The sequence below is a fragment of the Mycobacterium sp. 1274761.0 genome (genome assembly GCF_001668615.1).
In the GTDB taxonomy this organism is placed as follows: domain Bacteria; phylum Actinomycetota; class Actinomycetes; order Mycobacteriales; family Mycobacteriaceae; genus Mycobacterium.
The window spans coordinates 1-41,334 of sequence record NZ_LZMC01000001.1 but is presented as its reverse complement, the minus strand read 5'-3'; the positions used below and the strand labels follow the sequence as shown (position 1 = coordinate 41,334).

Here is a 41,334-nt window from a genome sequence, read left to right as displayed (position 1 = left end):
GCACGTCATCTTCTGCACGGTGGTGCTGGGCATCGGCAAGATCAGGGCGGCCGCGGTCGGCAAGGTCGGCGGCCTTGCGTTGGGCTACTTCCTGGTGATGTCGACGGTCGCGCTGGGCATAGGGCTGCTGGTCGGCAACATCATCGCGCCGGGAACCGGCCTCGACATCCCGTCCGATCCATCCAAGGCCGCCGACCTTGCCGACCGCGGCCGCCCTGATCTTGCCGATGCCCAGCACCACCGTGCAGAAGATGACGGGGATGATCATCATCTTGATGAGCTTGACGAATAGCTCGCCCAGCACGCCGAGCGATTTACCGACCTCAGGTGCCAGCAGACCGACGCCGATGCCGGCGATCACCCCGACGATCACCATGATGTAGAGCCAGTGGGTCCGGTCGCGCTTCTGCTCGGTCATGTCGGCCCCTTCGTTCTGCCTGATGGGGATAGCCACAACCGGCCGCTCTCACACGCTTTGGTGGCCGACTAGGTCGATCTTGTCGATCGGGTTGGACCGTTCGAGCATGCCGTAGGCCACCTCGCCGTGCCACCGGCCATGTCAGTTCACCGCGGTGGCCTCGGCCAACGCTTCTGAGAACTGCGCCAGGTCATCGGCGGTGGTGTCGACGTGCGGGGACACCCTCAGCACCGGCGCGGCCAATTCGAATGGCGCGCGCCGGATTTCGGCATAGGTGCTGACGATGCTGCGCTCGGCGATCAGCCAGGAGCGCACCCGCTGGGGATCGGCACCGCCGGTGGCGGCCAGCGTCGTGATCGCGGTGGGCTCGTCGACGGGCTCGACGACCCGCCATCCCGTGACGTCGGCCAGTGCGGTGCGCGTCTGCCTGCCCACATCGGCGAGCCCTGCCCGGACGGTTTCGGCGCCGACAGCCAGATATTCGCCGAGGGCAACCGAAAGCCCTACGCGCGCACCAATATTGGCTTCACCGTGCTCCAACCGCTGCAGCACTGGGATGGGCAGCCCCCACTCCGGCGGCGGCAGCCGTGGCTGCAGTTTCTCCGCCAGCGAGGGCCGCACCGCCAGCACGCCGACACCGCGCGGACCGGCGATCCATTTTCGTGAGGCCGAATAGACCGCGTCGGCTCCGACGACGCAGTCCAGGTGTCCCAGGGCCTGCGCGGCGTCGATGACCAGCGGCGCGCCTATGCCGCGACACACCTCGGCGAGTTCACGGGCCGGCTGGACGATGCCGCGGTGACTGGCCAGCGGGGTGAGGTGCACCAGGGCCGGTGGGTCGGCGGCCAGCGTCTCGGCAGCCTCATCGATGACCAGCCTGCCGTGGCCGTCGACCGGCAGGGTCCGCACCTCGAAACCGTTGGCCGCCATCACCGCGAGGTTCGGGCCATACTCGCCCGGCAGGCAGGCGACGGTGCGGGCTCCGCTCCAGCTGCTCAACAGCAGATCCAGTGCATGGTTGGCGCCGGTGGTGTAGACGACATCGTCGGCCGAGAACCCCGTAAGTGCCGCTACCGCCGCCCGGCCCGCATCCAGGGCGGGTGCGGCAGCCTCCCCCGCGACGTAGCCACCGACCTCGGCCTCGTGGCGGGCGTGCTGGGTGGCGGCGTCGATGGTCGCGAAGCTCTGTCGCGAGCATGCGCCGCTGTCGAGGTGCAGGCCGGCGACCTTCGGCCGGGCCGCCCGCCACCGCTGCGCGAGTTCGGTCATTTTATCGCCAGCGAGAGGCCGAAGTCGCCCGCGCGGTCGGTCCACCAATGCGTGCGCCGCAGCCCCGCGGCGGCAAGTTCCTGCGCGACGCCGTCGGGCCGGAATTTGCAGGACACCTCGGTCAGCATCTCCTCGCCCGCCACAAAATTCACGGTCAGATCGAGCGCCGCGATACGCACCCGCTGCGCCGAGCGCGCCCGCAGCCACATCTCGATGCGCTCCTCATCGGCGTTCCACCGGGCCACATGTGCGAACGCGTCCAGGTCGAAGTCGGCGTCGAGTTCACGGTTGACCACCGCCAGCACGTTGCGGTTGAAGCGGGCCGTCACGCCTGCGCTGTCGTCGTACGCACGCACCAAACGTCCGGTGTCCTTGACCAGATCCGTACCCAACAGCAGAGCGTCACCCGGCTGCAAAGTCTGCGAAAGCGTCGCGAGAAACTCCGCGCGCGGTCCTGGCGTCAGGTTGCCGATCGTCGAACCGAGGAACACCACCAGCCGCCGACCGACGCGCGGGATCGTGCCGAGGTGTTCTTCGAAATCGCCGCAGACCGCATCGATCTCGATCCCCGGATACTCGTTCAGGATCCCCGAGCTGGCTGCCCGCAACACCCCCGCGTCCACATCGAACGGAATGAATCGACGCAGCGATCCCGCGGCGCGCAATGCGTCGAGCAGCAACCTGGTCTTCTCCGACGTGCCGCTGCCGAGCTCCACCAGAGTGTCGGCTTGCGATGCTGCGGCGATCTCGGCCGAGCGCTCGCGCAAAATCTCGGCCTCGGCCCTGGTCGGGTAGTACTCCGGCAGGCGGGTGATCTGGTCGAACAGATCGCTGCCGACCGCATCGTAGAACCACTTGGGCGGCAACGTTTTCGGGCTTTGGGAGAGGCCGTCACGGACATCGCGGCGCAACGCCCGGACAGCCGAGTCGGCCGCGAGATGGTTCGACAGCGACAGGGTCATGCGGGTCCTTTCAGGGCAGTCAGCTCGACACGGCCGTCGGCGACGGTGACCAGGTGCCGGTCGGGAATCTCCTGCCACGCTTCGGTGTCGTCGAAGGGTTCGCTCGCCAGCACTACACCCTCGTCGCAGTGGAGCGCGAACAGCGTATCGCCCCAGGTGGTTGCGCGTAGCTCAGAACCGTTGGCAGCTAATATGTTCAGCCGTGCATTTGGGTCGCCGGCGGCGATCTCCGCGATGGTGTCGCCAAGCGCGTCGAGGCCGCGCTGAAAGATCAACGCCGCCAGCAGGGCGCTGTCATTGGTCGATTCGGCCGTGGCTGAAGCGGGCAGCACACCGCGGTCCACGAGCCCGTTGTGCGACAGCAGCCACCGGCCGTCGGTGAACGGTGCCGACGCCGACGCCTCGATCGGCATGCCGACGGTGGCCGACCGCACCGCGGCCACCACGCACCTGCTGCGCAACACCTGCGCAACGGACGCGAACGACGCGTCACCCCACAACGGTGCGGCGCTGCGCCAGCGGCGCACCACCGAGTCGTCGTCGAAGAATCCGACGCCCCACCCGTCGGCATTCATCAGGCCGTGCTTCTGTCGCCGCGGCGAATACGATTGCACGACAAGGCTGTACGGCGGGTCGAGCACCAGCGAGGCGACTGAACGCGGTTCACCGAGCCAGCCCAGATGACGACACATCAGACGTCCCAGGCCAATCGCAGCCCACTGAAAATCTGTCTGCGGATCGGGTGGTCCCAGTTGCGGAAGCTCGGCCGCAGAATGTCTGCCGCAACCGCCCATGAGCCGCCGCGCAGCACCTTGTAATCGCCAGCCCCAGACCCTTCGAAGAAGGGTTGGCTGTACTGCTCGTAGAGCATGGGTTTGAAGCCAGGCCACGGCTTCAACGGCGAGGACGTCCACTCCCACACGTCGCCGAGCATCTGTTCGGCACCGTATGCCGAGGCGCCGGCCGGATACGCGCCCACGGGTGCGGGCCGCAATGCGTCACCGCCGAGGTTGGCCAGCGCCGGCGTGGGTTCGGTTGCGCCCCAGGGGAACCGGCGACGGGCACCGGCTTGCGGGTCCCAGGCGCAGGCCTTCTCCCACTCGATCTCGGTGGGTAACCGCGCGCCTGCCCACGCGGCATACGCCTCGGCTTCGAAATACGTGATGTGCTGCACGGGTTCGTCGGAGGGAATCTCCTCGACGTGGCCGAATCGGGTTCGGGTGCCGTCTGTATTCCAGAACTGCGGTGCGCTCAAATCCGCCTCTTGGCGGTGCGACCAGCCGCGCGGCGACCACCACCGCGGCTCCTGATATCCGCCGTCGTCGACGAACTGGCGCCATTCACCGTTGGTGACGGGCACGCGGCCGATGCGGAAGTCGGCCACCTCGACCACGTGTGCGTCGCGCTCGTTGTCCAGCGAGTGCGGCTCGGTCACCGCGTCGACTCCGAGCACGAACGGTCCGCCGGGCACCAGCACCGACGTGCCGACGACTTCGGATCTGCCTGGCGGAAGCGGGGTTCCACGATCCAGCACCGGCGGCCCGGTGCGAAGGTTCAATGCCTGCAGCATCGTTTCGTCGTGCTGGTTCTCGTGGCTGATCGCCAGGCCGAAGGTAAAAGCACCCGCGGCGTCGCCGTCGGACAGCGCGTCGAGGGCATCGAGCGCCTTGCCGCGGACGGTGGCACAGTACGTCCTGGCGTCCGTCGGCGGCAGCAGCGGCAGGTTGACCCGGGTAGCGCGGGGGTTCTGGAAGGCGTCGTAGAGACGCTCGACGTCCGGGTCGAGCATGCCGGGACGGCGCGGGTCGTTACGACGCAGCAGCCAGAGTTCCTCTTGCCACCCGATGTGGGCGAGGTCCCAGGCCAATGGGCTCATCAGCGGGTCGTACTGCTGCAGCAGCTCGGCGTCGTCGAGTTCGACCAGCCGCAGCGTGCGGTCGCGCGCCTTCGTCAGCCCGTGCGCGAGCGTTTCGCGTGAGCTCACATCTCCCCTTGCGCCTGTTCGGTGACGGCGGTCGCGATGCCGCTTCTGACCACCCGGTCGGAGAAGTCGTCGGCCGGACAACGTCCCGCTTCGACCGAACGCAGCAGCCGGCCCATCGATTCCTCGAGTTCGACCGGCACGCGGTCGGCGGCCGCCTGCACGCAGCGGACCGCCGCGTCGTGCAGCCGGCGGTCGCCGAGGCCGATCTGAGCGGCGCGATCCCACGCCGTCGCGACGGGTTCGGTGGCCTCGGCGGCGATGTCGGCCGCGCCGGGGTCGTCCAGAAGCGTGGCGAGGGTGAAGACCAGCGCGGGCCAATCGGCGTCGGGCACGCTGTCGAGGTAGCGGATCTCGAGGAATCGGCGCGGCCGCACCGGCGGAAACAGCGTCGTCAGGTGGTAGTCCAGGTCGGCCACGGTGGGACGGCGGCCGCCGAGCAGCACCAGCCCGTCGGCCCAGTCGGCGAACGGTACCCAGTCGGTCACCGCGACCGCGTCCGCCTGCGGCGTGGGGTGGGTGAGCATCACCGGCGCCTTCATCGCATAACGCGCCCAATCGCTGGCAGGGTCGTCGCCGTTGACTCCGAGGGCTGGGCCGCACCGCGCCGAGTCCAGCTGGCTCCACACCCACTGCCGCGAACTGTGCCACCCGGTGAACCGTCCACCGAGCAGCGGGGAGTTGGCCGCGACGGCAACCATCGTGGGGCCCAACGCATGTGCGAGCCGAACCCGTGCCGCCCACCCAGCGGCAGGCCCGGCTTCCAGGTTGACCTGTACCGACGCCGTCGACGTCATCATCGCCGCGCCGGCCGCGCCGGTCTGGCTGGCCTGGAAGAACTGCTCCATGGCGCGGTAGCGCTCGCCGGGGTGGACTCGCTTGGTGGGACGCAGCGGATCGGCGCCGAGCAGGACCAGGCCCAAGCCGGCGTCGGCGAAGGCAGACCGCAACACCGCGCGGTCGGCGGCCATCGCGACGATCGCGGCAAGTACACCGTCGGCCGGAGGCCCGGACAATTCCACCGCCCCGCCCGGTTCGGCGGTGATCACGCCGCCGCCGGGCAGCGGGCCGACGTCGGCGATCACCGCGCTCAGCTCACCCCAGTCCGGCCTGCGGCCAGGATCAGACAGGTCGAAACAGTGCGCCTCGATCTCCAGCCCCACGCGGCCGACCGGGCCGTCGGCAAGACACGTCGCACCGATGTGCTGCGCTGCGCTGTTGGCGCTGGTCAACGGTGCCGCGGCGGCGATGGGATGCCCTTCGCCCAGCGCGGTCGTGATGGTGTCGGTCATGCCAGCCGTCCCTTCCGGCCCGGAGCGCGAACGCCGTGCCACTCCATCTTCGGGGAGGGCACCGACAAAGTCCTCTGATTTCTCACAGACAGGCGGGAGACGACCGACGGCGTGATCACTGCCCCAGGGTGTTCTGCATCGCGCCTGCCAGCACGTTCACCGCCGGGCCGCCATTGCCCGCCTGACACACTTTCGCCTGCAGCAGAACGTTCTCCCGCAGCCTCGTGGTGTTGAAGCACCGCCTGTCGGTGTCCGCTTCCTGCTTGACCCAGTCGGCGTCCGTGGCCGTCACCGGTCCGCCGGTGAACGTCCACACCTCGGTGGCCATGTTGTCCAGGTGCATGGCGGTGGTCTGGCCCGAGCATCCGACCGTGCGGTCGACCACGCGGTGAAACGCCCGGCCGGCGGCGTCGTTGGTGGCGAAGACGCCGACGGCCTGCTTGACAAAATGCGTCATGTCGGTCGCCGACTCCTGCGTCGTCGCACCGTTGAACGACGCCAGGTCGGGGTCGAGGAAGACCTCAGGCAGACCGATGTCGGCCCAGTTGTTGCACGCCGGATTGTCCACCCAGTACGACTGGAACGGATCGGTGAAGGTCGACTCGAACCGCAGCGTGGCGCCGACGATGTTGCCGACCGATCCCTTCCCGAGCACGGCGTAATTCACCACCCCGGGATCGGACGGGCGGGCGGCCGCGGGGGCGGCGACCGCGGTGCCGACGGCCAGGGTTACGGCGCAGGCGATGGCGGCCCTGCGCACGCCTAGACCTTCGCCGACAGCTTGACGTCGATGTTGCCCCGGGTGGCCTTTGAATACGGGCACACCTGATGCGCCTTCTCCATCAGTTCCTCAGCGGCGTTCTGCTCGAGCCCGGGCAGGTAGCCGATGAGATGCGCGTTGATGGCGAAACCGCCCTCGGGGTCCTTGCCGAAGCCGACCTGGGCGGTGATGCCGGTCGCGTCGTCGAGGTCGACCTTCTCGTTGCGGGCGACGAGCCGCAGCGCGCCGAGGAAGCATGCGGAGTAGCCGGCGGAGAACAACTCCTCGGGATTGGTGCCCTCGCCGCTGCCGCCCAGCTCCTTCGGCGGGCGGGTGTCCAGGTCGATCCGATTGGTCGAGGACTTCACGTGGCCGTCGCGGCCACCTCCCGTTGCGGTTGACTCTGCGGTGTAGACGACGTCGATGCCCATGGGCATGATCATGCCAGCCCGCTAGGCCCGAGGGTGAGCGCACAGCCTAGTACGCCATTGAGGGGCTTTGGCGTACCGAGGCTGCACGCTGGGCGATGACTAGGGGCGGGCGGGCGCCGTCGTCGGCGCAGAAGACGGGCTCGGCGGCTGGCCGCCGGGGCCACCCGGTCCTTCAGGGCCGAAGCCGGGGCCGCCCGGCCCGAAACCGCCGTGTGGGCCTCCCATCGGCGGTCCGCCGCGATGGAAGACCGCGACCTGGCCGTCTCCTCCTCGGTGGTGGCCACCGTGGTGGCCGCCGGCATGTGCGCCGAGGATGAAGCCGCTGAAAAAGATAACCGCGACGACGAAGACGGTGCCGGCGACGATGCCGACCCACGCGGCGACCGCGGTGAGTCGCCGACCGTGTTCGACCACGGTCGTCCGTTCCGGCTCTGGTGTAGAGGTTGTTTCGCTCATGTCTTCGAGGATGCAAGCGCCGGCCATGCGGCTGACTTGTTTTCCATATGAATTAGCTGTGAACAGAAACGGCCTAGTAATGATTCATCCAGACAGGTCAGCAGTAATCCGTTTCCGCGAATCAGGTCCGCACGGCATGGCCGCCGCGTGTGGCGCGGAAAGTCAGGCGAGTGGAAGCGTCTGCCCGGGCTTGAGCGGGTTGACCGCGAACTGAATCACGCGGTACGGCGCCTGAGCGCGCGGCAGGGTGTTCCACTGGCTGATGAACACCCGCAGCTCGTCGAGCGTCGACCCCGGCGAGATGAAACCGCCGTAGGGCTGCGCCAGCCGGTTCACCTCCGGTGGGGGCAGATCCTCAGCGGGACTGGGCCATTCGTCGGCAAAGACCACCGTCGTCACGGGCGCGGCGCCGAGCGCAGTCGGACTGTCGGCGACGCGCACCTCCATGTTGCCGGTGCTGGCGTTGAAATAGGACAGCACGGTCTTACCGTCGATCTGGCGCACGCTCATCTCACCGACCCGGTCGGGCCACAACGGCGTCGGCGGCTTACCCCAGCCCGCCGGCGACCAGCCCTGCCAGCTGCCGCGGTCGGTGAAGCTTCCGCGTTTGGCGCGGTAGAGCACCGCGGGGCCGCTGCGGTCAAAGTTGTTGGCCACGATGTACACCCAGCCAGTGGGTGAGTCGGCCGTCGGGATCGGGTCGTAGTAGCCGGTGATCTGACTCTGCCTGCCGCCCTCGTAGGCCGCGTCGCGCTGTGAGCCGGGCACCGTCGGCCAATTGCCCCGCGCCGGGTCAGCTTTCACCAGTCGCGACGTCTGCGGCCGCAGGTCCCTGGCGGTGGTAACCATCAAGTAGTTGTCGCGGTTGATCTGCACGACGCCGGCGGGCAGCTGCGACTCCCCCGGCTTCGTCGTGTCGGCAAGCAGCGGCTTGTCGGTGCCGGTGACGCCGTCATAGCGCACGCCTGCCGGGTCATCAATCGAATCGGTTTCCACGTGCAATGCGATCGGCGAGAACCAGCCGCCGAATCCCACGCCTTGGCCGGCGAAACTGTCGCCGCAGACCTGCAGGATGCCGCTGGGAAACTCCATGAACTCGCACAGGTCGGTGGCGCCGATGCCGTAATCCCTTGTCGGAGTGCCGGTTCCCGCTGTCGGACCGATGCGCATCACCTGACCTGGTGCCAGCGGCGGCAGGATGGGATCGGGTATCGGTGACGGCGGATCGGCGTGGGCGACGGGTGCCGTCGTGACCCACAAGCACGCCACCACCAACGCCGAAACGATATTCCAGCACCCAAAGTTCGAGTAACCCGGTGCTGGAATATCGTTTCGCGGCAAGGCAGCGGGGTTAGAGCTCGGCGGCCAGCAGCTCGGCGATCTGGATAGTGTTCAGCGCAGCGCCCTTTCGCAGGTTGTCGCCGGACACGAAGAGGGCGAGACCGCGGCCGTCCGGCACTCCGGGGTCCCTGCGGATCCGGCCGACCAACGACTCGTCGACCCCGGCGGCGGCCAACGGCGTCGGTACGTCGACGACCTTGACCCCCGCGGCGCCCTCCAGCAACTCACGGGCGCGTCCGGGTGAAAGTGGTTGGGAGAACTCGGCATTGATTGACAGCGAGTGTCCGGTGTACACCGGCACCCGCACACAGGTCCCACTGACCGCGAGGTCAGGGATGCCGAGGATCTTGCGACTCTCGTTGCGCAACTTCTGGTCCTCGTCAGTCTCGCCGGAGTCATCGTCGACCAGCGACCCCGCCAGGGGCACGACGTTGAACGCTATCGGCGCGACGTATTTGACCGGCGGCGGGAAATTCACCGCATTGCCGTCGGCCACCAACTCCTTGCTGGTGCCCACCACGGCGGTGGCCTGCGCGAAAAGCTCTTCAACACCGGCGATTCCGCTGCCGGAGACGGCCTGGTAGGTCGAGGCGATGATCCGCACCAGCCCGGCCTCGTCGTGCAGCGGCTTCAGCACGGGCATCGCGGCCATCGTGGTGCAGTTCGGGTTGGCGATGATGCCCTTGGGCCGGTTACGCGCGTCCCTTTCGTAGTTGACCTCGCTGACCACCAGCGGCACGTCGGGGTCTTTGCGCCACGCCGACGAGTTGTCGATCACGACGGCGCCGGCTTCGGCGAACCGCGGCGCCTGCACGCGCGACATCGAGGCGCCCGCGGAGAACAGCGCGATGTCCAGGCCGGCCGGGTCGGCGGTCGCGGCGTCCTCGACCTCGATCTGCTGTCCGCGGAATTCCAGCTTCTTGCCCTGGGAGCGGGCAGAGGCGAAGAACCGCACCGAGCTGGCCGGAAAATCCCGTTGCTCCAACAGCGTTCGCATGACCTGGCCGACCTGTCCGGTCGCCCCGACGACACCGATGTTGACCATTACTGTCCCGCTCCTCGCGTGCGCATGATTACCGCCCCGTCCCCGCGTACACCACGGCCCGTTCTTCGCCGCCGAGTCCGAACGCCTCATGCAGGGCCGCGACGGCCTTGTCCAGTTCGGTGTCCTTCACCAGTACTGAGATCCTGATCTCGGAGGTGGAGATGAGATCGATGTTCACCCCGACCTCGGCGAGAGTTTCACAGAATGTCGCCGTCACACCCGGATGGCTCCGCATGCCCGCGCCGACCAGCGACACCTTGCCGATGTGATCGTCGTACAGCACCTTGGTAAAGCCGATTTCGTTCTGCAGACTCGTCAGCTTCTCCACCGCACCGGGACCGCTGTCGCGCGAGCAGGTGAACGTGATGTCGGTCTTACCGTCCTCGACCTTGGAGATGTTCTGCAGCACCATGTCGATGTTCACGTCGGCGTCGGCGACGGCGCGGAACACCTTGGCGGCATAGCCGGGCACGTCGGGCACGCCGACGACGGTGACCTTGGCCTCGCTACGGTCGTGCGCGACTCCGGTCAGAATGGCGTCTTCCATGGGGATGTCCTCGATCGATCCTTTGACGATGGTTCCTGGCTTGTCGGTGTACGACGAGCGGACGTGAATCGGCACGTCATAGCGGCGGGCGTATTCGACGCAGCGCAACATCAATACCTTGGCCCCGCAGGCCGCCATCTCGAGCATCTCCTCGAACGAGACGGTCTCGAGGTGCCGCGCGTTGGGCACGATCCGCGGGTCGGCGCTGAAGATGCCATCCACGTCGGTGTAGATCTCACAGACGTCGGCCTTAAGCGCCGCGGCCAGCGCCACGGCCGTGGTGTCGGAGCCGCCGCGGCCGAGCGTGGTCACGTCCTTGCTGTCCTGGCTGACGCCCTGGAAGCCCGCGACGAGCACGATCAGCCCCTCGTCGAGCGCCGACCGCAGCCGGCCGGGTGTGACGTCGATGATCTTGGCGTTGCCATGGGTGCCGGTGGTGATGACCCCGGCTTGCGACCCGGTGAACGAGCGGGCCTGCGCGCCCAGCGAGTCGATGGCCATCGCCACTAGGGCGTTCGAGATTCGCTCGCCGGCGGTGAGCAGCATGTCCATCTCACGCGGGGGCGGCGCCGGACACACCTGTTTAGCCAGGTCAAGCAGGTCGTCGGTGGTGTCGCCCATAGCAGAGACCACCACGACGACATCGTTGCCCTGCTTCTTGGTTTCGACGATGCGCTCAGCGACGCGGCGGATCCGTTCGGCGTCGGAAACCGATGATCCGCCGTACTTTTGCACGACGAGCGCCACTGTCGAACCTTTCAGGTGTCCTGCGAGAATCCCACCAAGGATAAAGGCATCGCGCACTTCATTTACTCCGCCGGTAGCGCGAGGCCGTGACGCCGGTCGCGTCAGCCGCAGGCGTCGGAGAGCTTCTTCAACGTTTCGGTGATCTGGTTGTTCAACAGGTCCATCTGGAAGACCGCGGGGGGTGGCGGCGCCCCCGGCGCCCGACCCTGCGCCTCGCTTCGGACCTCGGAGATCTTGCCGACGAACTCGTTGGCAAGGGCGGCGAGCTGGGTAGCGTCGCGCGCCAACTCGGGGTCGTGCACGTTCTGCGTGCGCTCGGCCAGGCCGTCGGCCCACGCCTGGTAGGCACCTTCCTCGGCGATGTTCGGAATGCCTTCGGCGTCACGGGTCTTAGCCGCGATCTGCTCGGCTTGCGCCCGGTTGAAGTCGAGGATGTCGTTGACGGGCCGGCATTCTTCGGCCGACGGGCCGAAGAGCCCCGACCGCGACAGCGCCAGCGCGCTCAGCGCGACCACCGCGACGCCTATCGCAACCCACCACCGCCGATCGAGCCGCCTCATCGCCAGCAACTGTAGCCGGGCGCCGAGTATTAACACCCGCGCAACAAGCAAAACGAGTCCACGTAACAGAAACATCGGTTACTGCCAGTGATCGGGCGGCAAGGGGCCGCGATGACTCAGGAGAGATTTATGGACGTGAATACAGGAACCACGGCGTTCATGCTGTGTTGCATCATCGGCCTGACGTTGATGATTCCGGGGCTCGCGCTGTTTTACGGCGGCATGGTGTCGGTCAAGAGCTCCACCAACATGATGATGATGACCTTCGGCGCGTGCGCCCTGGTCGGCGTGCTGTGGGTGTTGTTCGGCTTCTCGATGACTTTCGGTACGTCCTACGGCGGATTCCTCGGCAACATCACCGAGTTCGCGGGCATGAAGGACCTACTCGAGCCGAATACGACGATCAGCGGTTTACCGGTGACCTTGTTCGCGTTGTTCCAGGCGCTATTCGCGGCCATCACCGTCGCCCTGATTTCCGGTGCCGTCGCCGATCGCATGAAGTTCAGCGCCTGGATGGTGTTCGCCGGCCTGTGGGCGATCCTGGTGTACTTCCCGGTCGCGCACTGGGTTTTCGCGTTCGACGGGGTGGTGACCGAGAACGCCGTCGGCGGTTGGATCGCCAACAAGCTGCATGCCATTGACTTCGCCGGTGGCACCGCGGTGCACATTAACGCCGGCGCGGCGGCGCTGGCCGTGGCGATCGTGCTCGGCAAGTCCGCCGGTTGGGGCACGCTCCGCAAACCGCACAATGTGCCGTTGACCCTGCTCGGCGGCGGCCTGCTCTGGGCGGGCTGGTACGCCTTCAACGGCGGTTCGGCTCTGGCCGCGGGCAACTCCGCCGCCATCGTCATGGTGACGACGTTCGTCGCCACGTGTGCCGCCACGCTGGCCTGGATCGCCGTCGAGAAGATCAAAGACGGCCACGTCACCGGCGTCGGCGCGGCGTCCGGCGCGATCACCGGGCTGGTCGCGATCACACCGGCGTGCGGTTCGGTCACGCCCGTCGGCGCGATCATTCTCGGCGCGATCGCGGGCGTCGTCTGCGTCTACGCGGTCGGGCTCAAGTCGCGGTTCGGCTACGACGACTCGCTCGACGTGGTCGGCGTGCACCTGGTCGGCGGCGTGGTCGGCACCCTGTTGATCGGCTTCCTCGCCAGCGAGAGCATGCCCAACGCCGTCAACGGCCTCTTCTACGGCGGCGGCTTCGACCAGCTGTGGCGCCAAGCCGTCGCGGCGGGCGCGGTGATGCTCTACTCGTTCGTCGTCGCGGCCATCATCGCCATCGCGATCAAGAAGACGATGGGCATCCGCATCTCGCCCGACGATGAAGAGGCGGGCATCGATGCGCTCTACCACCGCGAAGCGTCGTACGAGCTGCAAACCGCCTGACGAACAGCTCCGGCCGGCGCGGAGCCACTCGCCCGCGTCGGCCGGCTGGGTCAGTACTCGTAACGAGAGACAAGAAGGTTGCACACGATGACCCTCGACCTCGCCGCACTGGCCCAGAAGTCGGCCACCAAGTTCATCCTGGCGCTGTTCGTCGACCTGCGCGGCAAGCCGTGCGCCAAACTCGTCCCGGTCGAGGCCGTCGACCTGCTCGCCACCGAAGGCGTCGGCTTCGCCGGCTACGCCGTCGGCGCCATGGGTCAGGAGCCCAAAGACCCTGACCTGATGGCGATTCCGGATCCGGCGTCGTTCACGTCGATCCCCTTCATCAAGGACGGGCTGGCCATCGTGCACTGCGATCCGCACGTCAACGGCGAACCGTGGCCCTATGCACCACGGGTCATTCTGAAGGCACTCACCCAGCGCGCAGCCGACGCCGGCTTCGAGCCGTGGGTCGGCGCCGAAGTGGAGTACTTCCTGTTGAAGCGCAATGGCGACGGCGCGCTCTGCGTCGCCGATGCCGCCGACACCGCCGACCAGCCCTGCTATGACGCGCGCGGCGTCACCCGGATGTACGACCACCTCACGTCGATCTCCTCGGCGATGAACCAGCTCGGCTGGTCCAATTACGCCAACGACCACGAGGACGGCAACGGGCAGTTCGAGCAGAATTTCGAATTCTCCGACGCGCTGACCACCGCCGATCGGGTCGTCACATTGCGCTATCTGCTGTCGGTGATTGCCGCCGACCGCGGCATGGTGGCGACGTTCATGCCCAAGCCGTTTGCCGACAAGACCGGCAGCGGACTGCATCTACACCTGTCACTCACCAGCGGTGGAACTCCGGTCTTTCCCGCTGACGACGACCAGCGCGGCCTCGGCCTGTCGGAGACTGCCTACGGATTCATCGGCGGCATCCTCGAACACGCCTGTGCCTTGCAAGCGGTGGTGGCCCCAACAGTCAACTCCTACAAGCGAACCGGCGCGCTGTCGACGGCGTCGGGCGCCTCCTGGGCGCCGAGGACCCCCACGTACGGGGGCAACGACCGCACCCACTACATCCGTGTGCCCGACTCGGCACGAATCGAATTGCGCGGCGGTGACGGATCGGCCAACCCGTACCTGGCGATCGCGGCGGCACTGGGCGCAGGCATCGACGGGATCAAGCGCAGCGCTGACCCCGGTGCGGTCGGTGGCGGCTCCACGGGAAAACCGCTGCCGCCCACGTTGTTGCACGCGGTCGACGAACTCGAGGCCGACCCGGTCATCAGCGGGGTGCTCGACGCCGCGGGTGATGGCGTCGCCGCCTACTTCGCCGGCATCAAGCGCGACGAGTTCTTCGCCTACCACGGCTCGGTTTCGCCGTGGGAGATCGACCATTACCTGACTGCCTTCTAGACGAAGCCGAAAGACAGAGGAGTTAAGGCATGTGCGGGATCGTCGGGTTGCATCTGCGCGCCCGCGAGTTGTACCCCAGGCTGGGGCAGCTGCTCACTGGGATGCTGTGCGAGATGGGCAACCGCGGCAGCGACTCGGCCGGAGTCGCGATCTACGGTGACCCGGTCTGGTCACCCCCGGGACGGGGCGTCGTCTCTATGGTCGACGCCTCCGCTGATGCGGACGCCGTCGCCGCAACCATCGGCGAAGTCCTCGGCGACCCCCCAGACGTGCTGGCCGTCGGCACCACGCTCCTGGTGTCGGCTGACGTCGGCTCGTCGGTTCTCCTCGACGCGGTCAAGTCGACTTACCCGCGCGCGCTGGTCGCCGGGTTCGGCGCGGACATGGCCGTGCTCAAAGGTGTCGGACACCCGAAAGCGTTGACCGGCAGGTGGGACCTGACCAAGGCGCAGGGATGGCAGGGCGTCGGGCACACCCGGATGGCGACCGAATCTGCGGTGACACCCGCCGGTTGCCACCCCTATACCGTCGGACCCGAACAATGCATGGTCCACAACGGTTCGTTCGCAAACCATGCCACGATCAGGCGCCGACTACGGTCCGCTGGAATCGAATTCGACAGCAACAACGACACCGAAGTGGGAGCGCGGTTCATCGCCAAGCAATTGGCCGACGGCCGCACCGTCGAATCCGCGCTGAAGGAACTGTGCGCAACCTTCGACGGGTTCTACACGCTGCTCGTGTCCGACCGCGACTCGTTCGCGGTAGTTCGCGACGCGATCGCTTGCAAGCCAGCAGTGATCGCCGAGACCGACGGCTGGGTTGCAGTCAGCAGCGAATACCGCGCGCTCGCAGGCCTTCCCGGCGTCGAACACGCCACCATCTGGGAACCCGAGCCTGAGGCGGTCTACGCATGGACACGGTAGTCGCGTTCGACCTGCGAAACACACCGCTGCGGGACGTCAACGCAGCCCTGCACGCTCCCGACCTGTCCGGTGAGTTCGTCATCACCCACCCCGACGGGGCGCATAGTGTCGCAGTCGGAGTGAATGCACCGGTGAAGATCACCGTCGAAGGTCATGTCGGCTACTACGCGGCGGGGATGAACCAGCAAGCCGAAATCGTGATCAACGGCAACGCCGGCACCGGTGTCGCCGAGAACATGATGAGCGGTTCGGTGTGGGTGCAGGGCGACACTTCCCAGTCTGCGGGCGCGAGCGCCCACGGTGGACTGCTGGTTGTCGAGGGCAATGCCGCTGCGCGGTGCGGTATCTCGATGAAGGGAATCGACATCGTCATCGGTGGCAGCGTCGGCCACATGAGCGCGTTCATGGCTCAGGCGGGCCGCCTGGTGATCCGCGGCGATGCCGGCGAGGCGCTGGGCGACTCGATCTACGAAGCACGCATCTACATCCGCGGCGAAGTGGCATCCCTTGGCGCCGATTGCGTCGCCAAGAAAATGCGCGACGAGCACCATCAGGAGCTCGAACACCTCTTGAAAGCGGCCGGTTTCCCCGACGACGACACCGGCTCGTACACGCGGTACGGATCTGCACGCACCCTTTACCACTTCCATGTCGACAATTCCACGAGTTACTGATGACCAACTGGGCACTGCGCGAATCCGCGACCTTCGACCGCCACACGATCGCGGCCATCCAGCGCGCAAGCGAGACGGGTGTCTACGACATCCGCGGGTGGGGCGCCAAGCGGCGCCTGCCGCATTTCGACGACCTGCTGTTCCTCGGCGCGTCGATGTCGCGCTATCCGTTGGAGGGTTACCGCGAACGCTGCGGCACCGACGTCGTTCTCGGCGCCAGGCACGCCAAACATCCTCTGCACCTGGACATCCCGGTCACGATCGCCGGCATGTCCTTCGGCGCCCTTTCGGGCCCCGCCAAGGAAGCCCTGGGCCGCGGCGCCAGCGAGGTCGGCACGTCAACCACCACCGGCGATGGTGGCATGACACCCGAGGAGCGCGGGCAGAGCAAATACCTTGTCTACCAATATCTTCCGTCGCGCTACGGGATGAACCCCGACGACCTGCGCAAGGCCAATGCGATCGAGGTCGTGCTCGGACAGGGCGCCAAACCCGGCGGCGGCGGCATGCTCCTCGGCCAGAAGATCTCCCCGCGCGTCGCGGGCATGCGAACCCTGCCCGAAGGAATCGACCAGCGGTCGGCATGCCGGCATCCGGACTGGACGGGTCCCGACGACCTCACGATCAAGATCAACGAATTGCGCGAGATCACCGACTGGGAAAAGCCCATCTACGTGAAGGTCGGAGCGACGAGAACGTATTACGACGTGAAACTCGCCGTGCACGCGGGCGCAGACGTCGTGGTGGTCGACGGCATGCAGGGCGGCACCGCGGCTACTCAAGAGGTGTTCATCGAACACGTCGGCGTCCCGACGCTGGCTGCCGTCCCGGAGGCCGTGCAGGCGTTGCAGGAACTCGGTGTACACCGCGACGGGGTTCAGCTCGTCGTGTCCGGCGGCATCCGCACCGGCGCCGATGTCGCCAAGGCGATCGCGCTCGGGGCGGACGCCGTCGCGATCGGCACCGCTGCCCTGATTGCGTTGGGCGACAACCATCCTCAATACGCCGCCGAGTACGAGAAGCTCGGCAGCGCCGCCGGCTTCTTCGACGACTTCCAGGACGGCACCGACCCCGCGGGAATCAGCACTCAAGATCCGGAGCTGGCCGCGCGGTTCGACGCCGTCGAGGGCGGCCGCCGATTGGCCAATTATCTGCGCGTGCTGACAATGGAAGCCCAGACCATCGCCCGTGCCTGCGGCAAGTCACACGTGCTGCACCTGGAGCCCGAGGACCTGGTCGCGGTGACCATCGAGGCGGCCGCCATGGCGAGGGTGCCGCTGGCGGGAACGAACTGGATTCCCGGCCGATGAGCGCTTGCGCGAAGAGCAGAGGACACCGATGAGCGCTTGCGCGAAGAGCAGAGGACACCGATGAGCGCTTGCGCTCGCGCGGACGTGGTCATCGTCGGCGGCGGGATCGAGGGTGCCGCCGCGGCCTGGGCACTGAGCGAGCGCGGCGTCACCGATGTGTTCGTCGCCGAGCGGAATACGGTCGGCTCCGGCATGACGGGCAAATCGAGCGGCATCGTCCGATGCCACTACGGTGTCAGCTCGTTGGCGGCGATGGCCGCCGACGGGCTCGAGGTCTTCGAAAGGGCCGACGAGATCTTCGGCAGCGACATCGGTTTCCGTCAGACGGGTTACGTGGTCGGGGTGGGCGAACCGAACGTCGAGTCGCTGCGCAAAAGCATGGCGGCACAACGTGCGGTCGGCGTGCAGACCGAGGAGATCAAACACAGCGATGTAGCCGAGATGTGGCCGTTCGCCGACCTGTCGCCGTTCGCCGCGTTCGGCTGGGAGGCCCGTGGTGGTTACGGCGACGCATACCGCACCGCCCAGGCGTTCGCGGGCTCAGCCCGCGCGGCTGGCGCGCGAATCCGACAGGGCGCCAACGTCACCGAGTTGATGCTCGCCGGTGACCGAGTAGCGGGCATCCGGCTCGCCGATGGCAGCACGGTCTCGGCGGGTGCCGTCGTCGTCGCCACCGGCGTATGGACGAGGCCGTTCCTCGAGCGCTACGGCGTCGACATCCCCATCCGCGTGGTGCGTGAGCAGATCGTCACCATCGATCCCGGTGTTTCGACCGGCAAGATACCGGTCTTCTCCGACCTGGTCTCGCTGCAGTACGTCCGCCCCGAAGTGGGCGGCGACATCCTGTTCGGCAACAGCGACCTGGCCGACGTCGTGGAGGCCGACCCGGACAGCTACCTCAACCGCGCCACCGAAGCGTTCGTCGACCTTACGGTCGATAAGGTGGGCACCAGGTTCCCCGGCTTCTCCCACGCGGCGATCAGGTCGAGCTACGCGGGTTGCTACGACGTCACGCCGGACTGGAACCCGGTTATCAGCAGGGGGCCACTGGAGGGCCTGTTCATCGCGGCGGGGTTCAGCGGTCACGGCTTCAAGATCGCTCCGGCGGTCGGCCGATTGCTTGCCGACCTCCTCGTCGACGGGCGCAGCAGTGATCCTCGCATCCCAGACAGCGATTTCCGGCTGTCCAGGTTCGCCGAGGGTGACCCGCTGACGAGTCCGTATCCCTATGCCGGCGCGGGCCAGATGCGATGATTTCGCACAGGAACCATGTCTGACGTCCCGTTGCTGCGCAACAGGTCCGGCACCGCGCGTGACCGCGACCCGCACGAGCCTGTCGAGGAACTCGAGATCGAGGCGGCGATCGCGCGCAACGTGCGGCAGCTTCGCCAGCAGCTGGGTCTGACCGTCGCCGAGATGGCCGCCCGAGTCGGCATCTCCAAGGCAATGATGTCCAAAATCGAGAACACTCAGACGTCGTGCAGCCTCAGCACGCTTGCGTTGCTGGCCAAGGGTTTCGATGTCCCGGTGTCGAGCCTGTTTCGCGGCGCAGACGTCGAACGGCCTGCGGCCTTCGTGAAAGCGGGAAGCGGCGCGCGCATCGTGCGTAACGGCACTCGCGAGGGGCACGAGTATCAGCTGTTGGGATCTCTGCGTGGCGAGCACAAGCGTCTGGAGTGCTTGCACGTCACGCTGTCGGAGAAGAGCCGCACATATCCGCTGTTTCAGCACCCCGGCACGGAGTTCATCTACATGCTCGAGGGTGTCATGGACTACAGCCACAGCCGTTCGGTCTACCGGTTGCACCCCGGCGACTCGCTTCAAATCGACGGCGAAGGCGCGCACGGCCCGGCCGACCTCGTTGAGCTGCCAATCCGCTTCCTGTCGGTGATCGCGTTCCCCGACTCCCAGGTCTGAGGCCCGTCGCGCATTTTGGACCTGCACCGACGCCGGAGTACAGTGGGCGTCACCATGATTCTGGTGCAGCGGGTGCTCCTTCTCGGCAGCCGCGACGGGGTCTGATCCAGACCGGCTTCCCGTCGCGGGTCTTCGCGATGCGCCGGTCGAGTCCCCACAACTCCCGGAGCAACAGCGTGACTACCTTCTCGACAACCACTTCTGATTCGTCCGACGCCTATTCGTCAGTGCGTCAGATCACCAAACCGGCCGGCCCCTCGAACCCCGGCCAACCCGCATGGAACACCCAGCGCGCGTCGGCCATGCCCGTCAACCGCTACCGCAGCTTCGCCGACGAGGTGCCGGGCGGGAGCCCGGCGTTCAGCACAGGAAACGTTCCTTTTGACCGCACCTGGCCCGACAGGGTGATCGACCGCGCCCCGATGTGGTGTGCCGTCGACCTGCGCGACGGCAACCAGGCGCTGATCGACCCGATGAGCCCTGCCCGCAAGCGCCGCATGTTCGACCTGCTGGTGCGCATGGGCTACAAGGAGATCGAGGTCGGCTTCCCGTCGGCCAGCCAGACCGATTTCGACTTCGTCCGCGAAATCATCGCCGAGGGCGCCATTCCCGACGACGTGACGATCCAGGTTCTGACGCAGTGCCGGCCCGAGCTGATCGAGCGGACCTTCGAGGCGTGCCAGGGCGCGCCGCGGGCGATCGTGCACTTTTACAACTCGACGTCGATCCTGCAGCGGCGGGTGGTCTTCCGCGCCGACCGGGATGCGGTGAAGGCCATCGCGACCGACGGCGCGCGGATGTGCGTCGAGGAGGCCAAGAAGTACCCGGACACGCTGTGGCGCTTCGAGTACAGCCCGGAGTCCTACACCGGCACGGAGCTGGAGTACGCCGTCGATGTGTGTAACTCCGTCGCCGAGATCATCGCGCCCACCCCCGATGCGCCGTTGATCGTGAACCTGCCCGCGACCGTCGAGATGGCCACCCCGAACGTGTACGCCGACTCGATCGAGTGGATGCATCGGCACCTGGCCCCGCGGGACTCGATCATCCTGAGCCTGCACCCGCACAATGACCGCGGAACCGCTGTGGCGGCAGCCGAATTGGGTTATCAGGCGGGCGCTGACCGCATCGAGGGCTGCCTGTTCGGCAACGGCGAGCGCACTGGCAACGTCTGCCTGGTCACGTTGGGGCTGAACCTGTTCTCCCGCGGCGTCGACCCGCAGATCGACTTCTCCAACATCGACGAGATCCGCCGCACCGTCGAGTACTGCAACCAGCTGCCGGTACCCGAACGACATCCGTACGGCGGCGATCTGGTCTACACGGCGTTCTCCGGCAGCCATCAGGACGCGATCAACAAGGGTCTGGATGCGATGAAAGCCGATGCGGACGCCGCCGACTCGGATGTTGATGACCTGCTGTGGCAGGTGCCGTATCTGCCCATCGATCCCCGCGACGTCGGACGCACCTACGAGGCCGTCATCCGGGTGAATTCCCAGTCCGGCAAGGGCGGGGTGGCCTACATCATGAAGGCCGATCACGGGCTGGCGCTGCCGCGGCGGCTGCAGATCGAGTTCAGCCAGGCGATCCAGAAGATCACCGACGGCGAGGGCGGCGAGGTGTCCCCCAAGGAGATGTGGGACGTCTTCGCCGAGGAATACCTGGCGCCGATCCGGCCGTTGGAGCGGATCCGGCAGAAAGTCACCGCCTCGGAGGTCGACGGCGGCACCGACACCATCGAGGCGGTCGTCAAGGTCGACGGTGTCGAACGCGAGATCGTCGGCGCTGGCAACGGCCCGCTCGCCGCCTTCGTTGATGCACTGGGCGCCATAGGTTTTGACGTCTCGGTGCTGGACTACTCCGAGCACGCACTGTCGGCGGGCGAAGAGGCGCAGGCCGCTGCATACGTCGAGGCATCGATCGGCGGCAAGACGGTCTGGGGTGTCGGGATCGCGACGTCGATCACCACGGCTTCGCTGCGCGCGGTGGTGTCGGCGGTCAACCGCGCCGCGCGCTGAGTCTCCGCAAAGCCCGCACTGATCAGCCGCTGGGCGCGCAGAATGGGAGGCGCATCGTGTGCCTCAAGCGAGCAGCCAACCAAGGAGCGGTATGAACTGGGGTCCGACCTGGGATTTCCTCTGGCACTTTCTGATCATCTTCGCGTGGATCGCCTACCTTCTTGTGCTCTTCCAGATCCTCACCGACCTGTTTTGGCGTGACCACACCACCAGGGGCTGGGTGAAGGCGCTGTGGGTGATCTTCCTGCTGGTCTTTCCGTGGCTCACCGCGCTGATCTATCTGATCGCCCGCGGCCAGGGCATGACCGAGCGGGCGCGAGCGGCGGCAGCGGCGGCCAAGCAGGAGACCGACGAATACATCCGCACGACGGCGGGCCGGTCACCCGCCCAGGAGATAGCCGACGCGAAGGCGCTGCTGGAGGCCGGAACGATCTCGCAAGCCGAGTTCGATGCGCTGAAGGCCAAGGCGCTCGCTTAAGGCCGCGGCGGCAGATTGGCCTGCCAGCTTTCGGGTAGCAGCTCGATCAGCTGCCCGTCGGGGTCGCGAATCATCGCGAACTGGTCGGTGGCCGAGACGACGGCTCCACCGTAGCTCTCGACCTGGGCCAACACGTCGGCCAGATCGGACACCGACAGCGATATGTGGGTGAGCCCTACTTCGTCCATCACCCGCTGCGGTCCGGTGCGCACGTCGCGCTTTAAATAGTCGATGAGCTCCAGCACGAACCCGTCGCGGACCAGATATGTCGCGCACACCCCGAGCGGCGGTTCCAACTGGAGAAGCGCGGCGGTGGCTGCGTCGGGAAGCTCGAGGTCCCACCAGAATTGGAAGCCCAGCAGACCCTCGTAGAACCGGCGCGACCGCTTGCGGTCGGTGACGCACAGCCCGACATGGTTGAAGACCGTTCGGTGATTTGGCACAGCCGACCTTTCTGCCGCGGCTTGTAAAGATGCAAAGATAGCGTAATGGCCCGTCCGAACGTCAGCGCCGATGTGATCGTCGACTTCGACCACCACTCCGGCGACTACCACCGCAACGAGCTCGCGATCAACGCAGAGTTGCGCCGCCGGTGTCCGGTGGCGTGGAACGAGAACTACGGCGGGTTCTGGTTCGTCACCGGCTATACCGAGGTGGCCGAGGCTGCGCGCGACGGCGAGACGTTTGCGCACAGGTACGAGCCCGACGCCGCCGACGGCGTGAATTATCAAGGGGAGATGGGTGTTCCGCGACCCGAGGGGCAACCACCACTGGGCATCGGCGAGGTGGACGGCGCCTATCACCTGGCGCTGCGGCGGGCGCTCACTCCGTTCTTCTCCAGCGGCACCGTCGAGAAGATGCGGCCGTTCATGGAGCAGTCGGTGCACTGGTTTCTCGACCAGCACATCGCCGACGGCCGGATGGACCTGGTGGATGACTACGCCAGCCCGGTGCCGGCGATCCTGACGATGCGGCTGATGGGTCTGCCCCACAACAACTGGCGGCGGTATGCCAACCTGTTCCATTCGGTGATGGCCGCCTCCGGCGGTGAGGAGTACGACAGGGCGATCGCCGAAGTCCCCGCGATGCTCGACGGCCTGCTGCGGTTCACAGCGGCGCGGCGGGCCGACCCCGGTGACGACCTGACGAGCTTTCTCGTCCGCTTCGAGTTCGAAGGAAAGCGGTTGAGCGACAACCAACTTCTCGACATCCTGTGGAACCTGATCGGCGGCGGGGTGGACACCACGACATCGCTGACGGCGCTCAGCCTGCTGCATCTCGGCACGCATCCGCGGCTGCGGCAGCAACTCATCGACCGCCCCGATTTGTATCGCACTGCGACAGAGGAGTTTCTGCGCTACTGCTCGGTGAACAAGCAGCTCAGCCGCACGGTCAGCCGCGACACCGTCCTTGGCGGCCAACGGCTTCGGCGTGACGATCGGGTGCTGATCAGCTGGATCGCCGCCAACCACGACGAGCGCGAGTTCGAGCACCCCGACGAAGTGGTGCTGGACCGCTCACCCAACCGGCACGTCGCGTTCGGTCTCGGGCCGCACCGCTGCATCGGCGCGCCGCTGGCCCGGGTGATGTTCGAAGTGATGGTCAAGGCGGTCCTCGACCGGATGCCCGACTACCGGGTCGACCTCGACGGCGTGCGCATGTATGCAGGCAATCCCACGATGACCGGGTTGGGCAAGCTGCCGGTGACGTTCACTCCCGGCGAGTCGCTGGGCACTGCACAGCCGGTGTGACCTAGAACAGGGTGTACTGGCCCCCGGTCAGGGTGTCGTCGACGAAGTCCTCGATGTCCGTCCCGCCGACCACGCCGCCGAGGCATTCCAGGAACTCGGCGTCGGACACCAGCGGCACGCCCAACTCGTTGGCCTGGTAGCCCTTGCCCTGCTCGGGCGCGGTTTCGTTGCAGATCACCAGCGACGTCTCGGGGTCGACGGCGTCGGTGTAGGCCAGGCCGGCGTGCAGGATGCGCTCGATGAGTTCCTCGTGGGTGCGCGACACCTCGGCCGACAACGCGATACGCATGCCCTGCACCAGCGGACGGCCTGCAACGAAGCGACCGGGGTTGAAATACGGGCACGGCAGCCGCGAGGCGACCATCTTGAGAGGACGCACCTCGTCGTGGGTGACCAGCCCGCTGGGCCAGCGCCGACGACCGACCGGCCGCAGCGGCAGCCAGACCTTGCGCTCGCGCGCCCGGACCAGCGCCGGTTTGAGGATCTGCGCCAGGACCAGCGCGTCGTCGAGGGCGTCGTGCGGTTTCATCTGGCTGATGCCCCAGTGCGCCGCCAGCGTCTCCAGCCGCATGTTGTCGACGTCGAGGTCGAGTCGACGGGCCAGCTCCACCGTGCACATCACCGAGTCGACGGGCAGCTCGACGGCGGCCAGCTCGGCCTCGGCGGCCAGGAACGAGTAGTCGAAGCCGACGTTGTGGGCCACCAGGGTGCGGCCGCGCAGCACTTCGATGAGCTCGTCCGCGACGTCGGCGAAGCACGGTTGACCTTCGAGCATTACCGCGGTCAGGCCGTGCACGTGCGTCGGCCCGGGATCAACACCGGGGTTCAGCAGGGTGGAGACGCTGCGCTCGACGTTGCCGTCATCGCCGACGGCGAGCGCGGCGACGCTGACGATGCGAGCCTGGCCCGGCCGGAAACCGGTCGTCTCGACGTCGACAACCGCCCAACCGTCGCCGGGCTCTGCGGCGGGCCGGCCCCACCTGTGGCTCACAAGCTCAGGATGGCACGGCGATCCGACAGGGCTTGACCGAGAAGGCTGCGTGTCGGCCACATAAAATGCACGGAATGGTCACCCCCCGCGGACGTATCGCGCTGGCGGCCGGATCCGCGGCACGCTGGTCGTCGCGGGTGACCGGCCGCGGCGCCGGCGCCATGATCGGCGGGCTCGTGGCGATGACGTTGGACAAATCCATCCTTAGCCAGCTCGGCCAGGGCCGTCGCACAGCGATCGTGACCGGCACAAACGGCAAGTCCACCACCACCGGCATGGTCGCGGCGGCGCTGGGCACGCTGGGACCCGTGGCGACCAACGCCGAGGGCGCCAACATGGATGCGGGCCTGGTGGCCGCCCTGGCGGCGGCGCGCGACGCCGAGCTGGCCGCGCTCGAGGTCGACGAGATGCATGTGCCGCATGTGGCCGATGCGGTCGACCCCGCGGTGATCGTGCTGTTGAACCTGTCGCGCGATCAGCTGGACCGGGTGGGTGAGATCAACCACATCGAGCGGACGCTGCGGGCTGGGCTCGCTCGTCATCCGAATACCGTCGTCGTGGCCAACTGCGACGACGTCTTGATGACGTCTGCGGCCTACGACAGCCCGAACGTGGTGTGGGTGGCCGCGGGCGGCAGCTGGGCCAACGATTCGGTGAGCTGTCCGCGCAGCGGCGAGATCATCGTTCGCGACGGGACGCATTGGTATTCGACGGGTACCGACTTCAAACGGCCTACCCCGCAGTGGTGGTACGACGACACCAAGATCTATGGACCCGACGGATTCTCGCTGCCGATGCGGCTGGCGCTGCCGGGAACGGTCAACCGCGGCAACGCCACCCAGGCGGTCGCCGCCGCGGTGGCGATGGGCGCGGACCCGGTTGCTGCGGTGGCGGCGGCGTCGACTGTGGACGAGGTCGCCGGCCGCTACAGCACCGTGCGCCTGGGTGCGCACACCGTGCGGATGTTGTTGGCCAAGAACCCGGCCGGCTGGCAGGAGGCGCTGTCTATGGTCGACACCGACGCGGGTTCGGTGGTGATCTCGGTCAACGGACAGGTGCCCGACGGCGAGGACCTGTCGTGGCTGTGGGACGTCAACTTCGAGCACTTCGTCAACCATCGTGTGGTGGCCGCCGGTGAACGCGGAACCGACCTCGCGGTGCGGTTGGGGTACGCGGGCGTCGAACATACGTTGGTGCACAACGCCGTTGAGGCGATCAAGTCGTGTCCGCCAGGACACGTCGAGGTGGTCGCGAACTACACGGCGTTCCTGGCGTTGAATCGAGCGCTGTCCATTGCGTGAGTCGGCGGTGCGGATCGGGCTGGTGCTGCCCGACGTGATGGGCACCTATGGTGACGGCGGCAACTCCGTGGTGCTGCGGCAGCGGTTGCGGTTGCGGGGAATCGACGCCGAAATCGTCAACATCACGCTCGACGACCCGGTGCCGTCGACGCTGGATCTCTACGCGCTTGGCGGTGCCGAGGATTATGCGCAGCGGCTCGCTACTCGCCACCTCATCCGCTATCCCGGCTTGCAGGAGGCGGCGGCGAAAGGTGCACCGGTGCTGGCGATCTGCGCGGCGATTCAGGTGCTGGGTCATTGGTATGAGACGTCGGCGGGTGAGCGGGTCGATGGCGTGGGGCTACTGGACCTGACGACGTCACCCCAGCCGAAGCGGACCATCGGTGAAGTCGTGAGCCAGCCGCTGCTGGCCGGCCTCACCGAAAAGCTGACCGGTTTCGAAAATCACCGTGGCGGAACGGTTTTGGGTGCAGATGCGCAGCCGCTGGCGCGGGTGGTCTCTGGTGCGGGCAACCGCGACGGCGACGGGGTCGACGGTGCGGTGCAGGGCAGCGTCGTCGCAACCTATCTGCACGGGCCGTGCCTGGCCCGCAATCCTCAGCTCGCCGATTACCTGCTGTCGCGCATCGTCGGCGAGCTGCCACCCCTGCAGCTGCCTGAGGTGGACCTGCTGCGCCGGGAACGACTCGCCGCCCCGCGCCGAGTTTGACGGCGGTCAGGCAGCGCCGGCCGCCGCGAAATCCGACTTTTGTCGACAACTACTCGCAGTTTCTCTACAAAAGTCGGGTTTGAACGATGTGTCGGTGCCCGGTTGCAGGATGACCTCATGGGTGCGGTCATATTGGGCGGCGAGGCCGTCGCGGCGGGCGTGGTGACGCGTCACGAACTAAGGCGCTGGTACAGGAACCTCTACCGCGGTGTGTACATCGAGAAGGACCGGGAGGCGTCTCTGCGAGACCGCGCGACGGGGGCGTGGCTCGCGTCGGGGCGCAAAGGGGTCATCGCGGGAGTTGCGGCATCGTCCCTTCATGGGGCCCCGTGGGTGGATCCGAGTGTCCCGATCGAACTTGTCGGCGCCAAATGCGTGCCCCAGGAGGGATTAATTCCGCGGACCGAACGTGTCGCTGAGGACGAGATCACCCGTATCGCAGGGCTTCCCGTGACGACCCGGGTTCGCACAGCCTTCGACCTCGGTCGTCACCTGGACAGACCGGAGGCGCTCGCGCGTTTGGACGCGCTCATGTGGAACCAGAGATTTTCGACCGACGCGGTGCTCGCGCTGACGAAGCGGTATCCGCGCGCCCGGGGCGTACGCCAACTCCGGGAACTGCTCCCGCTGGTCGACGGAGGCGCGGAATCTCCTCGCGAAAGCTCGACCCGGTTGTGGTTGCACGACGCAGGGTTTCCACGTCCGGAGACGCAGATACCGGTGCTGGCGGGCACCACGCAGCCGGTCGCTTGGCTCGACATGGGCTGGCGCGATTACATGGTCGCGGTCGAGTACGACGGGGATCACCACCGCAAAGACCGCAAGCAGTACGTCAAGGACATCGCACGGCTTCGGATGCTGGAAGCGCTGGGATGGATCGTCATTCGGGTCATCTCCGAGGACCACCCCCACGATTGGCTGGCCAGGGTGGAAGCCGCGCTGATCGAACGCGGCGGGAGTCTCGCGGCCTAGGTCAATGCCGACTAGGTCAGGGCGCGGCGGCCCGACAGCGCGCGGCCCAACGTCAGCTCGTCGGCGAACTCCAGGTCGCCGCCCATCGGCAGGCCCGACGCGATACGCGTCACCGTCAGCCCCGGAATGTCACGCAGCATCCGCACCAGATACGTGGCGGTCGCTTCCCCTTCGGTGTTCGGATCGGTCGCGATGATGACCTCGGCGATATCCACGCCGTCGACCCGCTCGCCAATCCTGTTCAGCAGCTCGCGAATTCGCAGTTGCTCTGGCCCGACCCCTGACAGCGGATCCAGCGCGCCACCCAAAACGTGGTAGCGGCCGCGGAATTCGCGCGTCCGCTCGACGGCCTGCACATCCTTGGGCTCCTCGACGACACACACCAGCGACGCGTCGCGGCGCGGGTCGGAGCAGATGCGGCAGCGGTCCTCGTCGGAGACGTTGCCGCAGACCGCGCAGAACTTGACGCCGTCACGCACCTTGTTCAGCACGGCCGTCAGCCGGTCGATGTCGGGCGGCTCGACCGACAGCAGGTGAAAGGCGATGCGCTGCGCGCTCTTCGGCCCGATGCCGGGCAGCTTGCCGAGCTCGTCGATCAGGTCCTGGACTGGTCCTTCAAACAACTACAGCCCCGGAATGCCCAGCTCGCCCGCGCCGCCGGCCAGCGGCCCCAGCCGTTCCTGGGCGAGCAGCGTGACCTGGCGCGCCGCATCGGCGTGCGCGCCGACGATCAGGTCCTGCAGCGTTTCGACGTCGTCGGGGTCGACGACCTTCGGATCGATCGACACCGCGACCACTTCGCCGCTGCCCTTCATGGTGACCTGGACCAGGCCGCCGCCAGCCTGCCCGTGCACCTCGGTGTTGGCGAGCTGCTCTTGGGCCTCCATCAGCTTCTGCTGTACCTGTTGCGCCTGTGCGAGCAGCGCCGACATGTCGGGCTGACCTCCGGGTTGCATGGCTGATCCCCTTGCGTGTTGATTACTACCTGGTCTCGACTTGGTTGCGCTCGCTTGTGCGCGGCGGTTTGGCCTTTCAAGCCTAGACTCCCAGCCGCTACCTTGACGCGGTGCACGTGTCAGCGATCCTGCGTGTCGGCGCGACCGCGGCTGCCTGCCTCGTCGTTGCGGCGTCGACGCTAGCCAGCCCCGCATCCGCCGCACCCGCCAACATCGCGGGCATGATCGTGTTCCTCGACCCCGGCCACAACGGCTCCAACGACAGCTCGATCAGCCGCCAGGTGCCAACCGGGCGCGGGGGCACCAAGAACTGCCAGGAAAGCGGCACGTCGACCAACGACGGCTACCCCGAACACACCTTCACCTGGGACACCACGCTGCGGATCCGGCAGCAGCTGACGGCACTCGGCGTGCGGACCGCGATGTCGCGCGGCAACGACACCGGCCTGGGACCCTGCGTCGACGAGCGCGCGGCGATGGCCAATGCGCTGCACCCCAACGCCATCGTCAGCATCCACGCCGACGGCGGCCCGCCCACCGGGCGGGGATTCCATGTGCTGTACTCGTCGCCGCCGCTGAACCAGGTACAGGCCGGACCCTCGGTGCAGTTCGCCCAGACCATGCGTGACCAGCTACGGGCCTCGGGGCTGGTGCCCTCGACCTACGTCGGAACCGACGGCCTGAATCCGCGCTCCGATATCGCTGGCCTGAATTTGGCCCAGTACCCGTCGGTTCTCGTCGAGCTCGGCAACATGAAAAACCCGGCCGACACTGGCCTGATCACCAGCCCCGAGGGCAGGCAGAAATACGCCGACGCCGTGGTACGCGGGATTGCGGGCTTTTTGGGCGCTCAGCCGCGCTAGCTGCCCTCGACAGCCTTCTTCAGGTTCTCCAGCACCTCGGACTGGATCTTGCGAAGCCCCAGCGGCGCGAACGTCTTCTCGAAGAAGCCGCCGATGCCACCCGCACCCTGCCAGGAGGTCTTGACGGTGACCGACGATCCCGCCCCTGCGGGTGCGACGGTCCAGTTGGTGACCATCGAGCTGTTGGCGTCCTTCTCGATGACGGTGTGGCCCGCGACGTCGACCTGCGCCTTGACGTCGCGCACCCGCGACTTGGTGGCCTGCAATTTCCAGCTCGCCACGGTGCCCGCACCCTGACCGCCCTCGATCACGCGGTAGTCGCGGTAGTGATCGGAGAGGATCTTCGGCCGCACCGTTGTGTAATCCGCCACAGCAGCCAACACTTTCTCCGGCGCTGCGTCGATCAAGACGCTGCTCGCCGCGCTGACCTGTCCCATCAGGTGACTCCCCTCGTCGTGATGCGGTCGCATCGGCCGCAACCGCGGACTAGCGTATATGCGTGTCTGTTCCGGCAACCGACGCACGTGCTGCCCACGCCGCCGGCGTACAGCGGCTCCTCGCCAGCTACCGTGCCATCCCCCCGACGGCCACTGTCCGCCTGGCCAAACCGACCTCGAACCTGTTTCGCGCCCGCGCGAAAAACGACGCCAAGGGCCTGGACGTCTCGGGCCTCACCGGCGTCATCGAGGTCGATCCCGAGGCGCGCACCGCCGACGTAGCGGGCATGTGCACCTATGAGGACCTCGTCGCAGCCACACTGCCCTACGGAATGTCGCCGCTGGTCGTCCCGCAGCTGAAGACCATCACACTCGGCGGCGCGGTCACCGGGCTCGGCATCGAATCGGCGTCGTTCCGCAACGGCCTGCCGCACGAGTCGGTGCTCGAGATGGACATCCTCACCGGCACCGGTGACGTCGTCACCGCAAGACGCGATCTATGCTCGGATCTTTTCCATGCGTTCCCGAATTCGTATGGGACGCTGGGCTATTCGGTGCGGCTGAAGATCGAGCTGGAACCGGTCAAGCCGTTTGTGGCGCTGCGGCACCTGCGATTTCATTCGCTGCAGGAGCTGGTGGCGGCGATGGACCGCATCATCGAGACCGGGGGTATCGACGGCACCCCGATCGACTACCTCGACGGCGTGGTGTTCAGCGCCGAGGAGAGCTACCTGTGCGTCGGCATCAAGACCTCCACGCCGGGGCCCGTCAGCGACTACACCGGCCAACATATCTACTACCGCTCGATCCAGCACGAGGGCGGGGAAAAGCACGACCGGCTCACCATTCACGATTACCTCTGGCGCTGGGACACCGACTGGTTCTGGTGCTCGCGTGCATTCGGCGCACAGAACCCCAAGATCCGTCGTCTGTGGCCGCGGCGCTTACGGCGCAGCAGCTTCTACTGGAAGTTGATCGCCTACGACCAGCGCTTCAACGTCGCCGACCGGATCGAGAAGCGCAATGGCAGGCCGCCTTTGGAGCGGGTGGTGCAGGACGTCGAGGTGCCGATCGAGCGGTGCGTCGAGTTCCTCGACTGGTTCTTGACCAATGTGCCGATCGAGCCGATATGGCTGTGCCCGCTTCGGTTGCGCGACGAGGCCGGTTGGCCCCTGTACCCGATCCGGCCGCACCATACCTACGTCAATGTCGGCTTCTGGTCGTCGGTACCCGTCGGCCCGGAACCCGGGCACACCAACAAGCTCATCGAACGCAAGGTCAGCGAGCTGGACGGCCACAAATCGCTGTATTCCGACGCTTTTTATTCTCCAGACGAGTTCGACGATCTATACGGCGGGGAAGCGTATAAAACTGTGAAGAAGACATACGACCCCGATTCACGGCTGCTGGATCTGTATGCAAAGGCGGTGCAACGGCGATGAGGGCTTGCCCGAAGAGCGAAGGACTGCGATGAGGGCTTGCCCGAAGAGCGAAGGACTGCGATGAGGGCTTGCCCGAAGAGCGGAGGACTGCGATGACGACCTACAAAGAGCACACGACGCCCGCGTCTTCGGCCAAAAAGCTGACCCTGGCCGAGATACTAGAGATTTTCGCGGCGGGCGGCGAATTCCCGCTCAAGTTCAGCGCGTACGACGGAAGCAGCGCCGGCCCTGAGGACGCCACGCTCGGTCTGGATTTGTTGACGCCGCGCGGCACAACGTATCTCGCAACGGCGCCTGGCGAGCTGGGGCTGGCCCGTGCCTACGTCTCCGGCGATGTCGAGCCGCACGGTGTGCACCCCGGCGATCCCTACGAGCTGCTGCGTGCACTCGCCGACAAGATGGACTTCAAGCGGCCACCTGCACGGGTGCTGGCCCAGATCGTGCGCTCCATCGGCATCGAGCACCTGAAGCCGATCGCGCCGCCGCCGCAGGAAGCGTTGCCGCGGTGGCGTCGTATCGCAGAGGGCTTGCGGCACAGCAAGTCTCGCGACGCCGAGGCGATCCACCATCACTATGACGTGTCGAACGCGTTCTACGAGTGGGTGCTCGGCCCGTCGATGACCTACACCTGCGCGTGCTATCCGCACCCGGACGCCACGCTGGAAGACGCGCAGGAGAACAAGTACCGGCTGGTGTTCGAGAAGCTGCGGCTGTCGCCCGGCGACCGACTGCTCGACGTGGGCTGCGGCTGGGGCGGCATGGTCCGCTACGCCGCGCGCCGCGGGGTCAAGGCAATCGGGGTCACGCTGTCGGGGGAGCAGGCGACGTGGGCGCAGAAGGCGATCGCCGATGAGGGCCTCACCGACCTCGCCGAGGTCCGCCACGGCGACTACCGCGACGTCACCGAAGCTGGTTTCGATGCCGTGTCGTCTATCGGGCTGACCGAACACATTGGCGTGCACAACTACCCGTCATATTTCGGCTTCCTGCAGTCGAAGTTGCGCACCGGTGGGCTGTTGCTCAACCACTGCATCACCCGTCACGACAACCGCAGCGGCGCAACGGCTGGCGGCTTTATAGACCGTTACGTCTTTCCCGACGGCGAACTGACCGGCTCCGGCCGGATCATCACCGAGGCGCAGGACGTCGGCTTCGAGGTGGTGCACGAGGAGAACCTGCGCAACCACTACGCGTTGACGTTGCGTGACTGGTGCCGCAATCTGGTCGAGCATTGGAACGAAGCCGTAGCCGAGGTGGGTCTGCCCACCGCCAAGGTGTGGGGCCTCTACATGGCGGGGTCACGGCTGGGCTTCGAGACGAACGTCATTCAGCTGCACCAGGTTCTGGCGGTGAAGCTCGACGAGCGCGGTAACGACGGCGGGCTGCCGTTGCGGCCGTGGTGGACGCCGTAGGCGGTCAGCCGCCGTCGATACGCCGGGCGCCGAGCTCATTCTGCAGAAGCTCGAGCGCGGCTTCCTCCGGATCGCGTCGCACGGTTTCGGAGGTGTCGCTGCCGGCTTCGGCCAGCATGCTGTCCTCCTCGTCGCGCTGAACCTGGGTGGCCCCAGCGTGCGTCGATGTCGCCGAAGGACTTTCGGCGGGTAAGCCGACCTCGAAGCGCACCTTCAAGCCCACGCCCAGCGCATCCTTCAGGGCCTCCTCGACGACGTCGGCGTTGCGCTGCTCGTTCAGCCGCTTCGCCAGCGGCGCCGACTCGTGGGTGAGCATCAGCGTGCCGCCGTCGACGGTGCGCACGACGGCACCGGCCAGCATCACCGCCAACGAGCGGCTGCGTTCGCGCACCTTGTCCAGCACGGTGGACCACTGCCTGCGGATGGCGGCAGCGTCCGGCTCACCGGTGACGGCTGGTGCCGGCGGTGCCACCACCACCGGGTCCGAAGGCGGACGTACCGGCGGCGGAGACGGCGGTGTCGGTTCAGGCTCGGGGGCCGGCTTCGGCGGCTCTACCGGCTCCGGTGGCGCGGCGGCCTTGCTCTTGCGGGTGAACTGCTTGGACTGCGCGGACGTCGCGGGTGCGGTGCCGTCGCTGGGAATCGACATGTCCAGCCGCGTCTCGATGCGCTCGATCCGTTGCAGCAGAGCCGATTCCGTGTCGCTTGCCGACGGCAGCAGCAGCCGGGCGCACACCACTTCGAGGAGCAACCGCGGAGCGGTGGCGCCGCGCATTTCGCCGAGGCCCGCGTGCACGACTTCGGCGTAGCGCGTCAACGTGCCCGCGCCGATGCGGGCCGCCTGATCGCGCATCCGCTCCAGCACGTCACCGGGTGCGTCGACGACTCCGCGGGCGACCGCGTCGGGCACGGCCTGCAGCACGATCAGGTCCCGGAAGCGTTCCAGCAGATCGGTGGCGAACCGGCGCGGGTCGTGGCCGGCGTCGATGACCGCTTCGACGGCGCCGAACAATGCCGCGGCGTCGCCCGCGGACAACGCGTCGACGGCGTCGTCGATCAACGCGACGTCGGTGGCACCCAGCAGCGCAAGCGCCCTGGGATAGGCGACATGGTTGTCGTCGGCGCCGGCCAACAGCTGGTCGAGCACCGAGAGGGTGTCGCGGGGCGAGCCGCCACCCGCACGAATCACCAACGGGTACACCGTCTCGTCGACCTGCACCCCCTCCTGCTCGCAGATTCGCTCGAGCAGGCTGTGCATCGTCCGCGGAGCCAGCAGCCGGAACGGATAGTGATGAGTGCGCGACCGAATGGTGGGCAGCACCTTCTCGGGCTCGGTGGTCGCGAAGACGAAGATCAGGTGCTCAGGCGGCTCCTCGACGATCTTCAGCAGCGCGTTGAAACCGGCGGTGGTCACCATGTGCGCTTCGTCGACGATGAAGATGCGGTAGCGCGACTGCGCGGGCGCGTAGAACGCGCGATCGCGGAGCTCTCGAGTGTCGTCGACGCCGCCGTGGCTGGCCGCGTCAAGCTCGACCACGTCGACGCTGCCCGGCCCATTGGGCGCCAACGCGACACACGAATCGCAGACACCGCATGGCGTCGCGGTCGGGCCCTGCTCACAGTTCAGCGAGCGGGCCAGGATCCGCGCCGACGACGTCTTACCGCAACCCCGCGGGCCGGAGAACAGGTAGGCGTGGTTGATGCGACCGGCCGTCAACGCCGTCGACAGCGGCTCGGTGACATGCTCCTGTCCGACGACGTCTGCGAAGGTCGACGGTCGGTACTTGCGGTAGAGCGCCACGCCCAGCAGGCTACCGAGCCGGTCCGACGGTCGGGCAGGCCGCTACTCCTCGGCTCATTTGTGAATCTGACGACGATTTTTGCGGTTTTGCGTCGTCAGGTTCACAAACGAGCGCAGCGGCGGGGCTAGGTCTTGAGCAGAGCCTCGGAAGCGGCGAGCAGCGCGCAAGTGGCCAGGCCGTGGATGGCCTCGCGCAGGTCGGGTAGCGACGGGAACGTCGGCGCGATGCGGATGTTCTTGTCGTCAGGGTCTTTCCGATACGGGAACGACGCCCCGGCCTCGGTGACGGCGATGCCGGCGTCCTTCGCCAGCGACACCGTGCGCTTCGCGGTGCCCGGCCACACATCGAGGTTGACGAAGTAGCCGCCCTTCGGGTCTGTCCACGATGCGATCTTCGACTCGCCCAGGCGGTCTTCGAGAATCTCCTGCACCAGCGCGAACTTCGGGGCGAGCAATTGCTGGTGGCGCTGCATCTGCAGTCGCACGCCGTCGGCGTCCTTGAAGAAGCGCAGATGACGGAGCTGGTTGACCTTGTCGGGCCCGATCGATTTCTTGCCGGCGTGCTGCAGGTACCACGCGATGTTGGCCAGCGAACCACCGAAGAAACTGACGCCCGCACCGGCAAAGGTGATCTTCGACGTGGAGGCGAACACGTACGGCCTGTTCTGATTGCCCGCCGCGGCGGCCAGCCCCAGCACGTCGATCTGCTGCACGGCGTCGTGGGTGAGGGTGTGCACCGCATACGCGTTGTCCCAGAACAACCGGAAATCGGATGCGGCGGTACGCATCTGGACCAGCCGTCGCACCTTCTCCCAGGAGAAGGTCACCCCGGTCGGGTTGGAGAACACCGGCACGCACCACATCCCTTTGATGGCGGGATCGGCGGCGACGAGCTCTTCGATCAGATCGACATCGGGCCCGTCCTCGAGCATCGGGATGTTGATCATCTCGATGCCGAGGCTCTCGGTGATCGCGAAATGCCGGTCATAGCCGGGCACCGGACACAGGAACTTGACGACCGGTTCGGCGCTCCACGGCTTCGGCGAATCGACGCCGCCGTGCAGCAGCGAGAAGACCACCACGTCGTGCATCAGCTCGAGGCTGGCGTTATTGCCCGCGATCAGGTTCTGCACCGGAATTCCGAGTAACTCGCCGAAGATGGCGCGCAGTTCGGGCAGGCCGTGCACGCCGCCGTAATTGCGGGTGTCGGTGCCCTCGCCGTCCCGAAAGTCGTCCCCCGGCAGGCTCAGCAGCCGGTTCGACAGGTCCAGCTGTGCCGGGGACGGCTTGCCGCGGGTCAGATCGAGCTTGAGCTGCTTGGCCTGCAGGTCGGCGTAGTCGGACTTCTGCGACTCGTGCTGCGCCTGCAATTCCGCGCTACTGAGCGACTGAAACGACACAGTGGGTCCTCGATCTGGGTCCTCAATGCTTGACAGAAGGGGACCCCGCGCACCCGACAGAGCCCATTGACCCTTGCTGCCTTCCGGCCCTGGGGGAGTTCACAGGATAGACGCCGCGCGGGGTCCACGGCGAGTGTAATACGTGGTCGCCAACGGCTTGGACCGGTGCATGGGCAGGTCGGCTACCATGGCCCGCGGAGGATTCGCCTAGTGGCCTATGGCGCTCGCCTGGAACGCGGGTTGGGTTAATAGCCCTCGCGGGTTCAAATCCCGCATCCTCCGCACTCGGTCCGAGGGGCGACCACGGGGGCCTCACCGGCTGGTCGCCTCTCGGCCCAGAATCTGGAGGAGGAGTATGAGCCGCAAAGTTGCGGTGGCCTGGCACGCGCTGTTCTCGATCGCGGCCGGCGTCTTGTACTTCTTCTTCGTCATTCCGCGCTGGCCCGAGCTGATGGGCTCGACGTCTCACACGCTGGGCACCGTGCTGCGCATCGTGGCTGGCGCGCTGATTGGCACGGCGGCGCTGCCGGTGGTGTTCACGCTGCTGCGCACGCGCAAGCCCGAGCTCGGCACGCCGCAGCTTGCGCTGAGCCTGCGGGCCTCGTCGATCGTGCTGCACGTGCTGGCCGGAGTTCTCATCGTCGGCGCCGCGATCAGCGAGATCTGGGTCAGTCTCGACAGCGCCGGCCGCTGGCTGTTCGGCATCTACGGCGCCGCCGCCGCGATCGCCCTGCTCGGCATCGCCGCGTTCTATCTGGCGTTCGTCGCCGAACTACCACCGCCACCACCCAAACCGCTCAAGCCGAAAGCGGAGAAGAAGCAGCGCCGCAGGCGCCGCGAGACCGCCGAGAAGGCAGACGAGACCCCCGAGCCCGAGGCTGATCAAACCGAGGCCGACGAAACCGGGGAAGACGAAGTCACCGCCGAGTCGAGCGCCGCGACCGAGGCGAGCGAGACCGCCGAAACGTCGGAAACCACCGATGAGACCGATGTCACGGAGACCGCCGAAAAGCCCGAGGACGACGCGACCGAGGGGGGCCTGCGCAACCGTCGCTCATCAGGCAAGATCGGTCTGCGAAAGCGCCGGCGGTCACGCGGCGGCGTCGCCGTCGACGATTAGCCTCGCGTCGACAGGGTAAGAACTCATTGCCACGATGTAATGAGAACTCTCCCACGTCCGAAAGCTCACATATGGCCCGCATGCACCCGTTTCGCCTGCTGATTGCGCTCGTCGCCGTGATGGCACTGGTAGCGCCGATCCGCCCGGCGATCGCCTCTGCGGCGCCGCTGGACGCGGCGATCAGCGCCGTCGAACCTGCCGTCGTCCAGATCGACACGACGATCGACTACCAGCACGCCATCGGTGCGGGCACCGGCTTTCTGCTGAACCCGAACGGCGAGGTGTTGACCAACTTCCACGTGGTTCAGGGCGCCGACGTCATCACCGGGCACAACGTCGGCACCGGTCAGTCGTTCGGTGCGGACCTGATCGGCTACGACCGCACCCACGACATCGCGCTGATCCAGCTGCGCGGCGCCTCGGGGCTGCCGGTCGCGCCACTGGGCAACTCCGGGTCGATCACCATCGGTGAACCCGCGGTGGCCATCGGTAACGCGAACCCCGGCGGTCCACCCACGCATGAACCCGGCGCCATCACCCGGCTCGACCGCACGATCGATGCCAAGGACGCGCTGACGGGCAGCTCCGACCAACTCACAGGCCTGATCGAGGTCGCCGCGCCGGTCCGCGCCGGGGATTCCGGCGGGCCGCTGGTCAATGGCGCCGGCCAAGTGATCGGCGTGATCACCGCCGCCACGGTGAACTACCGGTTCGCCCCGGGTGGGAAGGGCTTCGCGATCCCCCTCAACCAGGCGCTCGGCATCGCCGACCAGATCCGGTCGCGCACACCGTCTGACACCGTGCACGTCGGCCCGCCCACCCTGCTCGGCGTCGGCGTGGCCGCGGGTGACCAGGACGCCGAAGTGCCCGGCGTCGTCATCCGGGAAGCGCTGCGGGGCGGCCCTGCCGCGCAGGCCGGCCTCGTCAACGGGGACGTGCTCACCGCCATCGACGGCACACCGCTGGACTCCGCGACCGCCCTCACCCGGCTTCTGGACCGGCACTACCCAGGCGACGTCATCGAGCTGACCTGGATCGACCGAGGCGGCCAGCAGCGCACCGCCAAGGCCACACTGACCGCCTGACCGCAACCGTCAATTTCGTGGCCGAAAGCCACCGCTGAAACCGGGCCCGCTTCCCTATGCTGAGCGAGTGCCAAACACCACGCCTTATCGGGTCGTCCAATGGACGACGGGAAACGTCGGAAAAAGCTCGGTCGAAGCGATCATGAACAACCCCACATACGAACTCATCGGCTGCTACGCCTGGTCGAAGAACAAGGACGGAGTCGATGTGGGCGAGCTCGTCGGAATCGACCCGCTCGGCGTCAAGGCCACCAGCGACGTCGACGCGCTGCTGGCACTGAAACCCGACTGCGTGGTCTACAACCCGATGTGGATTGACGTCGACGAGCTGGTCCGGATCCTGTCGGCGGGGGTGAACGTCGTGACGTCGGCCTCGTTCATCACCGGGCACAACCTCGGCGACGGCCGCGACCGCATCGAGCAGGCATGCAAGGCTGGCAACTCGACGATCTTCGGGTCGGGCGTCAGCCCCGGCTTCGCCGATGTGCTGGCCATCGTGGCGGCGTCGGCCTGCGACCGCGTCGACAAGGTGATCATCGCCGAATCCGCCGACACCACGCTGTATGACTCACCCGACACCGAACGGCCGGCCGGCTTCGGCGTCCCGATCGACGATCCGAACCTGGGGCCGATGGCCGCCCACGGCACCGCGGTGTTCGAAGAGGCCGTGCGGCTGGTCGCCGACTCGCTGGGCGTCGAGCTCGACGAGGTGGTGTGCGAAACCGAGTACGCGCAGACCACCGAGGATCTCACGATGGCCTCGTGGACGATCCCGGCCGGCCACGTGGCGGGCGTGTTCGCCAGTTGGCAGGGACGCGTCGGCGGCAAGACAATCGTCGACCTCAACGTGCGGTGGCGTAAGGGTCAGACGCTGGAGCCCGATTGGAAGCTCGACGGCGACGGCTGGAAGATCACGATCGAGGGCCGGCCGACCGTCACCATGCAAGTGGGTTTCCTGCCGCCGCCGGACATGATCGAGAACATGAAGTCGATCGAAGATCTCTTTGTCATCGGTCACATCATGACGGCGATGCCGCCGATCCACGCGATTCCCGCCGTCGTCGCCGCGGCGCCCGGGATAGCGACCTACAACGATCTGCCGCTACCCCAGGCGCGTGGCGTGGTCCCGACGGCCCGCTAGATGCAGGCGCTGCCCTGGACGTAACCGAACGGGCCCTGCACGCCGACGCAGGCGTCGACGGGATCCCAGTGGCGGGGTCCGGGGTCGTCCCACCACCAGTCGTCGTGGCCGTGGCCATGGCCGTGGCCGGGCCCGTTCTCGGCGATGTACTGGGGACCGGCGGTGACCGGGGTCGCAGGCGTCGCGTGGGCTACCCCTGCGCTCACACCGACGGCGCCCAACGCCATCCCAGCGGATAGAAAAACACCCGCGGCAACTGCTTTCAGATCGATCACACTAATCTCCTCGGCATCTTTCCTACGGTGCAAGGCGCCGGATACCGTTTGGCGCGCCCCGTCGGCCAAAGAGGTTGCAAATACCCATCTTCCGGCGTCCGCAGACCACTATAACCGTCCCCGCGGACGCACGCTCAGCGGGGCCTATCCCACCGCCTGCGTCACCGACGCCTGCAGCCGCGCACCGTGCGGCCCTTCGAGCGGCACGTCCGCCAGCACGCGGGCCTGGCCGCCACGGATGGTGAAGTCGCCGGTCTGCGGCTGTTGGCCGCCGGTGACCTGGTAGATCACCTTGATCTCGTTGTCCGGCAGCGGATGAAAGCCGACGTACTTCGGTTCGATGCGGTATTTGTAGACGCATCCGGCCGGGCCTTTGCATGTCTGCTCGGTCACTATGACGCCGATCCGGAACTCGGCCGGTGTCGGCACCTGCGGTCGTTGCGGGGGCGGTGAAGAAGGCTGTGCCGCAACGGGTGTGCGCGGCTCGGCTGTCAGCACGCCGATGGTCGTGCCGACACCGGCCACGACCACCGCCAAGACACCTATCGCCACGATCACGCGACGGGTCATCGGCGCGGGTTTCCCTCATCATCCCAGTTCGAGGCGACCTTCTTGCTGGGTTGCACCCGGGGTGGCTCGCCGGGCATCTTCGGGTAGTTCGGCGGGTACGGCAAATCACCGAGCCCGCGGTCCTCGTCGGCCTTGGCCATGTCCAGCAGCTGGTCAATCGACTGGGCGACCGCGTCGAGCTCAGCCATGGCGTCACCGCGTTTCTTCACCAGGTCCGGCACGGTGGCGATGGTGTAGTCGTCGGGTTCGGCATCGCGCAGCTCGTCCCAGGTCAGCGGCATCGACACCGTGGCGATCGGGGTCTTGCGCGCCGAGTACGCCGAGGCGAATGTCCGGTCGCGCGCGTTCTGGTTGTAGTCGATGAACATCCGCTCGCCCCGCTCCTCCTTCCACCACGACGTGGTGACCGCATCGGGTGCCCGTCGCTCGACTTCGCGGGCCAACGCGATGCCGGCCCGTCGCACCGCGATGAAGTCCCAATCGGGTTTGATGCGCAGAAACACATGCACACCGCGACCACCGGAGGTCTTCGGGAAACCGACGAGCCCCAGCTCGTCGAGCAACGGCTTGAGCACGTCGACCGCGATCGCGCTGGCCTCGCTGAAACCCGTGCCCGGCTGCGGGTCGAGGTCGATGCGGAGCTCATCGGGGTGCTCGGTGTCCGGGCAGCGCACCTGCCACGGATGCAGCGTGATGGTGCCCATCTGCGCGGCCCACACGATGGCCGAGGGGTGAGTCACCTTGAGCGCGTCGGCAGTTCGGCCCGATGGGAACGTCACCAGGCAGGTCTCTAGATAGTCGGGACGCTTCTGCGGCACCCGCTTCTGGTAGATCTCCTCGCCGTCGATGCCGTCGGGGAACCGCTGCAGATGGGTGGGACGGTCGCGCAGCGCTGTCAGCATGGGGCCGTTCGCGACGGCCATGTAGTACTCGACCAGCTTGCGTTTCGTCCCGTTGCGGCCCAGCTTCGGGAAGTAGACCTTGTCGGGGTTCGTCAGCCGCACCTTGACCCCGGCGACATCGAGTTCTTCTGCAGGCGTAGGCATTTCAGGACTCCAGGACGTCGTAGAGGTCATAGTTCACCGGCACGTCGAGCTGGTCGAAGGTACAGCTGTGCGGATCGCGGTCGGGCCGCCAGCGGATGAACTTCACGGCATGCCGGAACCGTTGGCCTTCCATGTGGTCATAGGCG

Annotated in this window: 42 protein-coding genes, 1 tRNA gene, 1 other RNA gene and 2 pseudogenes; 21 read left to right on the top strand and 25 right to left on the bottom strand. The window is 67.0% G+C overall.

What is annotated here, in order from left to right:
• The first annotated feature begins 19 nt into the window (after positions 1-19).
• Positions 20-292, top strand: coding sequence for a cation:dicarboxylate symporter family transporter (locus A5651_RS25795; RefSeq protein ID WP_369803891.1), 273 nt, complete (start codon positions 20-22; stop codon positions 290-292).
• Here the strand turns inward: A5651_RS25795 and A5651_RS26275 are convergent.
• From A5651_RS26275 to A5651_RS00160, 13 genes and pseudogenes are all read right to left on the bottom strand, one after another.
• Positions 185-418, bottom strand: a pseudogene (locus A5651_RS26275) (cation:dicarboxylate symporter family transporter); the annotation flags it as partial. The gene A5651_RS25795 and the pseudogene A5651_RS26275 overlap by 108 nt on opposite strands.
• 141 nt (positions 419-559) lie before the next feature.
• Positions 560-1,687: an ergothioneine biosynthesis PLP-dependent enzyme EgtE gene (egtE, locus tag A5651_RS00215; protein WP_066974398.1), complete on the bottom strand. Its 1,128-nt coding sequence runs from the start codon at positions 1,685-1,687 to the stop codon at positions 560-562.
• A complete protein-coding gene (egtD, locus tag A5651_RS00210; protein ID WP_066974397.1) occupies positions 1,684-2,649 on the bottom strand; it encodes an L-histidine N(alpha)-methyltransferase in 966 nt (321 codons plus the stop codon). The genes egtE and egtD overlap by 4 nt, the downstream gene beginning before the upstream one ends.
• Positions 2,646-3,341 (bottom strand): ergothioneine biosynthesis protein EgtC, encoded by a 696-nt coding sequence (gene egtC, locus A5651_RS00205; protein ID WP_066974396.1) that lies wholly within the window; start codon positions 3,339-3,341, stop codon positions 2,646-2,648. Before egtC ends, egtD begins: the two co-directional genes overlap by 4 nt.
• Positions 3,341-4,633 carry an ergothioneine biosynthesis protein EgtB gene (egtB, locus tag A5651_RS00200; RefSeq protein ID WP_066974395.1) on the bottom strand — a complete coding sequence of 431 codons (1,293 nt, stop codon included), beginning with the start codon at positions 4,631-4,633 and terminating at the stop codon, positions 3,341-3,343. The genes egtC and egtB overlap by 1 nt, the downstream gene beginning before the upstream one ends.
• Complete coding sequence (gene egtA, locus A5651_RS00195; RefSeq protein ID WP_066974394.1) at positions 4,630-5,922, bottom strand: ergothioneine biosynthesis glutamate--cysteine ligase EgtA; 1,293 nt, start codon at positions 5,920-5,922, stop codon at positions 4,630-4,632. The genes egtB and egtA overlap by 4 nt, the downstream gene beginning before the upstream one ends.
• A 115-nt stretch (positions 5,923-6,037) precedes the next feature.
• Positions 6,038-6,682 (bottom strand): sensor domain-containing protein, encoded by a 645-nt coding sequence (locus A5651_RS00190; protein ID WP_066974393.1) that lies wholly within the window; start codon positions 6,680-6,682, stop codon positions 6,038-6,040.
• A gap of 2 nt (positions 6,683-6,684) precedes the next feature.
• Entirely contained in the window at positions 6,685-7,125 is a 441-nt protein-coding gene (locus A5651_RS00185) for an organic hydroperoxide resistance protein (RefSeq protein ID WP_066974391.1), read from the bottom strand.
• 87 nt (positions 7,126-7,212) lie between these two features.
• Positions 7,213-7,569 carry a hypothetical protein gene (locus A5651_RS24715; protein WP_082943499.1) on the bottom strand — a complete coding sequence of 119 codons (357 nt, stop codon included), beginning with the start codon at positions 7,567-7,569 and terminating at the stop codon, positions 7,213-7,215.
• Positions 7,570-7,731: 162 nt separating this feature from the next.
• Positions 7,732-8,838, bottom strand: coding sequence for a DUF4185 domain-containing protein (locus tag A5651_RS00175; protein ID WP_231988426.1), 1,107 nt, complete (start codon positions 8,836-8,838; stop codon positions 7,732-7,734).
• A gap of 82 nt (positions 8,839-8,920) precedes the next feature.
• Positions 8,921-9,955 carry an aspartate-semialdehyde dehydrogenase gene (locus tag A5651_RS00170; protein WP_066974387.1) on the bottom strand — a complete coding sequence of 345 codons (1,035 nt, stop codon included), beginning with the start codon at positions 9,953-9,955 and terminating at the stop codon, positions 8,921-8,923.
• A gap of 28 nt (positions 9,956-9,983) precedes the next feature.
• Complete coding sequence (locus tag A5651_RS00165; protein WP_066974385.1) at positions 9,984-11,249, bottom strand: aspartate kinase; 1,266 nt, start codon at positions 11,247-11,249, stop codon at positions 9,984-9,986.
• A gap of 101 nt (positions 11,250-11,350) precedes the next feature.
• Entirely contained in the window at positions 11,351-11,809 is a 459-nt protein-coding gene (locus tag A5651_RS00160) for a hypothetical protein (protein WP_066974384.1), read from the bottom strand.
• 135 nt (positions 11,810-11,944) lie between these two features.
• Here A5651_RS00160 and A5651_RS00155 point away from each other — a divergent pair, with 135 nt between their 5' ends.
• From A5651_RS00155 to A5651_RS00115, 9 genes are all read left to right on the top strand, one after another.
• Positions 11,945-13,198, top strand: coding sequence for an ammonium transporter (locus A5651_RS00155; RefSeq protein WP_066974403.1), 1,254 nt, complete (start codon positions 11,945-11,947; stop codon positions 13,196-13,198).
• 87 nt (positions 13,199-13,285) lie between these two features.
• Complete coding sequence (gene glnT, locus A5651_RS00150; protein ID WP_066974382.1) at positions 13,286-14,593, top strand: type III glutamate--ammonia ligase; 1,308 nt, start codon at positions 13,286-13,288, stop codon at positions 14,591-14,593.
• 29 nt (positions 14,594-14,622) lie between these two features.
• Complete coding sequence (locus A5651_RS00145; protein WP_066974380.1) at positions 14,623-15,519, top strand: glutamine amidotransferase; 897 nt, start codon at positions 14,623-14,625, stop codon at positions 15,517-15,519.
• The gene (locus A5651_RS00140; RefSeq protein ID WP_066974378.1) at positions 15,507-16,193 is read left to right on the top strand and encodes a protein glxC; all 687 of its coding nucleotides are present in this window, start codon (positions 15,507-15,509) and stop codon (positions 16,191-16,193) included. Before A5651_RS00145 ends, A5651_RS00140 begins: the two co-directional genes overlap by 13 nt.
• The gene (locus A5651_RS00135) at positions 16,193-17,503 is read left to right on the top strand and encodes an FMN-binding glutamate synthase family protein (RefSeq protein WP_066974376.1); all 1,311 of its coding nucleotides are present in this window, start codon (positions 16,193-16,195) and stop codon (positions 17,501-17,503) included. Before A5651_RS00140 ends, A5651_RS00135 begins: the two co-directional genes overlap by 1 nt.
• 60 nt (positions 17,504-17,563) lie before the next feature.
• Positions 17,564-18,757 (top strand): FAD-binding oxidoreductase, encoded by a 1,194-nt coding sequence (locus A5651_RS00130; RefSeq protein WP_066974374.1) that lies wholly within the window; start codon positions 17,564-17,566, stop codon positions 18,755-18,757.
• A gap of 15 nt (positions 18,758-18,772) precedes the next feature.
• Positions 18,773-19,420, top strand: a complete 648-nt coding sequence (locus A5651_RS00125; protein ID WP_066974372.1) for an XRE family transcriptional regulator — start codon at positions 18,773-18,775, stop codon at positions 19,418-19,420.
• A gap of 137 nt (positions 19,421-19,557) precedes the next feature.
• Positions 19,558-21,438 (top strand): 2-isopropylmalate synthase, encoded by a 1,881-nt coding sequence (leuA, locus tag A5651_RS00120; RefSeq protein ID WP_082943498.1) that lies wholly within the window; start codon positions 19,558-19,560, stop codon positions 21,436-21,438.
• Positions 21,439-21,529: 91 nt separating this feature from the next.
• Positions 21,530-21,916 (top strand): SHOCT domain-containing protein, encoded by a 387-nt coding sequence (locus A5651_RS00115; RefSeq protein WP_066974367.1) that lies wholly within the window; start codon positions 21,530-21,532, stop codon positions 21,914-21,916.
• On the opposite strand, the gene A5651_RS00110 is transcribed toward A5651_RS00115, so the two are convergent.
• A complete protein-coding gene (locus A5651_RS00110) occupies positions 21,913-22,359 on the bottom strand; it encodes a VOC family protein (RefSeq protein ID WP_066974365.1) in 447 nt (148 codons plus the stop codon). The two genes, A5651_RS00115 and A5651_RS00110, sit on opposite strands and share 4 nt — an antisense overlap.
• Positions 22,360-22,404: 45 nt before the next feature.
• Between A5651_RS00110 and A5651_RS00105 the strand changes: the two genes are divergently transcribed.
• A complete protein-coding gene (locus A5651_RS00105) occupies positions 22,405-23,667 on the top strand; it encodes a cytochrome P450 (RefSeq protein WP_066974363.1) in 1,263 nt (420 codons plus the stop codon).
• Position 23,668: 1 nt separating this feature from the next.
• Here the strand turns inward: A5651_RS00105 and A5651_RS00100 are convergent, their stop codons facing one another.
• Positions 23,669-24,658: a DEDDh family exonuclease gene (locus tag A5651_RS00100; protein WP_156662452.1), complete on the bottom strand. Its 990-nt coding sequence runs from the start codon at positions 24,656-24,658 to the stop codon at positions 23,669-23,671.
• A gap of 74 nt (positions 24,659-24,732) precedes the next feature.
• Between A5651_RS00100 and A5651_RS00095 the strand changes: the two genes are divergently transcribed.
• The 3 genes from A5651_RS00095 to A5651_RS00085 all read left to right on the top strand — a co-directional run bounded on the left by A5651_RS00095 (position 24,733) and on the right by A5651_RS00085 (position 27,640).
• On the top strand, positions 24,733-25,959 hold the full coding sequence (locus A5651_RS00095) for a MurT ligase domain-containing protein (protein WP_066974359.1): 1,227 nt from the start codon (positions 24,733-24,735) through the stop codon (positions 25,957-25,959).
• Entirely contained in the window at positions 25,952-26,668 is a 717-nt protein-coding gene (locus A5651_RS00090; protein WP_066974357.1) for a type 1 glutamine amidotransferase, read from the top strand. Before A5651_RS00095 ends, A5651_RS00090 begins: the two co-directional genes overlap by 8 nt.
• Positions 26,669-26,785: 117 nt before the next feature.
• A complete protein-coding gene (locus tag A5651_RS00085) occupies positions 26,786-27,640 on the top strand; it encodes a hypothetical protein (protein WP_066974355.1) in 855 nt (284 codons plus the stop codon).
• 11 nt (positions 27,641-27,651) lie between these two features.
• Here the strand turns inward: A5651_RS00085 and recR are convergent, their stop codons facing one another.
• Together recR and A5651_RS00075 are read right to left on the bottom strand one after the other, a co-directional pair.
• The gene (gene recR, locus A5651_RS00080; protein WP_066974353.1) at positions 27,652-28,263 is read right to left on the bottom strand and encodes a recombination mediator RecR; all 612 of its coding nucleotides are present in this window, start codon (positions 28,261-28,263) and stop codon (positions 27,652-27,654) included.
• On the bottom strand, positions 28,264-28,596 hold the full coding sequence (locus A5651_RS00075) for a YbaB/EbfC family nucleoid-associated protein (protein WP_066974351.1): 333 nt from the start codon (positions 28,594-28,596) through the stop codon (positions 28,264-28,266).
• A 116-nt stretch (positions 28,597-28,712) separates the two neighbouring features.
• Here A5651_RS00075 and A5651_RS00070 point away from each other — a divergent pair, with 116 nt between their 5' ends.
• The gene (locus A5651_RS00070) at positions 28,713-29,459 is read left to right on the top strand and encodes an Rv3717 family N-acetylmuramoyl-L-alanine amidase (RefSeq protein WP_066974400.1); all 747 of its coding nucleotides are present in this window, start codon (positions 28,713-28,715) and stop codon (positions 29,457-29,459) included.
• Here A5651_RS00070 and A5651_RS00065 read toward each other — a convergent pair.
• Positions 29,456-29,896 (bottom strand): SRPBCC family protein, encoded by a 441-nt coding sequence (locus tag A5651_RS00065; protein WP_066974349.1) that lies wholly within the window; start codon positions 29,894-29,896, stop codon positions 29,456-29,458. The two genes, A5651_RS00070 and A5651_RS00065, sit on opposite strands and share 4 nt — an antisense overlap.
• A gap of 62 nt (positions 29,897-29,958) precedes the next feature.
• Between A5651_RS00065 and A5651_RS00060 the strand changes: the two genes are divergently transcribed.
• Together A5651_RS00060 and A5651_RS00055 are read left to right on the top strand one after the other, a co-directional pair.
• Entirely contained in the window at positions 29,959-31,338 is a 1,380-nt protein-coding gene (locus tag A5651_RS00060; protein WP_066974347.1) for an FAD-binding oxidoreductase, read from the top strand.
• A 92-nt stretch (positions 31,339-31,430) separates the two neighbouring features.
• The gene (locus A5651_RS00055) at positions 31,431-32,750 is read left to right on the top strand and encodes a class I SAM-dependent methyltransferase (RefSeq protein ID WP_066974345.1); all 1,320 of its coding nucleotides are present in this window, start codon (positions 31,431-31,433) and stop codon (positions 32,748-32,750) included.
• A gap of 4 nt (positions 32,751-32,754) precedes the next feature.
• On the opposite strand, the gene A5651_RS00050 is transcribed toward A5651_RS00055, so the two are convergent.
• The 3 genes from A5651_RS00050 to ffs all read right to left on the bottom strand — a co-directional run bounded on the left by A5651_RS00050 (position 32,755) and on the right by ffs (position 36,080).
• Positions 32,755-34,551 carry a DNA polymerase III subunits gamma/tau gene (locus tag A5651_RS00050; RefSeq protein ID WP_066974343.1) on the bottom strand — a complete coding sequence of 599 codons (1,797 nt, stop codon included), beginning with the start codon at positions 34,549-34,551 and terminating at the stop codon, positions 32,755-32,757.
• Positions 34,552-34,676: 125 nt separating this feature from the next.
• Complete coding sequence (locus tag A5651_RS00045) at positions 34,677-35,951, bottom strand: aminotransferase class I/II-fold pyridoxal phosphate-dependent enzyme (RefSeq protein WP_066974341.1); 1,275 nt, start codon at positions 35,949-35,951, stop codon at positions 34,677-34,679.
• Positions 35,952-35,985: 34 nt separating this feature from the next.
• An RNA gene (gene ffs, locus A5651_RS00040) (signal recognition particle sRNA small type) lies at positions 35,986-36,080 on the bottom strand.
• A 67-nt stretch (positions 36,081-36,147) separates the two neighbouring features.
• On the opposite strand from ffs, the gene A5651_RS00035 reads away from it, so the two are divergent.
• The 4 genes from A5651_RS00035 (at position 36,148) to A5651_RS00020 (ending at position 39,297) form a co-directional block, all read left to right on the top strand.
• Positions 36,148-36,233: transfer RNA gene (locus A5651_RS00035), tRNA-Ser, on the top strand.
• A 73-nt stretch (positions 36,234-36,306) separates the two neighbouring features.
• On the top strand, positions 36,307-37,071 hold the full coding sequence (locus A5651_RS00030; protein WP_066974340.1) for a hypothetical protein: 765 nt from the start codon (positions 36,307-36,309) through the stop codon (positions 37,069-37,071).
• Between the two features lie 71 nt (positions 37,072-37,142).
• A complete protein-coding gene (locus A5651_RS00025) occupies positions 37,143-38,156 on the top strand; it encodes a S1C family serine protease (RefSeq protein ID WP_066974338.1) in 1,014 nt (337 codons plus the stop codon).
• Positions 38,157-38,223: 67 nt separating this feature from the next.
• Complete coding sequence (locus A5651_RS00020) at positions 38,224-39,297, top strand: dihydrodipicolinate reductase (protein WP_066974336.1); 1,074 nt, start codon at positions 38,224-38,226, stop codon at positions 39,295-39,297.
• On the opposite strand, the gene A5651_RS00015 is transcribed toward A5651_RS00020, so the two are convergent.
• The 4 genes and pseudogenes from A5651_RS00015 to A5651_RS25135 form a co-directional block, all read right to left on the bottom strand.
• On the bottom strand, positions 39,294-39,572 hold the full coding sequence (locus A5651_RS00015; protein WP_156662450.1) for a hypothetical protein: 279 nt from the start codon (positions 39,570-39,572) through the stop codon (positions 39,294-39,296). The two genes, A5651_RS00020 and A5651_RS00015, sit on opposite strands and share 4 nt — an antisense overlap.
• A 144-nt stretch (positions 39,573-39,716) precedes the next feature.
• A complete protein-coding gene (locus A5651_RS00010) occupies positions 39,717-40,142 on the bottom strand; it encodes a hypothetical protein (protein ID WP_066974333.1) in 426 nt (141 codons plus the stop codon).
• Positions 40,139-41,188, bottom strand: a complete 1,050-nt coding sequence (gene ligD / locus A5651_RS00005; protein WP_066974331.1) for a non-homologous end-joining DNA ligase — start codon at positions 41,186-41,188, stop codon at positions 40,139-40,141. The genes A5651_RS00010 and ligD overlap by 4 nt, the downstream gene beginning before the upstream one ends.
• 1 nt (position 41,189) lies before the next feature.
• Positions 41,190-41,334, bottom strand: a pseudogene (locus A5651_RS25135) (ATP-dependent DNA ligase); the annotation flags it as partial.

Bases quoted from the DNA above. Each gene is read 5' to 3' on its own strand.
- egtE (WP_066974398.1), bottom strand. From the start codon at position 1,687: ATGACCGAACTCGCGCAGCGGTGGCGGGCGGCCCGGCCGAAGGTCGCC.
- egtD (WP_066974397.1), bottom strand. From the start codon at position 2,649: ATGACCCTGTCGCTGTCGAACCATCTCGCGGCCGACTCGGCTGTCCGG.
- egtC (WP_066974396.1), bottom strand. From the start codon at position 3,341: ATGTGTCGTCATCTGGGCTGGCTCGGTGAACCGCGTTCAGTCGCCTCG.
- egtA (WP_066974394.1), bottom strand. From the start codon at position 5,922: ATGACCGACACCATCACGACCGCGCTGGGCGAAGGGCATCCCATCGCC.
- A5651_RS00185 (WP_066974391.1), bottom strand. From the start codon at position 7,125: ATGATCATGCCCATGGGCATCGACGTCGTCTACACCGCAGAGTCAACC.
- A5651_RS24715 (WP_082943499.1), bottom strand. From the start codon at position 7,569: ATGAGCGAAACAACCTCTACACCAGAGCCGGAACGGACGACCGTGGTC.
- A5651_RS00170 (WP_066974387.1), bottom strand. From the start codon at position 9,955: ATGGTCAACATCGGTGTCGTCGGGGCGACCGGACAGGTCGGCCAGGTC.
- A5651_RS00160 (WP_066974384.1), bottom strand. From the start codon at position 11,809: ATGAGGCGGCTCGATCGGCGGTGGTGGGTTGCGATAGGCGTCGCGGTG.
- glnT (WP_066974382.1), top strand. From the start codon at position 13,286: ATGACCCTCGACCTCGCCGCACTGGCCCAGAAGTCGGCCACCAAGTTC.
- A5651_RS00145 (WP_066974380.1), top strand. From the start codon at position 14,623: ATGTGCGGGATCGTCGGGTTGCATCTGCGCGCCCGCGAGTTGTACCCC.
- A5651_RS00140 (WP_066974378.1), top strand. From the start codon at position 15,507: ATGGACACGGTAGTCGCGTTCGACCTGCGAAACACACCGCTGCGGGAC.
- A5651_RS00135 (WP_066974376.1), top strand. From the start codon at position 16,193: ATGACCAACTGGGCACTGCGCGAATCCGCGACCTTCGACCGCCACACG.
- A5651_RS00130 (WP_066974374.1), top strand. From the start codon at position 17,564: ATGAGCGCTTGCGCTCGCGCGGACGTGGTCATCGTCGGCGGCGGGATC.
- A5651_RS00125 (WP_066974372.1), top strand. From the start codon at position 18,773: ATGTCTGACGTCCCGTTGCTGCGCAACAGGTCCGGCACCGCGCGTGAC.
- leuA (WP_082943498.1), top strand. From the start codon at position 19,558: ATGCGCCGGTCGAGTCCCCACAACTCCCGGAGCAACAGCGTGACTACC.
- A5651_RS00115 (WP_066974367.1), top strand. From the start codon at position 21,530: ATGAACTGGGGTCCGACCTGGGATTTCCTCTGGCACTTTCTGATCATC.
- A5651_RS00105 (WP_066974363.1), top strand. From the start codon at position 22,405: ATGGCCCGTCCGAACGTCAGCGCCGATGTGATCGTCGACTTCGACCAC.
- A5651_RS00095 (WP_066974359.1), top strand. From the start codon at position 24,733: ATGGTCACCCCCCGCGGACGTATCGCGCTGGCGGCCGGATCCGCGGCA.
- A5651_RS00085 (WP_066974355.1), top strand. From the start codon at position 26,786: ATGGGTGCGGTCATATTGGGCGGCGAGGCCGTCGCGGCGGGCGTGGTG.
- A5651_RS00075 (WP_066974351.1), bottom strand. From the start codon at position 28,596: ATGCAACCCGGAGGTCAGCCCGACATGTCGGCGCTGCTCGCACAGGCG.
- A5651_RS00065 (WP_066974349.1), bottom strand. From the start codon at position 29,896: ATGGGACAGGTCAGCGCGGCGAGCAGCGTCTTGATCGACGCAGCGCCG.
- A5651_RS00055 (WP_066974345.1), top strand. From the start codon at position 31,431: ATGACGACCTACAAAGAGCACACGACGCCCGCGTCTTCGGCCAAAAAG.
- A5651_RS00030 (WP_066974340.1), top strand. From the start codon at position 36,307: ATGAGCCGCAAAGTTGCGGTGGCCTGGCACGCGCTGTTCTCGATCGCG.
- A5651_RS00025 (WP_066974338.1), top strand. From the start codon at position 37,143: ATGGCCCGCATGCACCCGTTTCGCCTGCTGATTGCGCTCGTCGCCGTG.
- A5651_RS00010 (WP_066974333.1), bottom strand. From the start codon at position 40,142: ATGACCCGTCGCGTGATCGTGGCGATAGGTGTCTTGGCGGTGGTCGTG.
- ligD (WP_066974331.1), bottom strand. From the start codon at position 41,188: ATGCCTACGCCTGCAGAAGAACTCGATGTCGCCGGGGTCAAGGTGCGG.